Genomic DNA, 57397 nt, shown 5'->3' with positions numbered 1-57397 from the left:
CTACCTGATTAAAAATATAGAGCGCAGGATTTCCTGAATTTTCATTGCTGAATATGATCTCTGTTTCGGATGGTGCCATAAGAATAATTATAGGTTGTGAATACTTTAACCAGGGCAGAAGAGCATAACAAGAATCACAACATCCATCAGTGACAGATTTAATACCGTGATTTGCTTGCCTGCAAAGTTGCCTACAGCAATTACTTGTTGGCCGGGCTTTAAAGAATGCGTACCATTGAAGATTGCCGTGCTGTCCAGCTGGATAGCATCAGGGGCACCGGTCAAAACGGTCATAGCTATATTAGCCTGACTGGTATTGGTGATCGAACAGATACAATCGCTTCCGTTATTGGTCATTTTTTGTGCAAATTCAAAACGGGAAAGCGACACGGTATCAGCTTTAGACCTGATCACACCCTGACCCATTGCCAGGGTATGACCAAGAATAAATAATAAAAGGATCTGAAAGTGAAGTTTATAGCTGCACTTAGCTGGTTTGGCACTGAATAGTTGCCTCAGCATCATTTTGAGCATTAGTGATGTTGGTGATAGTGACTGTTGAGCCTCCAAAATCACCAAAAGCAGTAACTACAACGTTAGGAGAATTAGGTTTTAAAGAGTAAACTCCATCGAAAACTGATCTTGGCTGGCTGGGGTCGTCTACAATAATACCGCTTGCGGGTGCTCCTGAAATAGCGAATTTCAGTACGTTGCTTCTGCTGGAGTTAGCAATAGTAATAGTCGCGTTTGTGCCGTTTGCTGTGTTCCAGGTACAAAATTGACCTGATTTAATGCTGGCTGTTCCGTTTTGGTTGATTACCGGGTTTTGTGATGCCATAATTATTAGTTTTAAGGTTATAAAAATATTTTTGAAAAAATGTAATGTTACTACAGGATAAAGGACTTCATTTTTAAATTATAGTCATGATAGCTTTCCTTCATTTTTAACCTCAATTCTATCTTATCTGAAACCTATCTGGTCTTCTCTCTTTTCTATTCCGTTTTATAATCAGGCTTTTCAAATTCGCCTTTTATAGTGTGAGAAGCTTCATTAAAGAACAATTCAAAGTAAAGAAAATAAAATAATCCCCTGTTAAGTGAAAATACCTGAATTATGAATTACGTATTTATACGTAGGTGATTATCTGTTTAGAATCAAGACATTCTTTTTAGATAGGGTTTAGCAGGTATGGTTGTATGATCTCAAATTATTCAAAGTTCTCCTTATAAAAATTTGTAGATTGTAATGATGCAAGGTCTTCATTGGTGTAAACCTCACAGAATATTTTTGATAAAAATCGACAAACTCTCCTTCGCTGCTTATAAAATATCTGAGGATAAATATCAGAACTACTTGTTTTCAGGGTGTTTTTATATAGTTTAAAATATCAAAATAATGAATTAAATTATAATGTAAAATAACCCATTATGCTTACTGAATAAGCATTATATTAGCGTTTAAAATTACGCTGACCATTCAGCGTAATTGGTGAGCTAACTATAGGCAGAAGGAACCGGATTGCTCAACCGAAATAAACTAAAATTAACCCATGAAAATATTGTTGAATTTCATCATTCTATTTCTGGCATTTTTCTATTGTCCAGCCCAGCAAACAAAAAAAGCAAAAGCGGAAGATCTAAAAAGTATTTACAATATTCAGGATAGTGTTTCTGTAAAAACCAGAGATGGGGCCACTTTATCTTTAATCGTGGTCCGTAAAAAAGGAGATGAAAAACCTGCACCAGTCATACTTCAATCAACAATTTATGTTAGAGATAAAGGCCGCGATATGGTATCATTAAAACGATCTGTAGATAATGGTTATATAGGAGTTATTGCCTATGCAAGAGGAAAAAGATTCAGTCAGAACGAAATACTTCCCTATGAGAATGATGCAAATGATACGTATGATGTCATTGATTGGATCAGTAAACAGAAATGGTCTAATGGAAGTGTTGGGATGTATGGAGGAAGTTATAATGGATTTACACAGTGGGCAGCCTGCAAAACCCTGCATCCGGCTCTTAAAACAATTGTACCTTATGTAGCGGCCAGACCAGGACAGGGCTTACCTGTAGAAAATAATATTTTTGTTAACCCCAATTATGAATGGGCATTTTACGTTGGAAATAATAAATCTCTGGATACCATAGCCGGAAATGACAGACAGCGTTTTAGAAAAATGCAGAATACATGGTGGGAAACAGGAGTTGCGTATAAGAAATTAGATAGTATAGACGGTGTCCCAAACAAATGGTTTCAACGATGGATCAGCCATCCTTCTTTTGATCATTATTGGCAAAAAATGACACCCTATAAAAAAGATTTCGCCCAAATAAAAATACCCGTTTTGGCGTTTGATGGTTACTACAATGACGGGCAGAGTTCAGGTTTATATTATTTGAGAGAACTTCAAAAGTATAGCCCTGAAACACCTGCTTATTTAATTATAGGACCTTATGGGCATTTTGGAACCCAAAGTGGGGGAGAAGCCACTCTGTACGAGTATAAAGTAGATCCTGTTGCGTTGTTTGATATCAATAAAATTACGTATCAGTGGTTTGATTATATTTTAAAGAACGGAACTAAGCCAGACATTTTAAAAGATAAAATTAACTATCAGGTAATGGGTACCAATGAATGGCGAAGTGCTCCATCTCTTGATAAAATGAGTAATGGTTTTTTAACCCTGTACCTGACAGATAACCAATCAGGTAAATTCTATTCTCTAAATTCACAAAAGCCCATTAAAAGAAGCTATTTAACACAAGAGGTAGATTTTGCAAACAGAGAAATAACAAATAACGATTATTATCCGGAACCTATTATTCGCAAGGAAATTGATACATCTAACGGTTTTAATTTCATTAGTGAACCTTTAAAAGAACCCATGGTAATCAATGGATCTTTTTTAGGGGAAATCAAAGCCAGCATTAATAAAAAGGATATGGATATCGGCGTGACATTATATGAGTTAATGCCAAATGGAGAATATTTTCATCTGTCTTATTTTATTGGGCGCGCAAGTTACTCAACAGATATTACCAAAAGGAAATTGCTGAAACCTAATGAAATTGAAACGATTCCATTCTCCAATACCCATTTGGTAAGCAAACAATTAAGTAAAGGCAGCCGACTGGTGATTTACCTGAATGTCAATAAAAATCCGTTTTCTGAACTCAACTATGGAACAGGAAAAACAGTAAGCGAAGAAACCATCAAAGATGCCAAAGAACCATTAAAAGTGAAATGGTACAACGATAGCTTTGTTAAGATTCCCATCGTTAGAAACTGATTGATCTGGAAATATGAATAGGTTGATACGCGGATAATTTTCTTGCTTGTACTGACAATAATAATCAGGTAAATTGAATATAAAATGTTTTATTAGTAAAAAATTCACATTATGTGGGAAAATAGTTAAATTTGAATACTTTAAATCACGTATTGTAGATTTATTAAACTAATAACATTTAATTTTTATTTATGAATGCTTTAATTATCATCGATGTACAGTATGATTTTTTACCGGGAGGCGCTTTAGCCGTTAACCAGGGTAATGAAATTGTTCAAATTATTAACGAATTACAGTCAGAATATGATCTGGTAGTAGCCACACAAGATTGGCACCCTGCAGGCCATAAAAGTTTCTTTACTTCCCATCCGGGTAAAAAACCGTTTGAAGAAATATCATTAAATGGATTAGATCAGGTGCTATGGCCGGAGCATTGCTTACAAGGAACACAGGGAGCTGAATTGGTTCCGGAACTTTTAACGAACCATATTGAGGCTATTTTCAGAAAAGGAATGGATAAAGAAATTGATAGCTACAGTGGTTTCTTTGATAATGGCAGAAAAAAATCTACAGGCATGGCCGATTATCTTAAGGGAAGAGGGGTTACAGAAGTAGCCGTTTGCGGAGTGGCCGCTGATTATTGTGTCTATTATACAGCTAACGATGCATTAGACCTAGGTTTTAAATCAAGTATCATAGAGCGCGCTTCTAAACCCATAGATGCAGAAAGATATGAGCGTGTGACGGCAGACTTTAAGCTAAAAGGAGGGACTGTTATTTAGTATCTCTTCATAATAATCCATTCTGTATGAAAAAAGGACTGAATAATTTCAGTCCTTTTTTACTGATTTATTTTTTATCCATTTGAGAAGGATCTAGAGGAGCCGTTATTTTGGTGTACGCGCCTGCTATGCTTGCTCCATCTGAGCAGTAGAAATGGAGAGCATCCTTATCCTGAGGATTTTCAATATTGATTGCGATTGATGTTTCATTAAAAGTAAAGACCACATTTTTTCCTTCAAGCATAGCGTGATATACGCCATCTTTTACTTTGGTAACCTGCGCATCCAGAACATAACTGCCTGTCTGTAAGCAATAATTTTTCTTTAGCCAATACTTTAACGTAAGTTTAACTCTAATTACAATTTCTACTTTCACCGATATCATTAGTAATAGCGTATTTTTGCGGTCAATAAAATAATGGAATATGGGATTGTTCGATATGTTTACACAGGAAATAGCTATTGATTTAGGAACGGCCAATACCCTTATCATACATAATAATAAGATTGTCATCGATCAGCCCTCTATAGTGGCTATTGACCGAACTACGGGAAAACCTATTGCTGTAGGACTACAGGCAAAGCTTATGCAGGGAAAAACCCATGAAAATATTAGGACAATACGCCCTTTGAAAGATGGGGTCATCGCAGATTTTCATGCGTCCGAGCATATGATTAAGGAATTTATCAAACTGATTCCGGAGATCGGAGGGAAATTTATGCAACCTGCCCTTAGAATAGTAATATGCATTCCATCAGGAATTACTGAAGTTGAAAAAAGAGCTGTAAAAGATTCAGCACTGAAAGTAAATGCTAAGGAAGTGAAACTGATTTACGAGCCAATGGCAGCAGCTATTGGTGCCGGAATTGATGTTGAAAGTCCTGAAGGAAATATGATTGTTGATATAGGTGGTGGTACTACTGAAATAGCCGTAATTGCGCTGGGCGGTATTGTCTGCGACAAATCTCTTAAGATTGCAGGAGATGTCTTTACCAATGATATTGCCTATTTCATCAGATCTCAGTATAATTTAGATATTGGGGAGAGAACTGCTGAAAGAGTCAAAATTGAGATAGGCTCTGCACTGGAGGAGCTGGACTTTGTTCTGGAAGATATTCCGGTACAGGGGCGAGATTTGATTACAGGTAAGCCAAAAGAAATTATGGTGAGCTATAAAGAAGTTTTCAAAGCTCTTGATAAATCGATTATGAGAATTGAGGATGCTATTATGGAAACGCTTTCTATTACCCCGCCGGAACTGGCATCGGATATTTACAAAACAGGTATTTTTCTTGCCGGAGGAGGAGCGTTGCTGAACGGTTTGGCAGATAGAATCCATCTAAAAACAGGATTGCCGGTGTGTGTGGCAGAAGACCCTTTAAGAGCTGTTGTTCGTGGAACGGGCATTGCTCTTAAAAATATAAATAAGTTTAGATTTCTTATAAAATAGAATAGCCTGCATTTTATTGTAAGTTATAGCATCAGTAAGTAAATTTTACTAATACAATTCTGCGTATATAAAGGTTATCTGAATTAAAAAGATAGATATGCAAAGGATTTATAAAAATAATAAAGCCTGCAATGATGAAAATTGCGGGCTTTACTTATTGTATTTAAGATGTATTGATTCCAATTACCTAATTTTACTATTATGCTAAAAATGATCAGGTTGTTGATTTAATATTTTCTTGGTTAGTGATCAAAAAAACAGTGTACAAGCATAGATTTGCTGAGTGTAGGACTCATAGTAGGACCGTAATTTTTGTATCTGAGCGATGATAAATTGAGAAAAAAATAAATAAATTTGTAAAATAGTTTGTTTTTTAATAAATTATACATATATTTGTAAAATAATCGGGCTCCTGCCAACGCTTTTTCTGAAGCTTTTGAGTTTACTCTTTTCTATCAGTTTTCGCTTTTTCAGCCGCTAAGTTTTGTTATCAATATACGGGTGAAGTACCTTTTTTCCAACTTGAATATTTTCAGGTCTTTAAAAAATACCAACATCAATTTTTGCTCACAAACCGATTTATTATTGCTTTGATGGTTTCATCATTTCAGTAATGGCAATAGCCAAAAACAGTTTATCAATGAATACAATAATTTTATAATACAATACAATGCAACAAGGAACAGTAAAATTCTTTAATGATGCCAAAGGTTTTGGTTTTATTACACCATCAAACGGCGGTCAGGATATTTTCGTACACTCATCAGGTTTAAAGGATAATATCCGTGAAAACGACGCTGTAACATTCGATTTAGAAAACGGTAAAAAGGGCGTTAACGCAGTTAACGTGCGCGTAGCATAAATTAAGAGGAAAGGTTAAATCTTTCTCTGTACTAAAAGAATCCGGCTCAATATAAAATTGAGCCGGATTTTTAATTTTATAAAGATGTATTTCTAGTTACTTTTTGAGCGGGATATTGATAAAAGATACACAAGGTGTGCAAACATACTTCTTTTCACAGATTCTACTTTGATATCACCGGTCGCCTGGTTAATGGTGGTCACAATATCTGCGTTGCACTGTCCCGAAAAACTACCGGTTCCTAAATAGTTGGCTGAATTAGCAGTAGGATAGGAGATTCTGGGATAATCCGGAGCCACCTGTTCCGCAGCTGTTGCACCCCCTACATACCCTTTGTTATCGATAAATCGGGAAGCCCAGGTTCCTAAAAATTGTCCGTTACCTGTATTAATTGTTTGTCCAACTACAACCTGAGTGTCTACAGCACGGGTGAAACCTGCACAAGAACTGTAATGGTTGACCTTAACCGTACAGGAAGAAGCGTTATCTGTAGGTTGGAAACATTGTCCTTCATAAATAGTCAGCCTTTGTTCTGCTGCTGACGTAGAAGTATTCAATAATGCCTTGGGAGAGAAGATTTCTTCAGGGGAGATCAGGGTTAAAACTCCCTGTTGGTCTGCTGATACAATTTTTCTCTCAGCATTGGCTAAAGCTCTTACTCTAACCAATCCGTTAACATCTAAAGTATGGGATGGAGTATCGGTGTTAATCCCTACCTGGGATTTCAAGCTACTGAAAAAAGCGAAGGCAACAAAAAATATTATTCTTGTTTTCATGATATTAATTAGGGTTTTAGTGATTTTTATATTTTTCACTAAATTAAGAAATATTTATAACCTTGAAAATAAATTTCAATTAAATTATAAATTATAGAATGAAAATAATTTATATTGAAAAAATTCAATATAATAAACGTAATATTTTAACATAACCCCAATGTTGTTATTTGTGGAATTTTTTGATAAGTTACCATCTTATCGGTTGTTTCCATTTGGGAAATAATTGTATTTTAGCCAAAATACGCAACTAATTCATAAAAATATAAACAGCTGATTAAAATTCAGATAATCTGAATGAAAAAATTAGTAGATTTGCACGGAACAAGCCGTAAAAACAATAAACATTAATTCAGATTTCTATTTCCAGAGTAGAAAATGAATACATAACAATAAAATTTGATTAGGTTATAAAACTATTAGAAACTATGAAGAAACTTTTTTTACTTCTTTTAACAGCTTTTTTATTTATCGGATGTAGCTCTGATGATGACACTATTTATGATTATATAGGAACATGGTCAGGAAAGTATACAGGAAGCGATGACGGAACCTGGAACCTTGTGGTAGCCAGCGACGGAAAAGTAACCGGTACGATGCATTCTACAGTCAATGACGAAAATTATAACATTTCCGGAAACTTAACGGATACTGGTGATCTTACTGCTGTAATCGGGCTTCCTGACGACGGAGAATTCAAAGGAACCCTTTCAAGAGAGAAAAAAGGAAACGGAAACTGGTCAAACGCTGTTCCCACACCCGCAAGATACGGGACCTGGACAGGAGACAAAAAATAAACAGAAAGCCTGCAGATCAATCTGCAGGCTTTTTTTATCTAAATAAATCCCATATGGGTAATTTCTTCCTTACGCTTCAGTACTAAAAAGTAGAGTAGGAACATGTCCTCTGAAAAATGCTTTTTAAAATGGATGTTCGTTTTCTGCTCCACAGAAATTCTTTCTTCAAAATATTCCGCGGAGTATACTTCAAGATCAGGTTGTATTGTGATGATTACTATGTCATCCCCGGATAATAGCCCCCCTAAGTTGAGCGTCTTGTTATCATTTTCTTCCAGAACAGAAACTTCCGGATAGATATTTCCTTTTTTTCCAAACCTGAATTCTTTAAGTAACTTTAATCCTTCTAGGGTTATGAGACCATTTTGGACTGTTCTTTTTCCTCTTTCCGAAACAATATCAAGATCCTTTATAGCAGTCATCAGCTTTGCAAATTTCTGATAGAGCAAAGGATCGCCAGCTTCCTTAATATAGCCTTCAATACAGCTCCGTATTGTTTTTCCGGCTTTGGAACAGTGCCCGAATTCCGAACTGTTCTGCCTTACTTTCTCATAAGAAGGGCTTTTTTTGAACGCTGTTTTATTAAATCCGCTTTTTTTTCGCACCACATTTTTCCCGTTCAGGCTGTAAAAAACCAGATCGCCTACGCTTCCATTGATTTTTATTAAACTTTCATAGGTTGCCATATCGTAAAATTGAATTCAAATATACTAATAAATATAGGAAATCAATATTTTAACATATATTTATCATATAGTTGTAGTATACTTATAACATAATTTAAATATAAAATGTATATTTGTAAATAATTAGTTACTTCATTTAAAATCAGATGACTATGAGACCGGGATTATTTGAAAAAAACTTAAGAATAAAACAGTTTTCCATTCTGCTGATTGCTTCAGCTCTGGCAGTTTCCTGCGGATCATCTAAAAATGCATCCTCTAAAAAGAATACGGGAACGAAAACTGTCGTAAAAGCTGAAAACCTCAGAAAACTGGATTCTAAATTTGACGGGAAGATTTCCAGATCCGTCAGCGATATCCTGAAAGATGCTGAAAAATATATCGGAACACCATATAAATTCGGTGGAAATACCTCTTCAGGTTTTGACTGTTCCGGATTCACTGTAAAAGTTTTTGAAGAAAATGATTTTTCATTGCCCCGCAGATCTACAGATCAGGCTGATGCCGGTCAAAAGATTGATATCAAAGAAGTAAAGCCAGGTGATCTGCTGTTTTTTGCAACAGCTGGAGGAAGCAGAGTTTCTCATGTAGGGATCGTTCATGATATCGGAGCGGACGGCGAAGTGAAATTTATCCATGCATCTACTTCAAAAGGAGTAATGATCTCTTCATTAAACGAAAAATACTGGAATAAAGCTTATCTGCACGCTCAGAGAGTTTTATAAGGGCTTATTTAAACTGATCATTGAATGGAGAACCGAACCTTTGCTTTTATTAAAACAGATAAAAAACTGGTAAAATTGTTCTTTAAAGATATTACCATCATCAAAGCTTTGGGCAATTATGTGGAAATCCATACCACCTCCAATAAAAAATATATCTACTACAAAACCCTTAAAGACCTCATAGAAAGTCTTCCTGACGAATTCATGAGAGTTCATAATTCTTATATTGTCAATTTAACGAATATTGAATATTTCGAGGATAACCAGCTTGTGTGTCAGGACCATAAAATTGCCGTAGCCAAAAGCTATAAAGAATGCCTTATCACAGCACTCAATAAAATGATGCTCTGAAAAAATACGCCTCGGAAACTACTCTTAATAACCCTGTCAAGGTTTTAAACCTTGACAGGGTTCTGCATGCTCGAATAAATGATACCCTAACAAACATCAGAAAATCAACAATCTAAATAATATTTTCTTCAGGCTGAATAATAAATTAGCTAAATTGTTCTTTTCATTTTAGATTCGTAAAAAATTAACAATGAATAAAGACTTAGCATTAGATTACATCAACAGCCACAATATTATTGAAATAAAGGCAGGACAACAGAGAACCACCTTCCTGGAAATCTGGATGGTTACCGTTAATGACCGAATTTTTGCCAGATCATGGGGACTTGCAGAGCGAAGCTGGTACCATACTTTTTTAGACGAGTCTCAAGGGCAGATCAAATGTGGAGAGGAGATATTCAATATAAAAGCTCTCGTTCCTGATGATCTCAAAGAACTTACACCCGATATTAATACTGCTTATTTAACAAAATATAATACAGGTTCCAATCTTCATTATTCAAAAGGAATTATTCAGCAAAAACACGTTGAAAAAACAATGGAATTCATTATTTGTGAATAATATGTAAAAAGCGAACAGGGAATAATTCCCATTGAGAGCTCTCAAGAGAACTTGTATACTAAAACAATCTTTTGTACTTTTGACCTTCAAAACTGCGGGAAGCTGCAGGGATAATGTATACTAAAATCAAACAAGAAACATGTCGTTACAACAAACTATCGAAAACATTTGGGATAATAGAGATTTATTACAGAACGAAGACAGCAAGAAGACCATAAGAGAAGTTATTTCTTTATTGGATTCAGGAGAACTTCGTGTAGCTGAGCCTACAGAAAACGGATGGCAGGTGAATGAATGGGTGAAGAAAGCTGTAGTAATGTATTTCCCGATCCAGAAGATGGAAACTATTGAAGTAGGTCCGTTTGAATTTCATGACAAAATTCCTTTGAAGAAAAACTATGCTGAAAAAGGAGTAAGAGTTGTACCGCATGCCATTGCAAGAGAAGGATCTTTCGTAGCTTCAGGGGTTATCTTGATGCCTTCTTACGTCAATATCGGAGCTTATGTAGATTCCGGAACGATGGTGGATACTTGGGCTACCGTAGGAAGCTGTGCACAGATCGGTAAAAACGTTCACTTGAGTGGTGGTGTTGGTATCGGTGGGGTATTAGAGCCATTACAGGCAGCTCCGGTGATCATTGAGGACGATTGTTTCATCGGATCAAGATGTATCGTAGTAGAAGGTGTTCATGTAGAAAGAGAAGCTGTATTGGGTGCGAATGTAGTATTAACTGCTTCCACAAAAATTATTGATGTTACAGGTGACCAGCCTATTGAAATCAAAGGTAGAGTGCCTGCCCGTTCAGTAGTAATCCCGGGAAGCTATACCAAACAGTATCCGGCTGGAGAATATCAGGTTCCATGTGCATTAATTATCGGTCAGAGAAAAGAATCAACAGATAAAAAAACATCTCTTAATGATGCTTTAAGAGAGAATAATGTAGCTGTATAAGCTGTATATTCCTAAATTTTAAAGATTGATTTTTAAAATTTATACAATAAACCCTGAATAGTCATTTAGGGTTTATTTTATTTATACCTTTAAATCGTTAACAAAGCTTATTAAAAACATTCATATGAAGATTGCCTTCGACGCAAAACGTTTTTTTCATAATACGTCCGGATTGGGCAATTATTCAAGAGACCTGGTCAGGATCCTGTCTCAGTATTATCCTGAAAATGAATACCTGCTGCTGAACAAAAACAGTTCAGAAAGAGGGAAAGAAATTCTTGAAAGACCGGATGTCCGCTTTGTAGAAACCTCGAAAGGAAACCTTTCCCGACAGCTTAAAATGGGTAAAGACGCCCAAAAAGAAGACGCCGACATATTCCATGGACTCTCCGGCGAATTGCCCTTGAAATGGGACAAAGAACCCATCAAAAAAATAGTGACGATCCATGATCTGATCTTTATGAGATACCCGCAATACTATTCTTTTTTTGACCGGAAAATACACCTGTGGAAATTTAAAAAAGCCGCCGCTTCCGCAGATAAAATTATCGCTATTTCGGAACAAACCAAAAGAGATATTATCACCTATCTAAAAGTTCCTGAAACCAAAATTGAAGTCATTTATCAGGGCTGTCACAAAGCATTTAAAGAACAGCAATCTGAGGAGTTTATTCAGCTCACCAAAGATAAATTCAACCTTCCGGAACGATTTATTTTAAACGTAGGAACTATTGAAGACCGTAAAAATCTTTTAAGCATTGTCAAAGGAATCAGCGGAACCGAAATCCCGTTGGTTGTCGTTGGAAGAAAAACGAATTACTATAAAAAAATAGAAGCTTTCATCAGGAAAAACAAAATGGAAAAGCAGGTGATCTTCCTGGAAGGAGTTTCCATGGATGAGCTGGCAGTGATCTATAAACTGGCCGATATTTTTGTCTATCCCAGCTTTTTTGAAGGCTTTGGAATCCCTGTTATAGAAGCGCTTTTCTCAAAAACGGCAACCATTACCAGCAATACAAGCTGCCTGCCGGAAGCAGGAGGAGAAGACTCTGTTTACGTCGATCCCGGAAATGATCAGGACATCGGAGCCAAGATAAAATTTCTCTGGGAAAATGAATCCGAGAGAAAACGCCGTGCAGAAAAGAGTTTCAGGTTTGTTCAGAGATTTAATGATGAGCCTATAGCAGCTCAGTTGATGGATCTCTACAAAAAAAATCTGTAAAAAAACTTTGCAGTTTAAAAATAAATCCTACATTTGTACCACAGTTTAAAACAATGAAACCGAATTTTTTAACACTTCATCATTATTATCATCATCTCTGCTAAGACGGAATTGGTTGATATAAACATGTGTTAAAATCAAAATAATTAAAACCGTCTGAGTAAACAGACGGTTTTTTTGTTTTCCGAATTCTTCCCGGAAAATATCCAACAGATCAGTTTTTATTTACTCAGACCCCAAAAACAATACAATGAGTAAATTAAAAATTGCGATCCAGAAAAGCGGCAGGCTTTACGAAGAATCCCTACAGCTCCTCAAAGACTGTGGTATTTTCGTCAACAACGGAAAAGACCAGCTTAAAGTCTCCGTAGATAACTTTCCAATGGAGATCATGTATCTCAGAAATTCAGACATTCCCCAATACCTCGAAGATGGAGTGGTAGACGTCGCCATTGTTGGCGAAAATCTTTTAGCCGAAAAACAGAAAAACATCCAGATTGTTGAGAAACTGGGATTCTCAAAATGCAGGGTTTCCTTAGCCGTTCCCAAAGAAGTGGAGACTAATGATCTCTCCTACTTTCAGGGCAGAAAAATTGCAACTTCTTATCCCAATACCCTTAAAAATTTTCTCGAACAAAAAGGAATCAAGTCCGATATCCACATCATTTCCGGGTCAGTTGAAATAGCCCCGAATATCGGACTTGCAGATGGTATTTGTGATATCGTAAGCTCCGGAAGTACCTTATTTAAAAACGGATTGAGGGAGACGATCACCATTCTGAAATCAGAAGCGGTTCTGGCAAAAACGTCTGTACTTAATCCTGAGAAAGAGGCGATTCTCAATAAATTTCTGTTTCGCATTCAGTCTGTTTTAAGAGCAAAAAATACAAAGTATATCCTGATGAATGTTCCCAATGAAAAGATCAAAGCTATTGCTTCTGTCCTTCCTGTTTTGAAAAGTCCTACCGTAATTCCTTTGGCAGAAAAAGGCTGGAGCAGCATTCATTCAGTGATTGATGAAGAAAGATTTTGGGACGTCATTGATGAGCTGAAAGAAAACGGAGCACAGGACATTCTTATTATTCCAATCGATAAAATGGTCATTTAATTATGAAAATATACAGATATCCAGAAAGAGAAACTTGGCCAGATCTTGTAAAAAGACCGGTTTTTAAACGTGAAGAAATCTCCGGACTGATTGAGGAAATATTTGCAGCCGTAGAAAAAGACGGTGACAATGCATTGATTCAGTTTAATAAGAAATTTGACAAGGCAGTAACTCCAGAAATTGCGGTTTCAGAAGTTGAATGGCAAAATGTCGAAAATGAAATTCCTGAAGCGTTAAAGAAAGCCATCAGACAGGCAAAAGAGAATATTTCAAAATTTCACGCTGCCCAAATAACAGAGACTGAAAAAATTGAAACTACAAAAGGAGTAACCTGCTGGCGGGAAAGCAGAGCGGTAGAAAAAGTAGGAATCTATATTCCGGGGGGGACTGCTCCCTTGTTTTCAACAGTTCTCATGCTTGCTGTACCTGCAAATCTGGCAGGATGCAAGGAGATTATCCTTTGTACACCACCCGATAGCAATGGGAATATCAATCCTGCTATTCTGTTCACTGCCAAACTTTGTGGTATTACTAAAATATTCAAAACGGGTGGAGCACAGGCTATTGCAGCGATGACTTTAGGGACAGTAAGTATTCCGAAGGTTTATAAAATTTTCGGACCAGGAAACCAGTTTGTTGTTGCTGCTAAGGAATATGCGCAGCGTTATGGTGTAGCTATTGACATGCCAGCGGGACCAAGCGAAGTTCTTGTGATTGCAGACAGTCAGGCAGTTCCTGATTTTTGTGCCGCAGACCTTCTGTCACAGGCGGAACACGGAAGCGATAGCCAGGTGGTCTTTATCACTACAGATCTCAAAATTTTCACCGAAACCATTGAAGCTGTCGAAAAACAGGTGGCAAAGCTTCCAAGAAATGAGATGGCTCGTCAGGCTCTGGATCACAGTCTTTTTATTCTGATCAATTCTGTTGAGGAAGCTTTAGAATTCAGCAATCTGTATGCCCCGGAACACCTGATCCTGGCTTTGGAAGATTTTGAGAAGTCTATTCCGATGATTGAAAATGCAGGATCTGTCTTCCTGGGAAATTATTCCTGTGAAAGCGCAGGAGATTATGCAAGCGGAACCAATCATACCTTACCTACGAATGCTTATGCAAAGAACTACAGCGGGGTTTCTCTCGACAGTTTTGTCAAGAAAATTACATTCCAGCACCTTTCCAGGGAAGGTCTTAAAAACATAGGAAAAACAATAGAAATAATGGCCGAGGCCGAAGGTCTTATCGCCCACAAAAATGCAGTATCTATCAGATTAAAATAATACAATGAAAAAATTCAATATCAACAGTTTAGTAAGAAAGAATATAGTAAAGCTACAGCCTTATATCAGTTTCAGGGATCATAATGAGTTCAATGCTCCGGTATTGCTGGACGCTAATGAATGTCCGTTCGGGGAATTCAACAGGTATCCGGATTCGTCTCAGAAAAAGCTTAAAAATAAATTAGCAAGCCTTAAAAATCTTTCTCCGGCGCAGATCGCCATAGGAAATGGAAGTGATGAATTGATCGATTTAATCATTAAAATCTTCTGTGAGCCTAAAAAAGATGCCATTCTGATGATGAATCCTTCTTTTGCGATGTACGGTTTTTATGCCGCAGTCAATGAAAATGAAGTGGTAAAACTGGATCTGGATGAAAATTTTGAAATTGTAAAAGATGACTTTCTAAAGGTCACTCAGGAACGTCAGATTAAAATTTTCTTCCTGTGTTCTCCCAATAATCCAACCGGAAACAGTGTGAAGGATATCGAGTTTTTCATTCAGAATTTTGATGGTATTGTTGTCATCGATGAAGCTTACATAGAATTTTCAGAAAACAGATCGGGAATTGAGTTACTTGCCCAATATCCTAATGTAATTGTCCTTCAGACTTTTTCAAAAGCTTGGGGAACAGCGGGAGCAAGGGTAGGAACGGCCTATGCTTCTGAGGAAATCATCCGTTTTATCAATACCGTAAAAGCACCTTATAACGTCAACACTCTGAGCCAGGAGCTTATTCTAAACCTATTGGAGGATGAGAACAAACTCAAAGAAAACGTTGAAAATGTCTTAAAGGAAAGAGAATGGTTAAAAGAAGAGTTTAAAAAGATAGATTGTATTGAAAAGGTATTTCCGACAGACGCCAATTTCTTCCTGATTAAAATGCGGGACGGTAAAAAAGTATATGAGAAGATGCTTGAAGAAGAAGTTTTAACCAGTCAAAGAGCACCTGCAATTCCAAACTGCATCAGGATCAATGTAGGAACCCGTGAGGAAAATGAAAAATTAATCAATGTTTTAAAAGGAATAGCATCATGAAAAAAGTATTGTTCATAGACCGTGACGGAACACTTATCGTAGAACCGCCGGTAGATTTCCAGGTGGATTCGTTGGAAAAGCTTGAGTTTTATCCCGGAGTTTTCCAGAACCTTTCCAAAATCGTCAGAGAAATGGATTACGAACTGGTGATGGTGACTAATCAGGACGGTTTGGGAACTGAAAGTTTTCCCTTTGAAGATTTTATAAAACCTCAGGAAAAAATGTTGAAAACATTCGAAAATGAAGGCATTATTTTCAGCGATATTCTGATCGATAAAAGCTTCGAACATGAAAATCTCCCGACCAGAAAACCGGGAATCGGGATGCTTTCAAAATATATGTATGGAAGTTATGATCTTGAAAACTCCTATGTAATTGGTGATCGAAGTACAGATGTTCAACTAGCTAAAAACATGGGAACTCAATCTATTTTCCTCAATGAAAGCTTTAACGAGAATGCGACGCTCAGTACAGACAGCTGGAACGGTATTTATTCATTTTTAAAACAGGAATCCAGAAAGGCTAAAGTCTACAGAAAAACCAATGAAACCGAAATCGATATTGAAATAGACCTTAACGGAAACGGAACTTCTGAAATTTCGACGGGACTTCATTTTTTTGATCACATGTTGGAACAGATTTCAAAACATGGAAATTTGGATTTAAAAATAAAAGTCAATGGAGATCTTCAGGTCGATGAGCACCACACCATTGAAGATACGGGAATTGCTTTGGGAGAGGCCTTTTTAAAAGCATTGGGAAATAAAAAAGGAATTGAAAGATATGGTTTTCTGCTTCCTATGGATGATTGTCTGGCCCAGGCGGCGATTGATTTCGGAGGCAGACCCTGGTTGGTTTGGGATGTGGATTTCAAAAGAGAAAAAATAGGGGATGTTCCTACAGAAATGTTTATTCACTTTTTCAAGTCATTTACAGATTCTTCGAGATCCAATCTGAATATCAAAGCAGAAGGTAGCAATGAACACCACAAAATAGAAGCTGTTTTTAAAGCATTTGCGAAAGCTGTTAAAATAGCGGTAAATCAGTCAGATAGCAATTATAATTTACCATCAACCAAAGGAAGCTTATAAGATGATTGCATTAATAAAATATAACGGAGGAAATGTGAGTTCAGTTCAAAATGCACTGGCACGATTGAATATTGAATCCATAGTTACCGATGATCCCGAACTGATTCTGAAAGCTGATAAAGTTATTTTTCCGGGAGTAGGAGAAGCTTCATCAACAATGAAAGTATTGAAAGAAAAAGGCCTTGATCTGCTTATTCCTGACTTGAAACAACCTGTTCTGGGCATTTGTCTGGGCATGCAGCTGATGTGCGGTGATAATGAAGAAGGAAATGTAAGAGGAATGGGAATTTTTGATGTTGATGTTAAAAGATTTCCACCTGAAGACCTGGTTCCCCATATGGGTTGGAATACCATATCTAATCTTAAAAGTCCATTATTTTCAGGAATTGAGGAAAATAGCGATGTGTATTTTGTTCACAGTTATTATTGTGGTCTGGCAGATGCTACAGTGGCGGGATGTCGGTATATTTTGCCGTTTAGTGCTTCGCTACAGAGAGATAATTTTTTTGCCGTACAGTTTCACCCGGAAAAATCAGGGACGGTGGGCAGTAAGATATTAAACAACTTTATTAAATTATAAATGATGAAAATTATTCCAGCCATTGATATTATTGACGGAAAATGTGTGCGCCTTTCAAAAGGAGATTATACCACAAAAAAAATATACAGTGAAGATCCGGTAGAAATTGCTAAGGAATTTGAAAGTTACGGAATTCAGTTTCTTCACCTTGTAGACCTGGACGGAGCCAGATCTAAACATATTGTGAACCAGAAAGTACTGGAGAATATTTCTAGGGAAACATCACTTCATATCGATTTTGGAGGCGGGTTAAAAGCGGGAAACGATATAGAAACTGCTTTTAATTCTGGAGCAAAGCAGATCACGCTTGGGAGTATTGCTGTTCAGGATCCGGAATTCTGCCTGGAAATGATCAAAAAGTATGGGAGCGAAAAGATTATTCTTGGAGCTGATTGCGAAAACAGAAAAATAAAAACGTCAGGGTGGCAGGAAGAAAGTAGCTTGGATATTATTGATTTTCTTTTGAATTATCAGGAAAAAGGAATACTTCAGACCATATGCACTGATATTTCAAAGGACGGAATGCTGGAAGGCCCTTCAACAGATCTGTACAAAGAGATTCTGGATAAAACAACGGTAAAACTTACAGCCAGTGGCGGTATTTCATGTATGGAGGATGTTTATAGCATGAAGGAAATCGGATGTTCGGGAACCATTATAGGAAAGGCCATTTACGAGGGGAAAATACAATTACAACAACTTCAGGAATTTATTGAAAATGCTTAAAAAAAGAATTATTCCATGTCTGGATATTAAAGACGGAACGACGGTCAAAGGCGTCAATTTTGAAGGTTTACGCAATGCCGGAGACCCTATAGAACTTGCCGTGAAATATGAGCAGGAAGGTGCTGATGAACTGGTTTTTCTGGATATTACAGCTACATTGGAAGACCGAAAAACATTTGTTGGTTTGGTGAAAGATATTGCACGAAACCTGAGTATCCCTTTTACAGTTGGAGGAGGGATTTCCTCTGCAGAAGATGTCAGGAAACTTCTGGAAGCCGGAGCAGACAAGATCAGCATTAATTCTTCGGCTGTTAAAAATCCACAACTGATTCATGAACTTTCAAAAGAATTTGGAAGCCAGTGCATCGTTGTAGCCATAGACACGAGGTTGACCCATGGATCAGACCTTGTCTATGTAAGAGGAGGAAAAGTAGCCACCAACCTGAACACAATAGAGTGGGCGAAAGATGTGGTATCTTTAGGTGCAGGGGAGATTCTTTTGACCTCCATGGATGGTGACGGGACCAAAAATGGATTCGATATCCGTATCACGAAGCTGGTTTCTGAGGCCGTAAGCATTCCTGTAATTGCATCAGGAGGAGCGGGAAGAGCCAGTGACTTTGTTCAGGTATTTAATGAGACAAAAGCCACAGGTGCATTGGCAGCCAGTATTTTCCACTTTAATGAAGTGCCTGTTCAAGAATTAAAAAAACAATTAAGAACTCAAAAAATTTCCGTACGATGAAAATAGATTTTGAAAAAAGTAATGGCCTTGTTCCGGTAATTATTCAGGACAGCAGAACGCAACAGGTATTGATGCTTGGCTACATGAATGAAGAGGCTTTTGAAAAAACAGAAAAAGAAGGCGTTGTCACCTTTTTCAGCCGTTCCAAAAACCGTCTTTGGACCAAAGGAGAAGAATCAGGTAATTTTTTAACGGTAAAAAACATAAATATAGACTGTGACCAGGATACGATCTTAATCCAGGCAGTGCCTAAAAATACAGTCTGCCACACCGGAAGTTTCAGCTGTTTTGGTGAAAAAGATAACAAAGGCTTCCTGTATGAGTTGGAAGCGAAAATAGCCGATAGAATTGATCGCAAGACCGAAGGTTCTTACACTTATTCCCTTTATCAGAGAGGAATCAATAAAATGGCTCAGAAAGTAGGCGAGGAGGCCGTAGAATTGGTTATTGAAGCGAAAGACAGCAATGATGATCTGTTCAAAAATGAAGCCGCCGATTTACTGTATCACTTTTTGATTTTGCTCAAAGCGAAAGGATTTTCTATGGAGAATATAGAGGAAGTTCTTCGGAGTAGGGATCAATAAGCAGAAAGGATGATCACATACGGAAGTCATTCAATAAAAAAGCAGGAAGTCATTCTTCCTGCCATATAATTTAGATATAAATATTTAGATTATCTTTCAATCAGAATTTTTCGTACCGCCGTCTGCCCATCAGCTTTAATAACACCGATGTAGGCTCCTTCAGGCAGCCCTGAAACATTAATTTTTGTTTCATTGTCCTTTTTTAAAAGTACCTTTCCGGAAAGCTCTGTAATTTCAAAGCTGAACTCTTTGATATGCGTATCCGGAAGTTCGATATTAACGGTATCTTTCGACGGGTTAGGGTAGATAGATACAGCTTCAAGAGCATGAGAGGAAACAGTTTCTTTTGTGTTCATCACAAGTGAACTGACGGAAGTAGCAACGGCAAAATGTTGTAAAGCGCCTACGGTTGCTTTTCCTATTTTGAAAATATAAACAGGGTCTGTATTGGCAAAGGTATCATTGGAAGTGTGCGGATAGCTGCTTCTTATTTTTTCAAAAAAGCCCGTGATGATTTCACCTTTTCTTTCAAAAGGAATGTAATCTGTATCTTCTGCCGGATCTACAGCCGTCTGAAGTGGAGAGTACAGGGTTGTACAGTTTCTAAGCTGTTGGGTTACTGCTGCGGCTGCCGCATTATTACTTGTAGGTCCCGCCTGATCCTGGTCGCAGTAAACCGTATTATTGTTATTGCCCATAACGCCTCCTACCTGATCAAGATTAAATACCAACTTGATATCCAATACCCTTGTTCCATTCTGGTAGGCCACATTATTCACATAATGGGTGCTTCCTCTCAATCCCTGCTCCTCACCGGAGAAATGGATGAATTTAATTGAATACTCTGTAGGAACATTTCTTAAGATCCTTGCGGCCTCTAAGATGATAGAAGTTCCACTGCCGTTGTCATTCACTCCAGGACCGTTAATGCTGTCAAAATGTCCGCAGATGATTACGTATTTATTAGGATAAACCGTTCCTGTCTTGGTAATCACCAGATTTTTAGAACTTGTACTTCCAAAGGTGAAAGGATCCTCTACGATCTGGCTGGCAGAATATCCATAGGAAATGTATTTATTTTTTATCCATGTTAATGCACTGGCATTATTGGTAGAACCGGTTGTTTTGATTCCAAGATTAGAGAACTGCTGCAAGTTCGTGGTAATATTGGTCTGTGAAACCAGATTGGCCCTGTCCTGATAAGCCTGAATAAAACTCTGAGCTTTACTGCTGGATACTGCCAGAAGAACCGACAGAATGGTGATTGTTTTTTTCATGTTAATTATATTTATGATGAAGTGGTTGGTGATAAAACTGAATTGTAAAAAGTCCCAGTTTAAAAGCCAGGGCCTAATCATAATCATTTATTTCTCTATAATGATCTTTCTTGTAACGCTGGAACCTTCCGTCTTTACAGTACAGAGATAAACGCCATTTTCTAAACGTGAAATGTTAATCTGAGCCTTATTGTCTTCTTTCAACATAGAAAGTCCTGCCAAATCAGTGATTTCAACACTAAAGTTTTTTGTTCTTAAATCCGGCAGTTCAATATTTAAAACATCTTTTGCTGGATTTGGATATACTTTTACTGATTCCAATGTCTGTAGAGGCTTTTCCTTAGACGCAGAAATAGCAGAAACCGTTGAAGATGCCGTTGAAAAGTGCTGCATTGCTCCTACGGCAGCTTTGGCTACTTTAAATACATAGACAGGATCTACATTGGCAAATGTGTCATTAACCGTATGCTCATTATAACTTCTGGTATATTCATAAAAACCTGTGATCACATCTCCCTTTTTTTCAAAAGGCATATAATCAGATGAATAGGCATTAGAAATGCTGGTCTGAAGAGGAGAGTACAGCGTAGTACATGTTGCCAGCTGCTGTGTTATGGTATTGGAAGCTGCATTATTTCCTGACTGGCCAGCAGTATCTCTTTCGCAGATAATCTTATTGTTAACATTTCCGATCTTACCACCTACCTGGTCAAGATTAAATACCAATTTAATATCCAGCTTTCGTACGCCGCTTTGGAACTCAACGTTATTGGCATAATGAGAACTTCCATACAGCCCCTGTTCTTCTCCGGAGAAATGAATAAACTTGATAGAGTATTCTGTAGGAACATCCTTTAAAATTCTGGCCACTTCTAAAATAACAGAAGTCCCGCTACCGTTATCACTTGTGCCTGGACCAGTAACGGTATCATAATGTCCGCAGATGATTACATACTTATTAGGGTAAACGGTTCCTGTTTTGGTAATTACCAGATTCTTTGAACTGGTACTCCCAAAAGTGAAAGGATCTTCCACGACCTGACTGGCAGAATATCCAAAGGAAGTGTACTTGTTTTTGATCCAGGTCAGGGTATTGGCATTATTTACAGATCCGGTAGTTTTAATTCCTAAATTGGAAAATTGCTGCAGATTGTTGGTAATGTTGGTTTGAGTAACCTGGTCTGCCCTGTTCTTATAAGCTTGAATGAGGGTCTGGGCACTGACGTTTCCGACCGCTAACGCAGTGCATAAAAATGTGGTAAGTTTTTTCATATTAAATATTTTGGATGGGTGTGTGATTGCTTATGTTGATGGGTGATTATTTTTCTATAATGATTTTTCTGGTTATGGTATTTTTATCTGATTTTACGGTCACAATATACGCTCCATTAGTAAGCGACGAGGTATTCATTCTCTTTTCGTTTTCAGCATTCAGCAGCAATCTCCCATTCATATCACTGATCTCAACTTTAAAGTTTTTATCATCCTTTGGCAGCTCTATATTAATGAAATCATGCGCCGGATTAGGATAGATCCTGACTGTTTCCAATGAATTTTCAGCATGTACATCTTCCGTTGCTAAAGTAATGGTTGAAGCGCCTGCAAAGTGCTGTAAAGCACCTAAAGCCGCCTTTCCGGTATTAAAAACGTAGATAGGATCTACATTGGCAAAAGTATCATTGACGGTATGCTCATTATAACTTCTTGTTGTTTCGTAAAAACCTGTAATAATATCACCTTTGTTTTCAAATGGCATATAATCCGAATTAAATGCATTGGACATAGTCGTCTGAAGCGGAGAATATAATGTGGTACAGGTAGCTAACTGTTGCGTCATCGCCAATGAAGCTGCGTTATTTCCGGTTTGTCCGCTCTGATCGCTTTCACACTTGATATTATTGTTTAAATTTCCCAGTTGTCCTCCTACCTGATCGATATTGAATACAACTTTCAGATTGAGCTGACGCACATTATTCTGAAAAACAACATTATTTACATAATGTGTACTTCCCAAAAGATTCTGTTCCTCACCGGAAAAATGAATAAATTTCACAGAATATTCTGTAGGGACATCTTTTAAAATTCTGGCCGCTTCAAGCAGGATAGATGTTCCGCTGCCATTATCACTTACTCCCGGGCCGTTAACCGTATCATAATGCCCACAAATGATTACATAAGTGTTAGGGTAGACGGTTCCTGTTTTGGTGATAATTAAATTTTTTGAAGTATTGCCATTATACGTGAAACTATCTTCTGTGATCTGGCTTGCATCGTACCCGTAAGACTGATATTTTGCTTTAAGCCAATTCAGTGCATTGGTGTTTTCTGCAGAGCCGGTTGTTTTTATACCTAGGTTCCCAAAACCCTGAAGGTTGGCGGTAATATTGGCCTGAGATACTTTATTTACTCTGGTCTGGTAAGCCTGTATAAAATTCTGACCCTGAAGGCTATAAGCTGATAAAGAAAGGAGTAAAATAGTCGTTATTTTTTTCACTTTTAACTAAATTTTTATAGATTTAATAATTCAACAAATGTAGATAATAAAAATCAATTTTATTTTATGCAAAAAGGAAAAATTCTCTAATATATCCTTATTTTTTTTAATAAGTTTAAAAGGGCGAAATTTAATCTGCAGTACGTGATTTTTAATGAAAAAAAGTTACAAAATGGGAGGCACAAAAAAATCCCGAGCAAAGCCCGGGATTATATTGATAACAAAAAATTCTACATTATTTTACTTGATCTACAACTGCTTTGAAAGCTTCAGGGTGATTCATTGCTAAATCTGCTAAAACTTTTCTGTTAAGCTCAACGTTGTTCTTTTTAAGAGCTCCCATAAATTGAGAGTAAGACATTCCATGCTCTCTGGCACCCGCGTTGATACGAGTAATCCAAAGTGATCTGAAATTTCTCTTTTTCTCTTTTCTTCCACGGTAAGCATATTGCATTGCTTTTTCTACCGCGTTTTTAGCTACAGTCCAAACGTTCTTTCTTCTACCGAAAAAACCTTTAGCTTGCTTAATAATTTTCTTTCTGCGAGCTCTTGAAGCTACTGCATTTACTGATCTTGGCATAATTTAAATTGTTTTTTTGAAAAGGGCGGAATTTTTTAATTTAGAATTAAAAGTTAATAATGAAAAATCTTAATTATTATCTTTTCATTATTCATTCACTTAGTGGCACCGTTTCAGGGTTAAATTGTTGAATTTGTTTGAATTCTTATAAACCGAATATAGATTTATAAAAACTACTTAATTGCTAATTGACGTTTAACACTTTTCTCGTCCACTTTTGCAACATAAGAAGTTTGCGTAAGATTTCTCTTTTGCTTAGTTTCTTTCTTTGTCAAGATGTGGCTTTTGAAAGCATTTTTTCTTTTAATCTTACCAGTTCCGGTAAGTTTAAAACGCTTTTTAGCACCTGATTTCGTTTTTAATTTTGGCATTGTTCTGCTTTTTTATTGTTTTGTTATCAATATCTTGTTCTTGATTCCTCGTAATACTTAGGAATTACAGTTGGCAAAGATACAAAAAAAACATCAATCTTTTCCCCGTACCATGGATTTTATAATAATTTCTTTAGCCGTAGGAGCTTTGATATTTTCATTTGTCAGAATGGGGTAGAGGATTTTGCAAATCGAACTGCAGATATCTGTACCTGCAGTTCGATTGATATCATATTGAAAATTAAATTCTATGATTTGAAGAACTCCAACAGGTCTTTATTAATCGTTGCAGCTTCTGTAGTTGGCATCCCATGAGGAAATCCCGGGTATGTAATCAATTTCCCGTTTTTAACAAGTTGAGCCGCTACTACACCAGTAATTTCATAGGGAACAATCTGATCATCTTCGCCATGTAATACCAATACCGGCACCTCTACACTTTTAAGATCTTCTGTGAAATCGGTTTCAGAAAAAGCCTTGATACAATCGTAATGAGCCTTGATAGAACCCATCATTCCCTGTCTCCACCAGTTTCTGCGGATTCCTTCAGATTCTTTGGCTCCTTCTCTGTTATAACCGTAGAATGCCATTGAAAAATCTACAAAATACTGCGGTCTCTGAGTGGCTGTATTTTGACGGATTTCATCAAAAACAGACATTGGGATCCCGTTGGGATTGTTTTCAGTTTTAATCATAATAGGTGTTACTGCACTTATTAAAACAGCTTTTGAAGCTCTTCCCTTGCTATGTTGTGCTACATATCTGATTACTTCACCACCACCTGTAGAATGCCCTACATGAATGACATCTTTTAAATCCAGCGCTGTAACGATTTCTGCAACATCAGATGCATAAGTGTCCATATCATGTCCGTCAGCGGTTTGTGTAGATCTCCCATGACCTCTTCTGTCGTGTGCAATGACACGGTAACCCTGCTCTAAGAAGAATAACATCTGTGCATCCCAATCGTCACTGGATAATGGCCATCCATGGTGAAAGAATACCGGTTGTCCTTTTCCCCAGTCTTTATAATAAATCTCCGTTCCGTCTTGTAATGTAAGTGTACTCATTGTTTTTTTTTAAAAGTTATTAATAATATAACGAATAGTATTGTTTATTATTTACAATACAAAGGTATATCAATATCTTTCATGGGGTATTGATGTAGGATAATATTTAATAATAACTTAATAAAATTTCAAAACAAAAAAAACCTCAAAATACTTTGAGGTTTTATATGATAGGAAACAGACGCTGGGTCTGCTAAAACTATTTAGCTGGTTTTTTAGGACTCATCATCATAATCATTCTTTTTCCTTCAAGCTTTGGCAGCTGATCTACCTTTCCTACGTGCTCCAGTTCCTGGGCAAGTTTTAGAAGAAGGATCTCTCCCTGGTCTTTAAAGATAATTGAACGTCCCTTAAAAAAAACGTAGGTTTTCAATTTAGAACCTTCTTCAAGGAATTTTTCAGCATGTTTCTTCTTAAATTCATAATCATGGTCGTCAGTCTGAGGTCCGAAACGGATCTCTTTTACCACCACTTTTATTTGTTTGGCTTTAAGTTCTTTCTGCTTTTTCTTTTGCTCATATAAGAATTTTTTGTATTCTAATATTCTTGCAATAAACGGTTCTGCCTTATCGGAAATTACTACCAGATCCAATTCTTGTTCTGCAGCAAATTGTCTTGCTTTATCGATTGGATAAATTCCCGGCTCTACGTTATCGCCCACTAAACGAAGCTCTCTCACACGAATTTTATCGTTGATCAAGTGTAGGTCCTCCTGTACAGGACGTCTCTGTGGGCCCCTGTTGTTAAATCTTTGTGCTATTGTATTAAATTTTATTGGTTAACTTTCTATTTAGCAATATTATATTGCTGCTTCTTTCTTAAAATAATTGACGAAATCTTCCATATTCATCACTCCCAGATCTCCTTCTCCACGTCTTCTTACAGAAATCGTGCCGTCATTCTCTTCATTTTCACCTACAACAAGCATGAACGGGATCTTCTTCAATTCTGCATCACGGATTTTTTTACCCGTTTTCTCATTTCTGTCGTCAATCAGACCGCTAATATCGTGATTTTCTAAAAATTGTGAAACTTTTTTTGCATAATTTACGTATTTTTCACTGATCGGTAAAATAATAAACTGATCAGGGCTTAGCCATAATGGGAAATCTCCTGCCGTATTCTCTAATAAGATCGCGATAAAACGTTCCATAGAACCAAATGGAGCTCTGTGGATCATTACCGGTCTGTGTTTCTCATTATCGTTTCCAATATAGTGGAGATCAAATCTTTCCGGTAAGTTATAGTCAACCTGGATTGTTCCAAGCTGCCATTTTCTTCCCAATGCATCTTTCACCATGAAATCCAGTTTCGGACCGTAGAATGCAGCTTCGCCATATTCTACAATTGTTTTCAAACCTTTTTTCTCTGCCGCGTTGATGATCGCGTTTTCGGCTTTTTCCCAATTTTCATCAGAACCGATATATTTTTCTCTGTTATCAGGATCTCTTAACGAAACCTGAGTAACAAAATCTTCAAAACCTAATGATTTAAAAACATAAAGCGTTAAATCAATTACTTTTTCAAATTCCTCTGAAAGCTGATCCGGAGTACAGAAAAGGTGAGCATCATCCTGAGTAAATCCACGAACTCTTGTCAGCCCGTGAAGCTCTCCACTTTGCTCATATCTGTAAACAGTACCAAATTCTGCATATCTCTTTGGAAGATCCCTGTAGCTCCATTGTGAAGTTTTGTAGATTTCACAGTGGTGAGGGCAGTTCATTGGCTTCAGCATGAATTCTTCTCCTTCATTTGGAGTTTTGATAGGCTGGAAGCTGTCTGCTCCATATTTATCCCAGTGTCCTGAGGTTACATACAATTCTTTTGAACCGATATGCGGTGACATTACAAATTCGTAACCTCCTTTTTTCTGAGCATCAGAAAGGAAATTTTCTAATTTTCTTCTCAAAGCAGTACCTTTTGGCAACCATAACGGAAGACCTGCACCCACTTTTTCAGAGAAAGCGAAAATTCCTAATTCTTTACCTAGTTTTCTGTGATCTCTTCTTTTGGCTTCTTCCAGTCTTTCAAGATATTCAGTAAGCTCTTTCTGTTTAGGGAAAGAAATACCATAAACTCTTGTCAGCTGAGGATTTTTTTCATTACCTCTCCAGTATGCTCCGGCTGCATTTAAAATCTTAACAGCTTTTACAATATTGGTGTTTGGAATATGCCCCCCACGACATAAGTCTGTGAAATCATCATGCGTTACAAAAGTAATCTCGCCATCATTAAGATTCGTGATCAATTCAACTTTGTAAGGATTATCGGCGTATGTTTTTAATGCTTCTTCTTTAGAAACAGGGTATAATGAGAAGGTTGAACCTTTTTTAGCATTTTCCAATACTTTCTTTTCAATTTTCTCAAAATCTTTTTCAGATAAATTTTCGTCTCCGAAATCTACATCATAATAGAATCCGCTTTCTATGGCCGGACCGATGGTCAACTTAGCATTGGGATAAAATTCAAGGATCGCCTGCGCCAAAAGGTGAGCCGAAGAATGCCAAAAGGCTTTTTTTCCAAGATCATCATTCCAGGTTAACAATTGTATCGTTGAATCCGTGGTTATAGGTGTGGTGGTTTCTACTTGTTTGCCGTTTACAACTGCGGAGATGGTATTTCTAGCCAATCCCTCGCTTATAGATTTTGCCACATCTAAAGGAGTAACTTCTCCCTCAAATTCTTTGACACTATTGTCTGGAAGTGTAATTTTTATCATTGTTTACTAAGGAATTTTAAGATGCAAAAATACGCATTTTTTAGTTAATATGCTATATTTAAAGTATATTTGAAATAAGAATTACGGTTGAATCTTGAAAATTAGATTTGTGATTTTAAATGTATTCATTCTTACCCTAATTTTTTCACAGAGAAATAGCCTTATATTTAGTGTTTTCCAATAAAAAGGCTCTGAAATAGGGATGATCTGTCTATGTGAAATTCAATAGAGATTCGAAAAAAAGAAATGATAAGATGTACGATGATATGAAAAACTTTAATATTGACCTGCACTGTGATCTACTGTGCCATTTATTAAGCCCGGGCGCTACAATTGATGATAAAGAACTGGGCTGTTCGCTCCCTTATTTAAAAGAGGGAAATGTAAAACTCCAGGTAATGGCCATATACTCAGCGACTGGCGCCAACAGTACGGTGGATGCCGCCAAACAGAGTGATCTATTTTCAGAGATGCTGAAAAATGAAAACTTCTTCTTGTTTGAAGGAGAAAACTACAAAAATCAGGAAAATGAAAACAGGGTAGGCGTCATTGCTTCTATTGAAAATGCGTCTGGTTTTTGCGGAGAAGATGAGCCTTTAGAATCAGGATTTAAAAACCTGGAAGCCATCATTGAAAAGACACAGAAAATTCTTTATCTGGGAATTACCCACCATACAGAAAACCGTTTTGGAGGCGGGAATAATTCTGAAGCGGGATTGAAAGAAGATGGAAAAGTTCTGTTAGATTATATTTCAGACAGAAAAATTCCTATTGATCTCGCCCACACAAGCGATCAGCTGGCCTATGGTATTCTTAATTATATTGATCAGAAAAATTACACCATTCCTATTCTGGCAAGCCATTCCAACTACCGGACAGTTCATGACAAAAACAGGAATCTTCCGGATGAACTGGCCAAAGAAATTATTAAAAGAAAAGGTCTGATAGGCCTTAATTTTATCCGAAACTGTGTAGATGAAACCAATCCGGAAAAACTATACGAACATATTCAGTACGGACTGGATTTGGGAGGAGAAGATGCTATTGCCTACGGTGCCGATTTTTTCTATTGCAAAAACCACCCTGATAAATCACGTTATCCTTTTTTCTTTGAAGGATATGATGATGCAGCAGCACTGAATGCAATCAACAGCAGAATTGAAAAGAATTTTTCTCCTGAAATCATGGAAAAGATCAGTTATAAAAATGCTTTGAAATTTATAGAAAGTATTTGATAGGCACTGGTGGCTTGTGAACTTGCACGGCCACCAGTTTTTAGCTTTTCCTTTTATACCGTACTTTCTGTTTGATAATTTCAATCACATCCACATTTTTTACTTTAGATTGTACCCATCCATGGATGTCAATATAAAACAGTGATCTCCTATAATATTCGTTTTTAGAAAATCCTTCAAGGACTTCATCGAAAGCTTCAAATGATTTCTGTTGTTTATTTAAAACCAAGTTGTTGATGTTCTTAAAAAACTGAATGCTTTCAAAATGAAAGGCTTCGGGTTTTTTCATTTTTTTTGCAAATTTCAGCGTTGAGTTGATAAACTCATCATAATCTTCATCATTTCCGGATTCATATTTGGCCATTAAAATGAGCATTCTTGTATGGAAAAGAAGATCTTCCTGTACGTTTCCTTTGCATTCAACCACCTTCATCGAATATTCAATGGATTTTTCAAAGTTTTTACTTCCGAAAAACATCGCGGCCATTTTCAGGTAAAGGATCATAAAGTGGTGTTCATCAATTCTTTCCCGAAGCCTTTCCATTTTAAGTTCAATTTCAGGAATAAGCTTTGTGCCTGCAAAAAATTCACCTTTTATAAAATGAATATTCATTAAAGTATTGTAGTGGGTAAGGAAAATTAAAGCCTGAAGATTTTCATTCTGGGCAAAATTCTCAGCGTTGACGGTTGTATTGAAATTCTCGAAATGTTCTTCCAGAATATCAATATTTCCATATAGAAACAGGATTTTAAGCAGGTACGTATTCCCTTTGATATACCACACCGGATGGCTAAAGATCATCTCTGGTTTTTTATGGAAAAGGTCTACCCATTGGTAGGCGTATTTTAAGGTGTATTTGTAATCCTGAAGCAACTGATTTTTCCACACATGAGCTTTGAAATACCATAGTTTTTCCGTGAAATTCAGTTTTTCCAGTTTTATTTTTTTGATTTGATCATTAAAAAGTTCCAGTACTTTCTCACGGTCCGTATCATTTTTTACATAGCCATACGTCAGCATTTCACTGTACAATTTCAGGGAAAGATTGGAAAGTTCCGTTGCATAATGATTCTGTCGGCTAATCTCTGTAGATTGCTCAATAAGTTCATCAGCCCGCCCTTTTATACTTCGGGTAATGAACTGCGACTCAATTACTTTTTCAAGATCGATGATTTCGGAAGCAATACTTTTCTCATCCAGTTCCAGGGCAGACTGTTTGGTTTTGTCCAATATTTTTAAAGCCTGCTTGTAAAGACCTTTTTGGTACAGGATATTAGCAAAATCCAACTGTTCCCGAAGTTGTATCCTGTAATTCTGATGGCTTGGATTCATTCTGAGGCTCACCAGAATCTGCTTATACAGATGGGCCTTCAGGTTGGAAAGCTGCTGTTTGGTGGAAATTTTTTTCTCAATGATAATGTGCTCATCATATTCCTTCATCTTATCCAGTTCCGAGAAGAGGAGCAGAAATTTAGCATCAACATTAATTCCAAGACGATTCACGTACAGCTTGAACTGTCGTTTTTCAGAAGTGGCTAATGACTTAATCAGGACAAACAAAAAATCTTTCTGCAATTCTGCCATTGTAAATTTGTAAAATATAATTTATTGATTATTAAATGAATATGGTTATTTTGCCAGCCTTTGAATATTGTAATTTTCAGAACAAATGAAAACAAAAAAATATTGTAAGCAGTAGTTTTGATCAAAATTAAGTAAAAAACTTCATTATGAATTCCGAAAAAATCGAAATTTTTGATACTACGCTGAGGGATGGGGAACAGGTTCCTGGATGTAAACTGAATACGAAACAAAAACTAATGATAGCAGAAAGACTCGATAAGCTAGGGATTGATGTAATAGAAGCAGGTTTTCCAATTTCAAGCCCTGGAGATTTTGAATCCGTTTCAGAAATTTCAAAACTGGTAAAAAATGCCAAAGTTTGCGGACTGACGAGAGCCAATAAAAAAGATATAGATGTAGCCGCTGAAGCGCTAAGATTTGCAAAAAGGCCACGTATCCATACCGGAATCGGAACTTCAGATTCTCATATTAAATATAAATTCAATTCAACAAGGGAAGATATTCTTGAACGAGCTGTAGAAGCTGTAAAATATGCCAAAAGTTATGTGGAAGATGTAGAATTTTATGCAGAAGATGCGGGAAGAACAGATAATGCCTACCTGGCAAAGGTTTGTGAAGAAGTGATCAAAGCCGGAGCTACAGTCCTGAATATCCCAGATACTACCGGTTATTGCCTTCCTGAAGAATACGGCCAAAAAATAAAATACCTGAAGGAAAATGTAAGAGGCATTGAAAAAGCAGTTTTATCATGTCATTGTCACAATGATTTGGGATTGGCTACGGCCAATTCAATTGCCGGAGCTGTCAACGGGGCACGTCAGATCGAATGTACAATCAACGGGTTAGGAGAAAGAGCCGGAAATACTGCTCTGGAAGAAGTCGTCATGATTTTAAAGCAGCATAAAGACTTACATCTTTACACAGACATTGACTCAAGAATGCTTAATGAAATGAGTTTGATGGTTTCTGACCTGATGGGAATGCCGGTGCAGCCGAATAAAGCCATTGTCGGAGCTAATGCTTTTGCCCATAGCTCAGGAATTCATCAGGATGGTGTCATTAAAAACAGGGAAACGTATGAAATTATAGATCCTGCAGAAGTAGGGGTCAATGCTTCATCCATTATTCTTACAGCAAGAAGCGGGCGTTCTGCCTTGGCTTACCGGTTTAAACATATCGGTTATGATATCACCAAAGATGAGCTTGATTACCTGTATCAGGAGTTTTTAAAAATTGCTGATATGAAAAAAGAAGTGAAAAATGATGATTTGTATATGATGATTGAAACCAGCAGCCGAAAAATAGGATAGTAATTGATTTTAAAATCAAGGAAAATTGAATATGGACAAGAATAAAAAGACACTTTTTGACAAAGTCTGGGATGCTCACGTTGTAGAAACTATTCCCGACGGGCCTCAAATTATTTATATAGACAAACATCTGATTCATGAGGTAACCAGCCCTCAGGCTTTTGCAGAACTAGAAGCAAGAAATCTCGAAGTTTTCAGACCGAAACAGATTGTCGCTACGGCAGATCACAATGTTCCTACACTTAACCAGGAACAACCCATCAGGGATGAATTATCCAGAAACCAGGTGGAGCAGCTTACAGAGAACTGCAAAAAAAATAATATTGAATTATTTGGATTGGGGCATCAATATCAGGGGATTGTACATATCATTGCTCCTGAATTGGGGATTACCCAGCCGGGAATGAGTATTGTATGCGGAGATAGCCATACGTCCACGCACGGTGCTTTTGGAGCTATTGCTTTTGGTATTGGAACCAGTCAGGTTGCTCAGGTTTTTGCCAGTCAGTGTCTGTTGCTTAATAAACCTAAATCTATGAGGATTACCGTCAATGGAAAACTCAATGAGAATGTTCAGGCGAAAGATGTTATTCTTTATATTATTTCCAAAATCGGAACCGATGGCGGAACGGGTTATTTCTGTGAATATGCCGGAAATGTGTTTGAAGAAATGTCTATGGAGGGTAGAATGACCGTTTGTAATATGAGTATTGAAATGGGAGCCAGAGGTGGAATGATCGCACCAGATACAACGACTTTTGACTATGTAAAAGGAAAAATATTTGCTCCGAAAGGAGAGGAATGGACAGAGAAACTAGCCTACTGGGAAAACCTTAAGACGGATGAAGGAGCCATTTTTGATAAAGAATTGACCTTTGATGCATCAGAAATATTTCCAATGATCACGTACGGGACTAATCCTGGAATGGGAATTTCCGTTCATGAAGTGATTCCGGTTCCTCAGAATGAATCCGAAGAAAAAGCGCTTCAGTACATGGGACTGAAAGCCGGACAGGAAGTTTCAGGTATTAAAGTACATCATGTATTCATCGGAAGCTGTACGAATGCTAGAATAGAAGATTTCCGCTCAGCAGCCCAATATATTAAAGGAAAAAATAAGTCTGAAAGTGTAAACGCCCTGATCGTTCCGGGTTCGCAGCAGGTCGTAAAACAAATCTATGAAGAAGGTCTGGATAAGATCTTCAATGATGCAGGATTTCAGATCCGGCAGCCGGGATGTTCAGCCTGTCTTGCGATGAATGATGACAAGATCCCGGAAGGAGAGTATTGTGTTTCAACATCCAACAGGAATTTTGAAGGCAGGCAGGGGCAGGGCGCCAGAACTATTCTTGCGAGTCCGCTCACTGCTGCAAAAGCAGCTATAGAAGGAAGAATTTCGGCTTTTGAAAGCTTAAACTAAACAGATCAACAGACCAATGCAAAAATTAACATACATACAATCCCGCGCAGTACCGTTGCCGGCAGAAAACATAGATACAGACCAGATTATTCCCGCCAGATTTCTCAAAAGCATAGACAGAAAGGGTTTTGGAGAAAATCTGTTCAGAGACTGGAGATTTAATATCCATACAGGAGAACCTAATCCGGATTTTGTATTAAATAATACTAAATACAGTGGAGAGATTCTGGTTGCCGGAAATAATTTCGGTTGTGGAAGCAGCAGGGAACACGCCGCGTGGTCTTTGACGGATTATGGATTTAAAGTAATCATCTCGAGTTATTTTGCCGATATCTTTAAAGGAAATGCTTTAAACAACGGACTTCTTCCGGTAAAGGTTTCTGAAGAATTTTTAAAAGATATTTTAAAGACCGTTACTGAAAATCCTGAGTTAGAGATTACCGTGGATGTAGAACAGCAGACGATCAGTTTTAATTTTAAAACAGAAACTTTTGAACTCGATTCTTATAAAAAAATATGCCTTATTAACGGCTATGACGATATTGATTTTTTAATCAGCAAAAAACAGGCAATAAAACAGTTTGAACTAAAAACACAAAAGTATGAGCAACAGTTATTTTAAAATAGCAGTTCTTCCCGGAGACGGGATAGGTCCCGAAGTGGTCAGTGAAAGTATTAAAGTACTGGATGCTGTAGCGGAAGTATTTCAATGCCAATTTCAGTATTCCTATGGATTGATGGGGGCTGAAGCTATTTTTAAAACAGGTGATCCACTTCCAGACGAAACACTAAAAATCTGCAAAGATTCAGATGCTGTGCTGTTTGGAGCGATTGGGGACCCGGTTTTCGATAATAATCCCGAGGCAAAAGTAAGACCTGAGCAAGGTCTTTTGAAACTTCGCAAAGAATTGGGATTGTATGCCAATATCAGACCTTTGAAAACGTATCCTTCACTGATTGACAAAAGTCCCTTAAAAAGAGAGATTATTGAAGGAACGGATATTCTGATCTTCAGAGAGTTGGTAAGCGGGATTTATTTCGGTGAAAAATTTACAGATCCGGACGGTAAATATGCCTACGATGTCTGTAAATACAGCACTGAAGATATTATTCCTATCGCCCATATGGCATTTAAAGAAGCTGAAAAAAGGAAAAAGAAGCTTACATTGATTGATAAGGCTAATGTTCTGGATACTTCAAGACTTTGGAGAAAAACGTGTCAGAAAATTGCGCTACAATATCCTGATGTACAGCTGGAGTATATATTTGTAGATAATGCGGCGATGCAGCTGGTTCTTAATCCTAAGCAGTTTGATGTAATTTTGACCGAAAATATGTTCGGGGATATTATTTCCGATGAAGCAAGTGTTATCGGTGGTTCCATCGGACTTCTTCCTTCGGCATCGATAGGTGAGGAAAATGCACTTTTTGAACCTATCCACGGGTCTTATCCCCAGGCTAAAGGGAAAGGAATTGCCAATCCTGTGGCATCTATCTTAAGTACTGCTATGATGCTTGATTATCTTGAACTTCCGGAAGCTGCGGATAAACTAAGAAGGGCAGTGGAACATGCTATAGAGAACAGATGTGTGACGGTAGATCTTAATACGGAACAGCATTATACCACCAGTGAAGTGGGCAGTTTTATTGCGGATTACATCAAATATTCTGAGAAATCCTATTACAATTTCGAAAATATCAAGATCGGGAAATCCACAATCGTGTGATCATTTAAGTCCACATAATAATAGATTAGTAAGAAAGGTTCTGCTCATTCATTTGAGCGGAATCTTTCTGTTTTGACTGCTTACTATTTTACTTTTTTTAACCGCAAAAGTCACAAAAGTTTTGATTTTTTTAAATACTTTAGAGCCCTTTAGTTTCAAAAGTTTTAATCCCCTGAAATAATGAGCCGAAAATCAAAGGTTTTCAGAGAACTTAGTGTATTTAATGCGTAATGCATAAACGTTAAAAATAACTAAAGTGTTAAAAATAACTTTTATATTTTTATCTCTCACAGATTTCTCAAATGACACAGATTTTCATTTCGCGCTTTTTAAAACATTAAAATAAATGAAGAAGATAAGGAGTTAAGAAAAAATCAATGACTTTTTTAAGTTGTACGTCTCAAAAACGAAGCTAAAATTTTTGCCATCATCAACAAACTCTTTGATTTTTATAAAACTCAAGTGCTCTTCTCTGCAGCTTGAATTTAAACTTGAAATCAACTTAAGTGTTTAAAAAACTTTTGTGGCAAAAAATTTTCAATAAAAAAGATTCCACTCAAATGAGCAGAACCTTTCCATTTTATTTTTTCGTGTTATCCGTTTTTCCTGATTTATTTTTCGAAGATTTCTGAACATCTTCTTTGTCAATATCAGGAGGATTGCTTTTTTCTGATGAAGCAGGAATATTTTGAAAATCCTCGTTCTGCTTTTTCGTTTCTGCACTGTTTGCAGATTCTTTCTTTTTGTTATCTTCTGAATCCATAGCTTTACATTTTTAGAGTCCTAAAACACCGAGCTTGCCGGTTTCATCTTCTATAGTATAATTCAAAGCTTTTGCCAAAACGAAAATATTATTAAGATTTTCCATTAATTGTTTGCGGCCTTCCGTTCTCAACTGGTTCTGATCGATAGACTGAACTGCTGTTTCTTTGGCTTTCTGGCTCACATTTTTAATGTCCTTTTCAGAGATTCTGTTAAAGAAAGAATCATCCAGCGACTGAATTTCAACGCTTGGGGTAATTCTTATGTCTGCATCAGGAAGCTCAGTGATAACCAGTTTCTTATTAATGGAATCTACTTCTATCTTCATTTTGTTAAGATCATAAGACACCTGTGCATTGGTTTTGGTGTAGGTAATAATACTGTTGTTTGAAACTTCTTTTCCAAACATTTCGTAGCCCATTTTGGTTTTCTGCATGCTGGAAATATTCTGCTCCATAACCACCATTTTATTCATTCGGGATATCTGGTTGGTCAGAATATAATAATCTGATTTTTCCGTCTTTCCACCGAGGTTTAAACATGATTTAAGTCCGAAGAACAGGATCAGCATAACGAGAATTCCCGCTGCAAATGATAGGATTACTTTATAATTTCTCAACACTATTTGTTAAAAATTTCTTTGATTACAGAACTGTCATCTTTTTTCAGAATGTTTACCAGATCTCTCTCTATATATCCGCTGGTAGGCATTTCTATGATTCTTCCGATCTCTTTACCATATTTTTCCACAATAATAGTAGGAACTTTCTGGATGTTATAGCGCACCTCGTCTCCGGTAGGAGATTCCTTTTTACGGTTAACAGCAATAATAGTAAGCTTGTTGTCCGGATATTTTAATTCCTCCAAAATCTTCATCAGCCTCGGGAAATCTCTATGGCTGTCCTCACACCAGGTTCCCATAAAAACAACAAGAGAATAAGAAGTAAGTTTGGCTTTTCTAAGTTCACCAATTGCTTTCTGGTCAATAGCATATTCATCATGCTCTTTCACATACCAGTCTGCATAGGGCGCTTTTAAGAACTGCTCTTTAAATTGGTTTCCTAAAAGCATCTTGCCGTCATTCTTGCTTTCCACTTCACGGTTCATCACCACTTTTTGGGCGCTGAACTGCTGAGATGCCAGAACAAGGGTTGAAACGGCAACAATATTGGTAATAAATTTTTTCATATTATTTTTCGATAATTGTTTTTAAATCGGCAGGAGAGTAGTACTTGTTTTTAAGGACTTTATGGTCTGCTTTTCTGTATACATTAAATTTCTCTCCGGATTTTTCATAAAAAGATTCTACTTCTTTTTCTTTATAAAATGCAACAGTTTCCTCCGCCTGTTCTTCATTGTCGCAGGCTTTAGACATATTGGAACGCTGTACTTCGTTGAATAGCTCTACAAATTTACTACCAAGTCCGAACTCCAGAACGGCTCCACTTAAAACATATTGTAAATCACACAATGCATCAGCGATTTCTACAATGTCATTATCAGCAATAGCCTGCTTTAATTCATTCAATTCTTCCTGTAAAAGTTCAACTCTAAGGTTACATCTTTCCTGAGAAGGGATCTGGGGAGTATCTAAAATAGGGGCTTTAAAAGTAGTGTGGAATTCTGCAACTTGGTTCAGACTGTCAATTTTATCCATGAATTTTATTATTTACAGCAAAGATAGAAAACGATTTTGGAAAATTTGTAATGTACATGGCATATTATACCACATAAGATGATGAAAAAATTCAATGATGTTAGTGGGTTTAATTTTTCATAGCATCGTAATTTTTCTACTTATAGATCCATAAAAAAACCACAGTTTTTAAGCTGCGGTTTTTATTAAGTTCAAAATAAATCGTTCTCGTCACTCATATTTCCAGATACCTGATATTTGTAAGACTGTTAATCCGGGTTGTTTTTCGCCGTAACTGAATACGCAGAAATATTTTGAATGGCAGGATTGACAATCGGTTCCAAAATATAAAGTGGGTAAATTATTGACCGTTAATGCTCCAAAATGTAACATGCTGTTTGACGTTTCGGTAACTACTTTGTTTTGCAGTAATTCACTTTTGGATACTATTTTATCTTCATTATACAATTGGAAGATAGGGAATCCTGATTTATAGGGTATTATTTCAATGCTATTTTCATGGCCACAATCACAGCAGGTGAATGGTGTTACAGCTGAAGGTATAATTTCCTCATTGCTGAAAAAATTCTTTGCAACCTGTGCCTGTTTGAGGATGTTTATTTTTTTTGATATTGAATACATGGGAATTTATTTATTGCTGAATAACCGTACCTGCTAAGTTATTGTATTTTCCACTAGGGCTTCTTTTGATTGTGATTCTTACATATCCTTCCTGTGCCAGCTTATTCCATGTTTTCTGATACCCTGTGGTTACATCAATCGGAATTTTCCACATGGTCTGCTTACCTCCGCCCACTTGATTAAACCATGGGATGACATCGCCTACTTGAGATTTGAAAGGTAGTAAATTATTCAGAACATCTATTTCATAATAAAAATCATACTTATTTTCAGCCTGATTTAAGGCTCTTTGAGAAAAAGTGTAAACATATCCGTTGATGATCGGACTTGTAAAACTTCCTCCTAAAGTAGGGATTCCTGTGCCATCATAGCTACCTACAGCACCACTGTATCTGTCAAATCTTTGTCCGGCCTGAAAAGAGACATCGTCATAGATGTTGTATCCGCCGTTTGCAGGTGGCCAGCCTCCATTCAGATTGTTAACATTAAACAGAGCTTCCAGTTCAGTCCATTTTCCCAGCTTGTATAAATCAAATGCCTGATTTCTGATTGTTGGGCTTACAGTTCCTGTTGTATCATAGGTTAAAGCAAATTCCTCCGCATTTTTATAGAATACATGGGTCACGGCTCCCGTTGTAATGTCAATCTCATCTTCTCTGTCTGAGCTACATGCAATGGAAAAAGAAGCCATTGTGAAAAATAGGAAGTACTTAAATAAATGTTTCATAATAAAAGTTTTAATGGTTATTTAATTTTTTTTTGAGGCAATATGCTATTAATCCCTTCCTGAAAAACAATTTTGTCTTTATGATACTATGACAACCAGAAATCACTTTAGTAATTTACTTTTTGTAATCATAGAGCACCCATTTTAAAGCAAAATAAATTCTGATCGAGAATAGGAGGAAAAGCAACGGTAGGGTTGCCAACTTAGGAATTCAATGCAGAACTTCCCTTTAATAAAAGCTGGTTTAACGGTACAATGAAAGAATAGTTTCGAGTGATAAATTTAAATTAAAAAATCATATAATAGTGAATTTTTTCAAAATAAAACATTATTAGTATTGGAGGTTTGTTAATTGAGATGTTTTTAACAACAAATTTTCATGTTTTACAGTTTATTTTATTTGAAGAGCAATAGTCTTATAGTATCATTTATAATCTATCAATGATCATACATCAAAAAAAGACCGCTCATTGCTGAACGGCCTTTTTAAAGTGTTTACTTTAATGATTATTAGTTTTTGATGAATCTCTTGGCAGCTTCTCCAACCTGGATCATATAAGCACCTTTGATAAGTCCGCTTACATTGACACTGCCCCTTTCTAGTTTTCCTGAATTAATTAGTTTTCCACCCATATCGAAGATTTTATAATCTTCAGATGTCGTATTTGAAATATGTAATATATCTCTTACAGGATTTGGATACAGTCTGATATCAGTGTTAGCGATTAGATCTCTGGTACCAGATAATTCTCCTTTTCCTGAAGAAACGATATTCAGCGTATAGTCTTCCACCTGTCCGTAAGTATAAGCTTCACATGAAGAAGTAGGTACAGAACTGTACTTCATCATCACTCTCATTCTTGTGGATCCGATTGTAGCGGTTGCAGGGATCGTGATGCTTCCCGTTACAGGAGTTGTTGTAGAGCCTGCTTTAGACCATGCCAGTTCTCCGCTGTCTGTAAAGTCGCCGTCACCGTTATAATCGATATAGACTGCGTAGGCTTCACTGTAAACAGTTGACGTCCATGTTGGAGTTACCGAGATCGTATAGGCGCTTCCTCTCGTTACATTGGTAGAAACGGAAGTGAAGTTTTCATAACCTGCTGTTCCTGTTGACGTATTATTGATTGTTCCGAATTTTACGTTCCCGATTCTTTCATCAGCAGTATTGCTGGCAGAAGATGAGCAATAAGTCACTGTACCTCCGGTAAGCGTTGTAACGCTCACGGTGTTGCTTGAAGGAGAAGCATTTCCAGCTGCATCTTTAGATTTAACCGTGAAACTGTAAGTTGTTGCTGGTGTTAAGCTGGTTACAGTATAAGTGGTAGATGCTGTATTACCGATCAAAGATCCGTTCATGTAAACATCGTATCCTGTAACACCTACATTGTCGGTTGCTCCGCTCCAGGACAGATTGGTAGTCGTAGCTGTAGTTCCGGAAGCCGCAAGGGTAGGCGCTGTAGGAGCTACAGTATCTGTTCCTGATCCAGCATTGACCGTAATATTGGCGTTATTAACATCAAAGAAAATGTGGTTGGAGCCTTTTACCATAATTCTTCCTGTTGTAGTGGATGAATTAGGAATGGTCACAGCCTGCGTTCCATCGTTTGGTGTTCCGGCAAGAAGGGTAGTCCAGGTATTTCCGCTGTCTGTTGACCAAAGAATGTCTACATTGGCAGCATTGACACCGTTAGCAGTAGTTCCTGCTACATTCCAGGTAACCGTTTGTGAGCTTCCTCCTGCATATGATATTGCTGAGTTTTGTGAAGAAACACTGAATGGTCCTGCTGTTCCGTTTACCGTGATCAGGGCGTCATCAGAATTATTTCCTGAACCTCCGGCTCTGTTGTCACGAACTGTAAATCTGAAATTTAATGATCTTGCAACATTGGACAAAGCTTCCACTGTGATTTCTGAACCGGCAGTGGTAGTGGCTCCTGTTAATATCGATGCCATTCTAGGGAAATACCTTGTTGGAGACGTTACAGGGGTCCATGATCTGAATGTTGGGCCTGTCGCTTTTGTGGCACTCGCTGCAGAGCTTGCTCCTGTTTGAGAAGAAGAAGCATTATCCATCTGTTCCCAGATATAAGTTAATGAGTCTCCGTTGGCATCGGTTCCCGTTCCTGTTAACATGAATGGGGTGCCTTTTGGAATAGTATAATCAAGACCGGCACTGGCGGTAGGAATGGCATTTCCTGTAGAAGTACTTACCGGGCATGTTTTAGCTTTAATATTATTGGTGATCTGTTGGATGCTCACCGCATGGAAGAATGCATCAGAATGCGGCTGGATATCCTGGGCTGTAATTCCTGCATATCCCATAATGGTAGATCCGGAGCCAGGTTCCATATTAACACCTGTGCCTTCATTTCCATGAGAGAAAGTATGGTTTCCTCCAAACTGATGACCAAGTTCGTGAGCTACGTAATCAATATCGAAGTTATCTCCTGAAGGAATAGCGTCTGCCGGAGAAGTATATCCACTGCCTTTTGAACCGTTGGTACAGATACAGCCAATACATCCTGCATTTCCGCCACCTCCAGAGGCTCCGAATAAGTGTCCGACGTCATAATTCGCTTCCCCGATCACTGAAGTCAGGGTGCTTTGAAGCTGGGAATTCCAGCTGCTCATTCCTGAAGCCGCAGAATAGGGGTCTGTAGAAGCATTGGTATAAATCACAGCATCATTATTGGCGATCAGAACCATTCTTGCTGCAAAATCTTTTTCAAAAACACCGTTGACACGGGTCATGGTATTGTTGATTGCAGCCAGTGCATTTGCTTTAGTTCCTCCAAAATATACAGTGTATTCTCCTGTAGTTGAAAGTGCCAGCCTGAATGTTCTCAGTTTGGCATCATCTGCATTCGGTCTTGCAGCTATATTGGAGTTCGATACGCCTTTCTGAGCTACATCAATAACAGTACATTCAAATTTGTTGAGATTATCTTTTTTATCAGATTTTTTGTATACCACATAAGACGACAGATCTTTGGCATATGGCTCAATGAAGACTGCAGATTTATCACCATAAATTTCCATAGAGGATAGCCCAAGTGAGGAAATACTGAAATAAACTGTTGAATTGGGATCGTTAAGGCCTTCGCCTACATAAGATTTGATATCCGGATATTTCGCAGCAAGCTGAGGGTCAAAGTTGGAATTTTCTCTTACTTTAAAGTTTTCCATCTTTCCTTCAGAATTAGGAAAAGAGATGATGGTTTCTGATTTCTCTCCTGGAGCGAGTCTTTTGGGAGCTTTTGCAAGAGCGTTCTTTAATCCTGCAAAATCCAGGCTGTAGATTTTCGGATTATTGATTTGGGTTTTGTTTTCAAAAATGTCTGAAGGTGCTTTTTTTGAACCTTCACTCCAGAGACGGTCAGTCTGCGCGAAAGAAATGCCCGTAATAAGAAGCATTCCGATCATGGATAATTGTTTTTTCATATCAAGTAATTATTTTGATTGTGGAATATCAAAGCTAATAAAAATTATGTTACGAAAAACAAAATTATTTAAGAAAATTTCTGAGTATGCATTTAAAGTATTATGCAATACATTAAGTATAGTTGAAAACACATTATCTCAAAAAAAGAAAATAGCACACGTAAAATACGTATGCTATTCATTTATTGATAGAATAATTCTCTATTACATTTTATCGTCAGCAGTAGGTCCGTAAAGTCCCGGAACCTTATTTCCTGTTGATCTTAAATAAACCACAAGCTCACCTCTGTGATGATACAGGTGATTGTATAAAAATCCTCTGATTACCTGTATTCTTTGAGTAAGAGGGAAAATAGCGTTTCCGTTCATTTCCATTTTCCATTCATTGAAATAAGTGGTTTCATCTGAATTTTCTAAAACTTTTTGAGCTTTGGCTACATTTTCTTCAAATTTTGCCACAATGTTCTCCGCTTTAGAAATATCACCTTTATCATACTGGTAAGTTCCCATATCAAAAACATTAAGATTGAAGGTAGACTCATACCAGTTATAAACTTCTGCAATGTGGGAAGCCAGTTGGGCTGTCGTCCAGTTTTTCTCCGACGGTTTCCAGTCTAAGGCACTGTCCGGAATTGCTTTTAAAATTTTTCTGGTATTTTCCGCTTCATGCAGAAACTCACCTAAAAGAGCTTGTTTAATCATTTGTGTTGTTTTTATTATTTTGTAATATCTCTTCCGATCACCATTCTCTGGATCTCTGAAGTTCCTTCACCGATTGTACATAATTTAGAATCTCTGTAGAATTTCTCAGCAGGGAAGTCCTTGGTGTAACCGTAACCTCCAAAGATCTGAACAGCATTGTTAGAAATCCTCACACATGCTTCAGAAGCATACAGTTTGGCCATTGCTCCTTCTTTAGTCATTTTTTGCTTGGCATTTTTCAAGGTTGAAGCTCTTTGGATTAAAAGTTCAGCAGCGTCAATTTCAGTTGCCATATCAGCAAGCATAAAGTTGATGGCCTGGAATTCAGCGATTGCTTTTCCAAACTGATGTCTTTCCTTAGCATATTTTAAAGCAGCTTTATAAGCTCCTCTTGCTGTTCCCAAACTTAAAGCAGCGATAGAAATTCTTCCACCGTCCAAAATTTTCATGGCCTGCTTAAATCCTTCTCCTACTTCTCCCAAACGGTGTGAATCCGGTACACGAACACTGTCAAAGATAAGTTCAGCGGTTTCAGAAGCACGCATTCCTAATTTATTTTCCTTCTTTCCTGAAGTAAAACCAGGCATTCCTTTTTCCAGAACAAAAGCAGTAGAGTTGTTTTTAGCACCTATTTCACCTGTTCTCGTCATTACTACAGCGATATCTCCTGAGATGGCATGAGTGATGAAGTTTTTAGCTCCGTTGATGATCCATTCATCACCATCTTTTATAGCAGTAGTAGACATACCTCCTGAATCAGAGCCTGTATTGTGTTCTGTAAGTCCCCAGGCACCGATTACTTTTCCTGAAGCCAATTGCGGAAGCCATTTGTTTCTCTGTTCTTCATTTCCAAACTCATAAATATGATTGGTACAAAGTGAATTGTGTGCTGCCACAGAAAGACCAATAGACGGGTCTACCTGAGAGATTTCATCCAGAATAGTAACATATTCATGATAGCCTAAACCGGAACCTCCGTACTGTTCAGGAACTACAATCCCCATAAATCCCATTTCTCCTAACTGGTGAAATAAGTCTTTTGGAAACGTTTGGCTCTCGTCCCACTCCATAATATTAGGTCTGATATTTTTCTCAGCAAATTCTCTTGCTGTTTCCGCTATCATTTTAATGTTGTCAATAGTCTCTGTGTTCATATAGATAAAATAGTTAGTTCCCAAAGATAATTAAATTGACGGAAAGCCAAAAATAATTATTAAGGTCGTAGTATCTTATACGCAATATTTTAGTAATCAATTTTTTATATTTTCAGAATTAATGATTTTTTAATAAATTATTCAGAACTTTAAGTGTTTTAATTTACTATTTTAGCCTCCCAATTTTTAAGGTATGAAAAAAATTCTACTTCCTATTATTCTAATTTCTTCATTTGTTTCTGCCCAGGTTCCGGCGGGATATTATGACGGAACAGCCGGACTTACAGGCTATACGCTGAAGTCTAAATTGCATGATATTATTTCTGAAAAGAATGTGAACTGGCATTATGGTGATTTGCAAAATATTTATAATCAGACAGATTTAGATAAATATTATGATCATGGTCCGACTAATACTACCATTCTATTGGATATTTATTCAGAGATCCCTTCTGGCCCTGATTCTTATGAATATACTTCAGCCAACCTGATCAGTACTTCAGGAGCTGAAGGATTAGGGTACAACAGGGAGCATGTGGTCCCACAAAGTACTTTTGACAGTAATTATCCCATGTATTCAGATTTACATTTTGTTATCCCTACAGATGCAAGAATCAATCAGCTTAGAAATAATTATCCTTATGGTGTTGGGAATTCCACGGTTCATTATACATTTACAAACTCATCCAAAATTGCCAATAGTGCTATTCCCGGTTATGTTTATACGAACAGGGTTTATGAGCCTGTGGATGAATTCAAAGGAGATATTGCGAGGATGCTGCTTTATTTTACTGTAAGATATGAAAATAAGCTGCCTTCATTTAATTACTCAACCAATATTAACCCTGTGATAGACCGATCTCCTTTGGATGGAACCGCAGAACGGGCTTTTGATCCTGCTTATATTTCGATGCTTCTTCAATGGCACCTTCAGGATCCTGTATCTCAAAGGGAAACAGACCGGAATAATGCCATCTATACTATTCAGAAAAACAGAAACCCTTTTATTGATAACCCTCAATGGGTAAATTCTATTTGGGTGCAGACCCCTGACGCTGTTACGCCTCAGACCCCTTTAAGTTTAAACTCCATTCAATCCGGGGCTTACTACGCTCATTTAGTATGGTCGCCAAGTACGAGTTCAGATGTTATCGGATATAATATTTATCAGAATGGTGTTCTCGTAGCCAGTACAAAATCTACATCTATAGTTATTGATCATCTGACGCCTTCCACTTCTTATTCATTTACCGTAAAAGCATATGACCAGGGTTATTTACAATCTCCTGACAGCAATTCAATTACGGTATCCACATCAGCTGCAGACACAAATTCGAAAGATCTCTTTATCGTTAAATATATTGAAGGAACAGGGAATAACAAAGCTTTGGAAATTGTAAACAAGACCGGTCATGAAGTAGATTTAAACAATTACAGCATAAGAATACAATATTACAATAGTTTATATGATTCTTATTATTATGGTAACAGTTTTGAACTTGAAGGAAAAATACCTAATAATCAAAATTTCGTTATTCTGAACCCTAAATCTGGATTATCATGTTACACTAATAATGATGCACATTTTCTTACAGCAGGTGATGCTTTAACTTTTGCAGGAGCCCAATATGTAGAGTTGGCCTATAAGTCAGCAACAGTTGATGCTATAGGAAGCAAGTTTGTAAGTAATTCATACGGAGATGTTTCTCTTTACAGAAAAGCTACGGTAAGCCAGCCAACAACGACTTTCACTGTGGGTGAGTGGGATTCTTATCCTGTTAATTACTGCCAGGACCCTGGTGTATTATCTACAACCGATCTGATCGCTTCCAACAAAGAGTTTAAAATATATCCGAATCCTGTTGATGATAATCTTTTCGTAAGTGGAGAGACTCAAGATGTAAAAACAGCTCAGATATTAGATACGTCAGGAAAAGTAATCTATACTGAGAAAGATCCGTTCAGAAACAATAAAAATATTTCTGTGCAGAATATTTCTACTGGTTTCTATTTCTTAAAACTCGATGAGAAAGTCTATCAGTTTATTAAAAAATAACTGAGTTAGAATATCATGTTTTTTGGCCGTTTTATGCTTTTAACTTTTTGCATAATTCGCTAAAAAGCTTGTGAACAATACATAATTGATATAAGCAGATTCACTAATAATCAATATCTATAAGTGTTTCTGCTTATATTTTTTATTTATAAGTAATTATGCTTATATTTGCACAATGATAGCGGTCATAACCGGTGATATTATAAATTCACAGCATGCAGACACAGAAGTTTGGATCACCAGACTCAAGAATCTCCTGGAAAACTGGGGAAGTTCACCGCTCGCATGGGAAATCTACAGGGGAGACGAGTTTCAGTTCAAATGTAGCATTGATGAAGTATTTTGGCGTTTTCTAGCCATTAAGTCCCTTATAAGAAGTCAGGAAAATTTAGATGTAAGAATTGCCATAGGTATTGGTGAAGAGAATTTTTCCTCCGAAAAGATCACGGAGTCCAACGGAACGGCCTATGTGAATTCCGGACGATTACTGAATGATCTTAAAAGCGACGGTCATACCGTTTCCATAAAAACATCAAGCGAATCCGTAGACAGGGATTTAAATATACTCCTGAAATGGTCTTCAAAAGATTTTGACAGTTGGACGGTAGCGACGGCAGAAATCATTCACGAAATGATCATGAACCAAGATCTCACCCAGGAAGACCTCGCCAGGAAATTTGCGATCTCACAGTCCTCGGTAAGTCAGAGACTGAAACGCGCGAACTACGAGCTTATCGTAGAAACTAATCAATATTTTAGAAAGAAAATCTCAGAACTGTAAGCATGATCTTTACTAAACTCATATTGGCACATCTACTCGGAGATTTTGTTCTTCAGCCAAACTCTTGGGTTGCAGATAAAGAACGCCGTAAGCTGAAAAGCCCGTATTTGTATGTTCATGTTCTGATTCATACTGTTTTAAGTTTTATTTTTCTTTGGAACACAGAGTTGTGGTGGGTTTCACTGCTTGTCGGAATCACACATCTTATCATTGATGCTTCAAAACTGGTCTTCCAAAACGTAAAAAATAAAAAAGCCTGGTTTTTTATTGACCAGTTGCTGCATATTCTTGTCATCTTGGGAATCTCATTCTATTTTAAGGAATTCAATTTCGATTTTTTAAGCAATAATGAGTTCTTAAAGATATTGATGGCAGTATTGTTCCTGACCACACCGGCTTCGATTTTCATAAAAATACTATTGTCTTCGTGGACTCCGGTTCCGGAAACACAAAGCAGCTTACAGACCGAATCTCTATCGAGTGCAGGAAAATATATCGGGATCTTGGAGCGTCTCTTGGTATTTACCTTTATTATGGTGAATCACTGGGAGGGCGTAGGTTTTATGGTGGCTGCCAAATCGGTCTTCAGGTTCAGCGATCTGGCACAGGCTAAGCAGAGAAAACTCACGGAATATGTGCTGATTGGTACTTTGCTGAGTTTCGGATTGGCTGTTTTAACAGGAATTTTAATTAAGTAATATAAAATAAATCTAACTAATAAGAATTTAGAAATGGAAAAGAAAGAAATGTTGTACGAAGGTAAAGCAAAACAGGTATTTGCTACCGATAATCCTAACGAAGTAGTGGTACGTTTTAAAGACGATGCTACAGCATTTAATGCTCAAAAGAAAGGACAGGTTGATCTGAAAGGCGAAATGAACAACGCGATCACCACTTTGATTTTTGAATATTTAAATGAAAAAGGGGTTAAAACTCATTTCATTAAACAACTAAACGAAAGAGAGCAGCTGGTAAAAAAAGTATCAATCATTCCATTGGAAATGGTAGTAAGAAACTACTCTGCAGGAAGTATGGCTCAAAGACTGGGTGTGGAAGAAGGAATTAAATCTCCGGTGACCATCTTCGATATCTGCTACAAAAAAGACGAATTGGGAGATCCGCTTATCAACGATCACCACGCCGTTTTCTTAGGAGCAGCAACCTATGAGGAGCTTGCAGAAATGTATAAACTTACTGAAGGTATCAACGAAATTCTAATTGATCTTTTTGACAAAATGAATATCATCCTGGTTGATTTCAAAATTGAATTAGGAAAAACAGCAGACGGGGAGATCATCCTTGCCGATGAAATTTCTCCTGATACATGCAGACTTTGGGATAAAGATACGATGAAGAAACTGGATAAAGACAGATTCAGAAGAGATCTTGGAGAAGTTACTGAAGCTTACGTTGAAATCTACAACAGATTGAAAAATTTACTGGGTAAGTAAATTTGAGAAGTTAGAAGTTAGATATTAGAAATTAGTATGAAATCGCACCGGATAGAAGATTTAAAGGTTTGGAAAAAATCGATGGCTTTGGTAAAAGAAGTTTATTTGGTTTCTGCCGAACTACCAAATGAGGAAAAATTTGGTTTATTATCTCAAATAAGAAGATGTGCAGTTTCAATACCGTCTAATATTGCTGAAGGAGCGGGAAGAAATAATAAAAACGAGTTCTATCAATTTCTTGGAATTGCATTTGGTTCTACTTATGAGCTACAAACCCAGTTACAGTTATTAATAGATCTTAATTTTATTTTTGAAGTTAAAATAGTACCTTTAAAAGAACTTTTAGCTGAAATTCAGAAAATGATATACTCATTAAAAGAAAGTTTAAAATTATAATTGAAGTTAACTTAGACTAGATTCTAACATCTAATATCTAACTTCTAATTTAGAAAAAATAGAAATGAAAAGTTTAGACATTCATAAAAGTGAATATTTAAAACAATTTGAAACTCAAACCTACGGAAGAAATCTCTTCAGAACGCAGGAAGAAGAAAGACTGGATGCTCCGAATGAGGAGTGCGGTATCTTCGGAATGTATTCAGATAATGATCTTGATACGTTTTCACTTTCGCAGTTCGGGCTTTTTGCATTACAGCACAGAGGCCAGGAAGCTTGCGGTATTTCTGTTCTTAAAGACGGAAAAATTACCAATATGAAAGATGAAGGTTTGGTTTTGGATGTTTATAAAGAGATCCAGGATCCTGAAGCTTTTATGGGAAATTCTGCGATCGGGCACACCCGTTACACGACTGCAGGAGACAAAAAGAAATATAACTTTCAGCCGTTCTTCGCCAAAAACGAATACGACCAGATTATACTTTCTATAGCGCATAACGGTAATCTGACCAATGCAAGAGAATTAAAAAATGAGTTGGAAGCTGAAGGCGTAGTTTTCAGAGCCACTTCCGATTCTGAGGTTATCTTAAGATTAATCCAGAAAAATCTTGATCTAGGCTTACGTGGTGCTATCAAAGCAACCATGGAAAAAATAGAAGGTGCATATTCGGTCGTAGGAATGACGAGAAATAAATTCTTTGCATTCAGAGATTTCAACGGAATTCGCCCTTTAGTTTTAGGTGCTGTTGACGAAAAAACATATGTTGTTGCTTCAGAATCTGTTGCTTTAGATGCGGTTGGAGCGCAATATGTCCGTGATATTTTACCGGGTGAAATCATTTATACAAATGAAAACGAACCGGGTAAGCTTAATTCTTACATGGTGAATGAAGCGAGAGGCAAGCAAAGGATCTGTTCTTTTGAATACATCTATTTCGCAAGACCTGACTCTACCTTAGAAAATATCAATGTATACGAGATCAGAGAAAAATCAGGTGAAAAGATTTGGGAACAGGCACCTGTAGATGCCGATATTGTCATTGGAGTTCCAGATTCAGGAGTTCCGGCTGCAATAGGGTTCTCAAAAGCTTCCGGCATCCCATTCCGTCCTGTTCTGATCAAAAACAGATACATCGGAAGAAGTTTCATTGTTCCTACACAGGAAATGAGAGAAAGGGTAGTTAACCTTAAGCTAAACCCGATTATTTCTGAGATCAAGGATAAAAGAGTAGTGATCATCGATGATTCTATCGTAAGAGGAACTACTTCCAAGAGATTGGTGAAGATATTGAAAGACGCAGGAGTAAAAGAGATTCACTTCAGAAGTGTTTCTCCGCCTATTATTGCACCATGTTACTTAGGAATCGATACGCCTTCAAAAGACGATTTGATTTCAGCGAATATGACTACTGAAGAACTTAGAGATTATCTGGGTGTAGACTCTTTGGAGTTCTTAAGCACAGAAAACCTGAAAGAAATTTTAGGGTCTTCCAATCACTGTTTCGGATGTTTTACAGAAGAATATCCCGTAGGAAAAGGAGAGGAGGTAGAATTATTCAATTAATATTCTACGATTTAAAATAAAAAAGAAGCCAGGCATTACGTCTGGCTCTTTTTGTTTTTATAAATGTATCAAAAGCTTAATGTTCATTTATTATATGGTATAAGTGCAAATTCTAAATTTGTTCCTTTAAAATTTAACGATATGAAAAACGTATTTTTAACGGTCGCTTTTCTGGTATTGGCACAATGGTATTTCTGTCAGTCTTTCGATAATCAGGCGCATCGCGGAGGAAAATCCCTATATCCCGAAAATACAATTCCGGCCATGAAGAATGCCCTGAAAATGAACGTTACGACACTAGAAATGGATCTTGCTGTCACAAAGGACAAAAAAGTAATCCTTTCCCATGATGCCTTCCTTTCCCCTGAGTTAATAACAAAGCAGGATGGAACCTATATTCCGAAAGACTCCGGGTTTTACTATAAAATTTATGATATGCCCTATGCAAAGATCCAGACATTTGATGTAGGCTTAAAGAAACTTGATCGCTATCCCGACCAAAAGAAGATGAAGGTTCAAAAACCGCTCTTCGCAGACGTAATAGCTGCATGTGAAGCTTACTCCCGTGAACTGAAAAGACCTTTGCCTTTTTATAATATAGAAACCAAAACACGTCCTTTTTCTGACCATATATTTCATCCGGAACCTAAGGAATTCGTAGATCTAATGATGAAAATCATTATTAAAAAAGGTATTCAGGACCGGGTAATCATTCAGTCGTTTGATCCCAGAACCCTGGAAATCATCCATAAAGAATATCCTAAGATCATGACTGCTCTTCTGGTAGAAAAAGTAGATGATAAAAAGATAGCACAGCAGCAGGCTCATTTCGAAAACATACCAGCCGAAAAATTCAGGCAGTATCCGAATCATTTGAATGGGGTAGCCGGAGATATGAAATTTCTAAGTTTTATCCCTACTATTTACAGCCCTGATCATACACTTGTTACTTCAACACTTGTACAGGAATGCCATGCATTAGGTATGAAAGTCATCCCATGGACTGTCAATACAAAAGAAAGATTAAAAGAACTAAAAGACATGGGAATAGACGGAGTAATCAGCGATGATCCGCGAATATTTAAATAACTTCTTATGTCTTTGTTGAATATAATTAGACATGAAATCTTTTATAGCAGTGTCAGTCAACATAAAGCTTTCTGACTCCTCAAACCCGTAAGTCTTGTGTCTGAAATCTGACGTCTAAAAATCTTTTTCAAAACGAAAGGCCGGACTTAAAAATTTTAAGTCCGGCCTTTACTATAGGTTAAATAATTGATTGTCTTCTATTAGAATTTGTAATTCAAGCCTAATTGAAACGCTCTGTGGTTCAACGGTTCAGTACCTTCAGGCTTTTGGTTTCTCATATCCGTAAGACTGTTGATGTATCTTGCATTGATTCCTAAGTTTTGAGTAATATCATACCCAAGACCTAAACCAAGACCCAAGTTGAACTTGTTAACGTTGTCTTTATTGATATCCTCAGAGTTGGATACCGACTGAGTGGTTGTAATACCTCCTGTCGTTGTAGAAATTGTGCTGTCTCCGGAGTTTTTACCGTTGATGTAGTAACTGAACTCAGGACCTGCTTCTACATAGAATCTTTCAGTAGGTCTCATTTGTATCATTAAAGGAACTGAAATATAGTTCATGGTAGTCTTGTATTCGCTTTTCGTTTTAACGTTGGTAGCACCCGTTGTTACATCTGTAGATGAGATCACGCTTCTTGCCCCTAACTGGTTATATAAAACCTCCGGTTGTAAGCTGAATTTCTGAGAAAGTGGAATATTAACTAAAACCCCAGCATGGAATCCGATTTTCTGGTTGTCAAGGCTTAATTTCTGCTCACTGAAGTAAGACGAGTTTACCCCTCCTTTAATACCAAATCTGATAGGTTGTTTTTCTTTTTTGATTGGATCCGTGTTTACTGTTTTTGTTTCTTGAGCAAATGTCATCATGCTAGCAGTAACTGCCAATCCTAGAAATAACTTCTTCATAATTTTATTTTTTTTTAATTTTACTATTGTACTTCTTATCCGATTTATCAATCAGACTTGAATTATTTTGCAAAATGCTTGCCAAACTCAAAAAAGTCTTATTTAAAGGGCTTTGGCGGAGGTTTTTGATGTTGTGTTTTTTATACTTTTAAAGTTTTTTTAAGAAAAATTATGTTATGGAAATTCGTTTTTTGAAGATGATTTTAAGTGAAATTGATTTTATGTTGATGATTTAACATAGTGTTAAAATTGAAGAAACAAAATAATAACTATTGAAATTATAGAACCTTTTTAAACCTTCAACCATTTTCAGACGTACCAAAAAAGCAGTTCCGGGAACTTTATTTTGTGTTTAGCTAAAAGAAAAATGCCGGATCCTAAGAATCCGGCACTGATTTGAAAATAATATATCTCTATTTGAATTTATAGGCTAAACCTATTTGAAGTGCATTATTTCTAACGGCATCTCCGGTGTTGAGCTTGTAGACATCTGTAATTCCTGCTGTAAATCTTGCTGTTACGGCAAGATTTTGAGTAAAGTAATAACCAGCTCCCAGTCCTATTCCAAAATTGAATTTATTGAACATATACATGGCAATTTTACCGGAATAACTTTGCGTACTGCTGGTTCCATCCAGATTACTGGTTTGGGTCAACTCATTTTTAGATCTTCCTCCCAGCAGAAATCCAAATTCCGGGCCTGCCTCCACATATAGATCAGGTATTATATTATACTGAAACATCAATGGGATTGATAGGTAGCTTAACGACAAGGTTTCCTTACCATTCATTCTGGCAGAAGGAATATCAAAGAATATAGTGCTCTCTATTTTTGATCCCAGCCCGTTATACATTATTTCCGGCTGAATACTGAACTTATCAGAAACCGGAATATTGGCGAAAACTCCTGCATTAAAACCAATTTTTGCCTTTCGCTCATAATTGAAATAGGCATCTTCATTTCCATCGGTAAGAGAAGAAATATTCATTCCTCCTTTTACACCAAATGTAATGGGAGATGTAGATTTTTGTTCTGTTTTTTCCTGTGCATTAACCACAAAGCTTCCCGCGAATGCTATGCCTAAAATTAGTTTTTTCATGATTTTTAAAGTTTAATAGTATTTCCCACCGTGCAGCAAGACTACCACCAAAGGAAGGGAATTGATAAAAGTGATTTCCTTTGAAAAGGTCAGGTTTAAATAAATAAACCTGACCTTTTTTTATTTCTATCAAAAAGCTGAATTCAATAAAATAATCCGGCTTTCTGTTGAATATAAAATTGATTATTTAAATTTGTAAGCTACACCCACCTGGAAAGCATTATTTCTAATGGTATCAGCACTGTTATACTTATAAATATCTGTAATACCTGCTGTAAACCTAGCTGTTACTCCAAAATTCTGAGTAAAGTAATATCCAGCTCCGATACCGATTCCGAAATTGAATCTCTTGTGTAGATCTTTAACAATTTTATTCGAGAAACTTGTCGTTTGCGTCGTAGTAGTATTTCCGGAAGTTAGAGTTGTGGTAATATCTCCTTTATCCTTTCCTCCTAAAAGAAATCCGAACTCAGGTCCTGCTTCTACATAAAGTTGAGGAAGGATATTATACTGTACCATTACAGGAACAGTAAGATAGTTCAGTGTTTTTTTGTAATCAACTTCTCTTCTGTATTTATCAGAATTAACGTAATATTGTTCTCTTTCTTCAGTTTTTGAACCCAATTGGTTAAAAAGAAGTTCCGGCTGAATGCTGAATTTCTCTGCCACCGGAATATTTACAAATACTCCAGCATTGAAACCTGGCTTCAGTTTCTGATCGTTATCATACTGATCAACTTTGCTAAGAGTAGAAGCGTTGAATCCTGCTTTAACCCCGAAAGTAATAGGTGATGTAGATTTAGTTTTTTCTTGTGCATTCACCAAAAGGCTTCCTGCAAATGCTAATCCTAAAATTAGTTTTTTCATGATTTTTAAGTTTAATAGTACTTCCCACCGTGCAGCAAAATTCCCGCCAAAGGGAGTAAACTGACAAAAGTCATGTTTTAAGGCGAAAAGGTCAGGTTTAAACGAATAAACCTGACCTTTTCTATTGAATCAATTTGTATATGAAGAAACTTGTAGCTGCTAACATTGATAATAAAATCAAGTTTTTCAGCTGATCTTATATACGCAAACTCCTTGCCAAAAATGCTGAATTAACAATTAGATAACAAAAAAACCGGATTAAATAAATAATCCGGTTTTCTATTGAATATAAAATTTGTTATCTGAATGTTGAAGCTTATTATTTGAATTTATAAGCTAATCCTACCTGGAATGTGTTGTTTCTTACAGCATCACCAGAATTATCTTTGAAAATATCAGTTACTCCAGCTACATATCTAGCTGTAATACCTAAGTTAGGAGTAAAGTAATACCCTGCACCAAGACCTACACCAAAGTTGAATGTTTGTAATTGATCTTTGAAATTATCAGAAGTAGTAGAGTTTCCGTTACTTTCGTTTTTGAATTTGTTTTTAGCACTTACTAAAAATCCGAATTCTGGTCCAGCTTCCACATAAAGGTTAGGAATCAAATTGTACTGGAACATTACCGGTACTGCGATATAATCTAGTTTAGTAGATGCAGAAAAGTTAGTGTTACCTACTTTATATTCTGACTTTTCACCATACTGAGAGTATAAAACCTCCGGCTGAACGCTGAATGATTCTGCAATTGGAATGTTAGCAAATACACCTGCGTTGAAACCGATTTTAGATTTTTGATCATCTAAACCTTCATCTTTAGAAAGAGAAGATACGTTCATCCCACCTTTTACACCAAATGTTACCGGGTTAGAAGAAGACGTTGGAGTCTGTTGTGCGAATGCCAGTGAACTTGCAGTTACTGCTAATCCTAAAATTAACTTTTTCATAACTTTAATTTTTTAATATTTACTATTTCTAATTTTAAATTTTACTACCGTCAAACCTTACTACTGAGTTTGACGCAGAGTATCTTTCAAATTGCTTGCCAAAAATGAATAACATGATAAAAGTCAGTAGTGAAATTATTGAAAATAGAAGTGATTTTTATTTCAACAATATGATTGTCAATATTTTATAAATTAAAATAAACGTTTGTTTAGAAATAATATAAATTAAACCCTTTCCAAAAGCAACTTGAATTATATGAGAATGACGTGGAAATAACCTTAAATCATCATACTTTTCATTATAATATATTATAAATAGACTTAAAATAGATATAGTTTGGTTGTTGTGGAGGAGCCTGCTTATTTTTACAACAAAAACGATTAATACTTACAAAGGAAAAGAGCAGATAAGAATTGACTATAATAGATGTCCCGGAACAAATTGACCATATATCAACTTATTCCGGGACAAACTGTATCGTTACTATTTCTAATTTAAGTTATAAATCATTGAGTTTTCTGTAGAACTCCAAAGATTTCAGGATGTTTTCCTGACTGCACTGGTGATCATACGTACATGAACCTATCCCTGAAAGCAGAGAGAAATTGATTTTACTATCCGTATTCTTTTTATCATTAAGTAGAAGAGCTGTAATACTTTCGTCTGTAAAGTCACTTATATCAAGGTAAGGATAGTATCTCTGAAGGTTTTCAATAATAGATGTTGCGTTCTGTTCACTGATAAGGTCTTCAAGATAAGCCAGATGAGCTTCGCAAATCATTCCCATGGCTACGGCTTCACCGTGAAGGATAGGATTTCCCTGACTTAGACAAAGACTTTCTACAGAATGCCCGATTGTATGCCCAAAGTTCAACGTTTTTCTGATATTTCTTTCATGAAAATCTTTCTCCACCACATCCTGCTTGATATCCATAGAAGTCTGGATATGGGGAACTATTGTTTCTACCTCCAGTTTATGAATCTGAATAAGGCTTTCCCAATGTGCCTTGTCAGCGATAAGGCCATGTTTCAGCATTTCTGCAAAACCACTGCGCAATTCTTTAAACGGAAGCGTTTCTAAAAATTTAGGGTAAATAAAGATCTGCTCCGGGAAGGCAAAAGTTCCCACCATATTTTTATAGTTCATTAAATCGATTCCGGTTTTCCCGCCAATAGAGGCGTCACACATCGATAAAAGGGTAGTAGGGATATTGATGAACGAAATTCCTCTCTTATAAGTAGATGAAATAAAACCACCCATATCTGTAATCACACCGCCTCCTAGATTGATGACAAGTGCCTTTCTGTCGGCCTGCATCTCTGTCAGGATCTCCCAAAGCTGGTTGGCCGTCTGGATATTTTTCATTTCTTCACCAGCTTCGATCTCTAAAATTTCAAAGCCTAAGTCTGTTTCCATGTTACCTAAAAGAACCGGAAGACAATATTCATGGGTATTTTCATCAACTAAAATAAAGATCTTACTGAAAGATTTTTCATGCAGGAAGGTGTTTAATTGAGAAAAATCATCGTTTAATATTGTTATCATTATCGGGGGTTTCTTTAAAATTAAAATAAAACTATTGTGCAAAGTTATGATTCTTAATTTCTAACTCGTAACTAAATTACTATCTTTGCAAAAATTTTTAGAATGAGCAGAGATAATAATAATTCAGAAAGACCAAAAAGACCAAGAATTTCAACAAGAAAAAATTCTGATGATTCTCGCGCTTCTAGATCTGGAAATTCTTCAGGATCAAAACCTTTTAAGAAA

60 protein-coding genes (2 of these 60 cut by a window edge) are annotated in these 57397 nt (G+C 36.8%); 31 read left to right on the top strand and 29 right to left on the bottom strand.

The genetic code is table 11. From position 1 onward, the window contains the following. The 3 genes in view from HHL23_RS02655 to HHL23_RS02645 are tightly spaced (at most 26 nt apart) and all read right to left on the bottom strand, a layout consistent with a single transcriptional unit that may run on beyond the window. Positions 1-79 carry the 5' end (the start) of a hypothetical protein gene (locus tag HHL23_RS02655; RefSeq protein WP_169233267.1) on the bottom strand. Its footprint begins 3575 nt before the window's first position, so the window shows 79 of its 3654 coding nt (coding positions 1-79); it begins with the start codon at positions 77-79; its stop codon lies beyond the left edge, outside the window. Positions 80-105: 26 nt separating this feature from the next. Then, on the bottom strand, positions 106-522 hold the full coding sequence (locus HHL23_RS02650) for a hypothetical protein (RefSeq protein WP_169233266.1): 417 nt from the start codon (positions 520-522) through the stop codon (positions 106-108). Continuing rightward, positions 488-838, bottom strand: coding sequence for a hypothetical protein (locus HHL23_RS02645; RefSeq protein ID WP_169233265.1), 351 nt, complete (start codon positions 836-838; stop codon positions 488-490). Before HHL23_RS02645 ends, HHL23_RS02650 begins: the two co-directional genes overlap by 35 nt. Before the next feature lie 712 nt (positions 839-1550). Between HHL23_RS02645 and HHL23_RS02640 the strand changes: the two genes are divergently transcribed. Both HHL23_RS02640 and pncA read left to right on the top strand, forming a co-directional pair. Further along, on the top strand, positions 1551-3296 hold the full coding sequence (locus HHL23_RS02640; protein WP_169233264.1) for a CocE/NonD family hydrolase: 1746 nt from the start codon (positions 1551-1553) through the stop codon (positions 3294-3296). A 191-nt stretch (positions 3297-3487) separates the two neighbouring features. After that, the gene (gene pncA, locus HHL23_RS02635; RefSeq protein ID WP_169233263.1) at positions 3488-4078 is read left to right on the top strand and encodes a bifunctional nicotinamidase/pyrazinamidase; all 591 of its coding nucleotides are present in this window, start codon (positions 3488-3490) and stop codon (positions 4076-4078) included. Positions 4079-4145: 67 nt separating this feature from the next. Here pncA and HHL23_RS02630 read toward each other — a convergent pair whose 3' ends face one another. Then, entirely contained in the window at positions 4146-4463 is a 318-nt protein-coding gene (locus HHL23_RS02630) for a hypothetical protein (protein WP_169233262.1), read from the bottom strand. Between the two features lie 40 nt (positions 4464-4503). Between HHL23_RS02630 and HHL23_RS02625 the strand changes: the two genes are divergently transcribed. Both HHL23_RS02625 and HHL23_RS02620 read left to right on the top strand, forming a co-directional pair. Further along, entirely contained in the window at positions 4504-5529 is a 1026-nt protein-coding gene (locus HHL23_RS02625) for a rod shape-determining protein (protein WP_169233261.1), read from the top strand. 670 nt (positions 5530-6199) lie between these two features. Further along, the gene (locus tag HHL23_RS02620; protein ID WP_169233260.1) at positions 6200-6391 is read left to right on the top strand and encodes a cold-shock protein; all 192 of its coding nucleotides are present in this window, start codon (positions 6200-6202) and stop codon (positions 6389-6391) included. A gap of 92 nt (positions 6392-6483) precedes the next feature. Here the strand turns inward: HHL23_RS02620 and HHL23_RS02615 are convergent, their stop codons facing one another. Further along, positions 6484-7167: a hypothetical protein gene (locus HHL23_RS02615; RefSeq protein WP_169233259.1), complete on the bottom strand. Its 684-nt coding sequence runs from the start codon at positions 7165-7167 to the stop codon at positions 6484-6486. A gap of 428 nt (positions 7168-7595) precedes the next feature. On the opposite strand from HHL23_RS02615, the gene HHL23_RS02610 reads away from it, so the two are divergent. Next, on the top strand, positions 7596-7964 hold the full coding sequence (locus HHL23_RS02610) for a hypothetical protein (protein ID WP_169233258.1): 369 nt from the start codon (positions 7596-7598) through the stop codon (positions 7962-7964). 38 nt (positions 7965-8002) lie between these two features. Here the strand turns inward: HHL23_RS02610 and HHL23_RS02605 are convergent, their stop codons facing one another. Continuing rightward, the gene (locus HHL23_RS02605) at positions 8003-8650 is read right to left on the bottom strand and encodes a hypothetical protein (protein ID WP_169233257.1); all 648 of its coding nucleotides are present in this window, start codon (positions 8648-8650) and stop codon (positions 8003-8005) included. A 152-nt stretch (positions 8651-8802) separates the two neighbouring features. Between HHL23_RS02605 and HHL23_RS02600 the strand changes: the two genes are divergently transcribed. The 13 genes from HHL23_RS02600 to hisIE all read left to right on the top strand — a co-directional run bounded on the left by HHL23_RS02600 (position 8803) and on the right by hisIE (position 19609). Further along, positions 8803-9375, top strand: a complete 573-nt coding sequence (locus HHL23_RS02600) for a C40 family peptidase (RefSeq protein WP_185194849.1) — start codon at positions 8803-8805, stop codon at positions 9373-9375. Positions 9376-9399: 24 nt separating this feature from the next. Then, on the top strand, positions 9400-9726 hold the full coding sequence (locus tag HHL23_RS02595; RefSeq protein ID WP_169233256.1) for a LytR/AlgR family response regulator transcription factor: 327 nt from the start codon (positions 9400-9402) through the stop codon (positions 9724-9726). A 190-nt stretch (positions 9727-9916) separates the two neighbouring features. Then, positions 9917-10288, top strand: coding sequence for a DUF2255 family protein (locus HHL23_RS02590; protein WP_169233255.1), 372 nt, complete (start codon positions 9917-9919; stop codon positions 10286-10288). Between the two features lie 139 nt (positions 10289-10427). Then, on the top strand, positions 10428-11240 hold the full coding sequence (locus tag HHL23_RS02585) for a 2,3,4,5-tetrahydropyridine-2,6-dicarboxylate N-succinyltransferase (RefSeq protein ID WP_169233254.1): 813 nt from the start codon (positions 10428-10430) through the stop codon (positions 11238-11240). Between the two features lie 124 nt (positions 11241-11364). Further along, positions 11365-12462 (top strand): glycosyltransferase family 4 protein, encoded by a 1098-nt coding sequence (locus HHL23_RS02580; protein ID WP_169233253.1) that lies wholly within the window; start codon positions 11365-11367, stop codon positions 12460-12462. 250 nt (positions 12463-12712) lie between these two features. Further along, positions 12713-13570, top strand: a complete 858-nt coding sequence (gene hisG, locus HHL23_RS02575) for an ATP phosphoribosyltransferase (protein WP_169233252.1) — start codon at positions 12713-12715, stop codon at positions 13568-13570. A 2-nt stretch (positions 13571-13572) separates the two neighbouring features. Then, positions 13573-14847, top strand: coding sequence for a histidinol dehydrogenase (hisD, locus tag HHL23_RS02570; protein WP_169233251.1), 1275 nt, complete (start codon positions 13573-13575; stop codon positions 14845-14847). A gap of 4 nt (positions 14848-14851) precedes the next feature. Further along, positions 14852-15883 carry a histidinol-phosphate transaminase gene (hisC, locus tag HHL23_RS02565; RefSeq protein WP_169233250.1) on the top strand — a complete coding sequence of 344 codons (1032 nt, stop codon included), beginning with the start codon at positions 14852-14854 and terminating at the stop codon, positions 15881-15883. Continuing rightward, positions 15880-16974 carry a bifunctional histidinol-phosphatase/imidazoleglycerol-phosphate dehydratase HisB gene (gene hisB, locus HHL23_RS02560; RefSeq protein ID WP_169233249.1) on the top strand — a complete coding sequence of 365 codons (1095 nt, stop codon included), beginning with the start codon at positions 15880-15882 and terminating at the stop codon, positions 16972-16974. Before hisC ends, hisB begins: the two co-directional genes overlap by 4 nt. Position 16975: 1 nt before the next feature. Continuing rightward, on the top strand, positions 16976-17554 hold the full coding sequence (gene hisH / locus HHL23_RS02555) for an imidazole glycerol phosphate synthase subunit HisH (RefSeq protein ID WP_169233248.1): 579 nt from the start codon (positions 16976-16978) through the stop codon (positions 17552-17554). 3 nt (positions 17555-17557) lie between these two features. Continuing rightward, entirely contained in the window at positions 17558-18280 is a 723-nt protein-coding gene (gene hisA, locus HHL23_RS02550) for a 1-(5-phosphoribosyl)-5-[(5-phosphoribosylamino)methylideneamino]imidazole-4-carboxamide isomerase (RefSeq protein ID WP_169233247.1), read from the top strand. Then, on the top strand, positions 18273-19025 hold the full coding sequence (gene hisF, locus HHL23_RS02545) for an imidazole glycerol phosphate synthase subunit HisF (protein WP_169233246.1): 753 nt from the start codon (positions 18273-18275) through the stop codon (positions 19023-19025). Before hisA ends, hisF begins: the two co-directional genes overlap by 8 nt. After that, positions 19022-19609, top strand: coding sequence for a bifunctional phosphoribosyl-AMP cyclohydrolase/phosphoribosyl-ATP diphosphatase HisIE (gene hisIE / locus HHL23_RS02540; protein ID WP_169233245.1), 588 nt, complete (start codon positions 19022-19024; stop codon positions 19607-19609). Before hisF ends, hisIE begins: the two co-directional genes overlap by 4 nt. 89 nt (positions 19610-19698) lie before the next feature. On the opposite strand, the gene HHL23_RS02535 is transcribed toward hisIE, so the two are convergent. The 8 genes from HHL23_RS02535 to thrS form a co-directional block, all read right to left on the bottom strand. Then, entirely contained in the window at positions 19699-20886 is a 1188-nt protein-coding gene (locus HHL23_RS02535) for a M28 family peptidase (RefSeq protein WP_169233244.1), read from the bottom strand. Between the two features lie 87 nt (positions 20887-20973). Next, positions 20974-22158: a M28 family peptidase gene (locus tag HHL23_RS02530; protein ID WP_169233243.1), complete on the bottom strand. Its 1185-nt coding sequence runs from the start codon at positions 22156-22158 to the stop codon at positions 20974-20976. 46 nt (positions 22159-22204) lie between these two features. Continuing rightward, positions 22205-23380: a M28 family peptidase gene (locus HHL23_RS02525; RefSeq protein ID WP_169233242.1), complete on the bottom strand. Its 1176-nt coding sequence runs from the start codon at positions 23378-23380 to the stop codon at positions 22205-22207. 235 nt (positions 23381-23615) lie between these two features. After that, positions 23616-23960: a 50S ribosomal protein L20 gene (gene rplT / locus HHL23_RS02520; protein WP_034705993.1), complete on the bottom strand. Its 345-nt coding sequence runs from the start codon at positions 23958-23960 to the stop codon at positions 23616-23618. Between the two features lie 173 nt (positions 23961-24133). After that, complete coding sequence (gene rpmI, locus HHL23_RS02515) at positions 24134-24331, bottom strand: 50S ribosomal protein L35 (RefSeq protein WP_034711140.1); 198 nt, start codon at positions 24329-24331, stop codon at positions 24134-24136. Positions 24332-24579: 248 nt separating this feature from the next. Next, positions 24580-25401 (bottom strand): alpha/beta fold hydrolase, encoded by an 822-nt coding sequence (locus tag HHL23_RS02510; protein WP_169233241.1) that lies wholly within the window; start codon positions 25399-25401, stop codon positions 24580-24582. A 199-nt stretch (positions 25402-25600) separates the two neighbouring features. After that, positions 25601-26101 (bottom strand): translation initiation factor IF-3, encoded by a 501-nt coding sequence (gene infC, locus HHL23_RS02505; RefSeq protein ID WP_185194848.1) that lies wholly within the window; start codon positions 26099-26101, stop codon positions 25601-25603. 99 nt (positions 26102-26200) lie between these two features. Then, entirely contained in the window at positions 26201-28120 is a 1920-nt protein-coding gene (gene thrS / locus HHL23_RS02500; RefSeq protein WP_169233240.1) for a threonine--tRNA ligase, read from the bottom strand. Between the two features lie 266 nt (positions 28121-28386). On the opposite strand from thrS, the gene HHL23_RS02495 reads away from it, so the two are divergent. Beyond that, positions 28387-29355 carry a dipeptidase gene (locus HHL23_RS02495; protein ID WP_169233239.1) on the top strand — a complete coding sequence of 323 codons (969 nt, stop codon included), beginning with the start codon at positions 28387-28389 and terminating at the stop codon, positions 29353-29355. Positions 29356-29395: 40 nt separating this feature from the next. On the opposite strand, the gene HHL23_RS02490 is transcribed toward HHL23_RS02495, so the two are convergent. Continuing rightward, on the bottom strand, positions 29396-30940 hold the full coding sequence (locus HHL23_RS02490; protein WP_169233238.1) for a hypothetical protein: 1545 nt from the start codon (positions 30938-30940) through the stop codon (positions 29396-29398). Between the two features lie 146 nt (positions 30941-31086). Here HHL23_RS02490 and HHL23_RS02485 point away from each other — a divergent pair, with 146 nt between their 5' ends. From HHL23_RS02485 to leuB, 4 genes are read left to right on the top strand one after another with little or no spacing between them, the layout of a single operon-like run. Then, positions 31087-32250 carry a 2-isopropylmalate synthase gene (locus HHL23_RS02485; RefSeq protein ID WP_169233237.1) on the top strand — a complete coding sequence of 388 codons (1164 nt, stop codon included), beginning with the start codon at positions 31087-31089 and terminating at the stop codon, positions 32248-32250. 31 nt (positions 32251-32281) lie between these two features. Further along, positions 32282-33670 (top strand): 3-isopropylmalate dehydratase large subunit, encoded by a 1389-nt coding sequence (gene leuC / locus HHL23_RS02480; protein WP_169233236.1) that lies wholly within the window; start codon positions 32282-32284, stop codon positions 33668-33670. 16 nt (positions 33671-33686) lie between these two features. Continuing rightward, positions 33687-34292, top strand: coding sequence for a 3-isopropylmalate dehydratase small subunit (leuD, locus tag HHL23_RS02475; RefSeq protein ID WP_169233235.1), 606 nt, complete (start codon positions 33687-33689; stop codon positions 34290-34292). After that, entirely contained in the window at positions 34273-35397 is a 1125-nt protein-coding gene (gene leuB, locus HHL23_RS02470; protein WP_169233234.1) for a 3-isopropylmalate dehydrogenase, read from the top strand. Before leuD ends, leuB begins: the two co-directional genes overlap by 20 nt. 580 nt (positions 35398-35977) lie before the next feature. Here leuB and HHL23_RS02465 read toward each other — a convergent pair. From HHL23_RS02465 to HHL23_RS02425, 9 genes are all read right to left on the bottom strand, one after another. Next, positions 35978-36160, bottom strand: coding sequence for a hypothetical protein (locus HHL23_RS02465; protein ID WP_169233233.1), 183 nt, complete (start codon positions 36158-36160; stop codon positions 35978-35980). A gap of 12 nt (positions 36161-36172) precedes the next feature. Next, complete coding sequence (locus tag HHL23_RS02460; RefSeq protein ID WP_169233232.1) at positions 36173-36778, bottom strand: DUF4230 domain-containing protein; 606 nt, start codon at positions 36776-36778, stop codon at positions 36173-36175. Positions 36779-36780: 2 nt separating this feature from the next. Continuing rightward, positions 36781-37347, bottom strand: a complete 567-nt coding sequence (locus tag HHL23_RS02455; RefSeq protein WP_169233231.1) for a TlpA family protein disulfide reductase — start codon at positions 37345-37347, stop codon at positions 36781-36783. Position 37348: 1 nt separating this feature from the next. Further along, positions 37349-37816 carry a pyrophosphohydrolase domain-containing protein gene (locus tag HHL23_RS02450; RefSeq protein ID WP_034744534.1) on the bottom strand — a complete coding sequence of 156 codons (468 nt, stop codon included), beginning with the start codon at positions 37814-37816 and terminating at the stop codon, positions 37349-37351. A 210-nt stretch (positions 37817-38026) separates the two neighbouring features. Beyond that, a complete protein-coding gene (locus HHL23_RS02445; protein ID WP_169233230.1) occupies positions 38027-38437 on the bottom strand; it encodes a hypothetical protein in 411 nt (136 codons plus the stop codon). 10 nt (positions 38438-38447) lie between these two features. Further along, complete coding sequence (locus tag HHL23_RS02440; protein WP_169233229.1) at positions 38448-39164, bottom strand: glycohydrolase toxin TNT-related protein; 717 nt, start codon at positions 39162-39164, stop codon at positions 38448-38450. Positions 39165-39674: 510 nt separating this feature from the next. Then, entirely contained in the window at positions 39675-42608 is a 2934-nt protein-coding gene (locus HHL23_RS02435) for a reprolysin-like metallopeptidase (RefSeq protein ID WP_169233228.1), read from the bottom strand. A 204-nt stretch (positions 42609-42812) separates the two neighbouring features. Then, positions 42813-43310 carry a DinB family protein gene (locus tag HHL23_RS02430; protein ID WP_169233227.1) on the bottom strand — a complete coding sequence of 166 codons (498 nt, stop codon included), beginning with the start codon at positions 43308-43310 and terminating at the stop codon, positions 42813-42815. Positions 43311-43324: 14 nt separating this feature from the next. Next, positions 43325-44464 carry an acyl-CoA dehydrogenase family protein gene (locus HHL23_RS02425; RefSeq protein WP_169233226.1) on the bottom strand — a complete coding sequence of 380 codons (1140 nt, stop codon included), beginning with the start codon at positions 44462-44464 and terminating at the stop codon, positions 43325-43327. Between the two features lie 193 nt (positions 44465-44657). Here HHL23_RS02425 and HHL23_RS02420 point away from each other — a divergent pair, with 193 nt between their 5' ends. The 7 genes from HHL23_RS02420 to HHL23_RS02390 all read left to right on the top strand — a co-directional run bounded on the left by HHL23_RS02420 (position 44658) and on the right by HHL23_RS02390 (position 51801). Continuing rightward, positions 44658-46520 (top strand): endonuclease, encoded by a 1863-nt coding sequence (locus tag HHL23_RS02420; RefSeq protein ID WP_169233225.1) that lies wholly within the window; start codon positions 44658-44660, stop codon positions 46518-46520. A gap of 175 nt (positions 46521-46695) precedes the next feature. Next, positions 46696-47301: a SatD family protein gene (locus HHL23_RS02415; RefSeq protein WP_169233224.1), complete on the top strand. Its 606-nt coding sequence runs from the start codon at positions 46696-46698 to the stop codon at positions 47299-47301. Positions 47302-47303: 2 nt separating this feature from the next. After that, a complete protein-coding gene (locus HHL23_RS02410; RefSeq protein ID WP_169233223.1) occupies positions 47304-47999 on the top strand; it encodes a DUF3307 domain-containing protein in 696 nt (231 codons plus the stop codon). A gap of 33 nt (positions 48000-48032) precedes the next feature. Continuing rightward, the gene (gene purC / locus HHL23_RS02405; protein WP_169233222.1) at positions 48033-48752 is read left to right on the top strand and encodes a phosphoribosylaminoimidazolesuccinocarboxamide synthase; all 720 of its coding nucleotides are present in this window, start codon (positions 48033-48035) and stop codon (positions 48750-48752) included. Between the two features lie 36 nt (positions 48753-48788). After that, on the top strand, positions 48789-49148 hold the full coding sequence (locus HHL23_RS02400; protein ID WP_169233221.1) for a four helix bundle protein: 360 nt from the start codon (positions 48789-48791) through the stop codon (positions 49146-49148). Between the two features lie 64 nt (positions 49149-49212). After that, positions 49213-50712, top strand: a complete 1500-nt coding sequence (gene purF / locus HHL23_RS02395; RefSeq protein ID WP_169233220.1) for an amidophosphoribosyltransferase — start codon at positions 49213-49215, stop codon at positions 50710-50712. Positions 50713-50853: 141 nt separating this feature from the next. Then, entirely contained in the window at positions 50854-51801 is a 948-nt protein-coding gene (locus HHL23_RS02390; RefSeq protein ID WP_169233219.1) for a glycerophosphodiester phosphodiesterase family protein, read from the top strand. A 200-nt stretch (positions 51802-52001) separates the two neighbouring features. Here HHL23_RS02390 and HHL23_RS02385 read toward each other — a convergent pair whose 3' ends face one another. The 5 genes from HHL23_RS02385 to aroB all read right to left on the bottom strand — a co-directional run bounded on the left by HHL23_RS02385 (position 52002) and on the right by aroB (position 57172). Beyond that, entirely contained in the window at positions 52002-52709 is a 708-nt protein-coding gene (locus HHL23_RS02385; protein WP_169233218.1) for a porin family protein, read from the bottom strand. 413 nt (positions 52710-53122) lie between these two features. After that, the gene (locus tag HHL23_RS02380) at positions 53123-53809 is read right to left on the bottom strand and encodes a porin family protein (RefSeq protein ID WP_169233217.1); all 687 of its coding nucleotides are present in this window, start codon (positions 53807-53809) and stop codon (positions 53123-53125) included. Positions 53810-53992: 183 nt separating this feature from the next. Continuing rightward, the gene (locus tag HHL23_RS02375; protein ID WP_169233216.1) at positions 53993-54676 is read right to left on the bottom strand and encodes a porin family protein; all 684 of its coding nucleotides are present in this window, start codon (positions 54674-54676) and stop codon (positions 53993-53995) included. 319 nt (positions 54677-54995) lie between these two features. Then, on the bottom strand, positions 54996-55625 hold the full coding sequence (locus HHL23_RS02370; protein WP_169233215.1) for a porin family protein: 630 nt from the start codon (positions 55623-55625) through the stop codon (positions 54996-54998). Positions 55626-56125: 500 nt separating this feature from the next. Further along, positions 56126-57172 carry a 3-dehydroquinate synthase gene (gene aroB / locus HHL23_RS02365; protein WP_169233214.1) on the bottom strand — a complete coding sequence of 349 codons (1047 nt, stop codon included), beginning with the start codon at positions 57170-57172 and terminating at the stop codon, positions 56126-56128. Between the two features lie 102 nt (positions 57173-57274). On the opposite strand from aroB, the gene HHL23_RS02360 reads away from it, so the two are divergent. Then, positions 57275-57397, top strand: the 5' end (the start) of a protein-coding gene (locus tag HHL23_RS02360; RefSeq protein WP_228464577.1) for a pseudouridine synthase. The gene runs 1062 nt beyond the window's last position; 123 of the gene's 1185 nt are visible here — the first part of the coding sequence; the start codon lies at positions 57275-57277; its stop codon lies off the right edge, out of view.

Origin of the sequence: Chryseobacterium antibioticum, from assembly GCF_012927325.1 — a bacterium.
Classification (GTDB): domain Bacteria; phylum Bacteroidota; class Bacteroidia; order Flavobacteriales; family Weeksellaceae; genus Chryseobacterium; species Chryseobacterium antibioticum.
This window is presented reverse-complemented; position numbering and strand designations above follow the sequence as displayed.

Bases quoted from the DNA above. Each gene is read 5' to 3' on its own strand.
- leuC (WP_169233236.1), top strand. From the start codon at position 32,282: ATGGACAAGAATAAAAAGACACTTTTTGACAAAGTCTGGGATGCTCAC.
- hisD (WP_169233251.1), top strand. From the start codon at position 13,573: ATGAAAATATACAGATATCCAGAAAGAGAAACTTGGCCAGATCTTGTA.
- hisF (WP_169233246.1), top strand. From the start codon at position 18,273: ATGCTTAAAAAAAGAATTATTCCATGTCTGGATATTAAAGACGGAACG.
- HHL23_RS02530 (WP_169233243.1), bottom strand. From the start codon at position 22,158: ATGAAAAAACTTACCACATTTTTATGCACTGCGTTAGCGGTCGGAAAC.
- HHL23_RS02610 (WP_169233258.1), top strand. From the start codon at position 7,596: ATGAAGAAACTTTTTTTACTTCTTTTAACAGCTTTTTTATTTATCGGA.
- HHL23_RS02605 (WP_169233257.1), bottom strand. From the start codon at position 8,650: ATGGCAACCTATGAAAGTTTAATAAAAATCAATGGAAGCGTAGGCGAT.
- HHL23_RS02385 (WP_169233218.1), bottom strand. From the start codon at position 52,709: ATGAAGAAGTTATTTCTAGGATTGGCAGTTACTGCTAGCATGATGACA.
- HHL23_RS02490 (WP_169233238.1), bottom strand. From the start codon at position 30,940: ATGGCAGAATTGCAGAAAGATTTTTTGTTTGTCCTGATTAAGTCATTA.
- hisC (WP_169233250.1), top strand. From the start codon at position 14,852: ATGAAAAAATTCAATATCAACAGTTTAGTAAGAAAGAATATAGTAAAG.
- HHL23_RS02370 (WP_169233215.1), bottom strand. From the start codon at position 55,625: ATGAAAAAGTTAATTTTAGGATTAGCAGTAACTGCAAGTTCACTGGCA.
- HHL23_RS02615 (WP_169233259.1), bottom strand. From the start codon at position 7,167: ATGAAAACAAGAATAATATTTTTTGTTGCCTTCGCTTTTTTCAGTAGC.
- HHL23_RS02410 (WP_169233223.1), top strand. From the start codon at position 47,304: ATGATCTTTACTAAACTCATATTGGCACATCTACTCGGAGATTTTGTT.
- HHL23_RS02440 (WP_169233229.1), bottom strand. From the start codon at position 39,164: ATGAAACATTTATTTAAGTACTTCCTATTTTTCACAATGGCTTCTTTT.
- purF (WP_169233220.1), top strand. From the start codon at position 49,213: ATGAAAAGTTTAGACATTCATAAAAGTGAATATTTAAAACAATTTGAA.
- HHL23_RS02435 (WP_169233228.1), bottom strand. From the start codon at position 42,608: ATGAAAAAACAATTATCCATGATCGGAATGCTTCTTATTACGGGCATT.
- rpmI (WP_034711140.1), bottom strand. From the start codon at position 24,331: ATGCCAAAATTAAAAACGAAATCAGGTGCTAAAAAGCGTTTTAAACTT.
- HHL23_RS02580 (WP_169233253.1), top strand. From the start codon at position 11,365: ATGAAGATTGCCTTCGACGCAAAACGTTTTTTTCATAATACGTCCGGA.
- rplT (WP_034705993.1), bottom strand. From the start codon at position 23,960: ATGCCAAGATCAGTAAATGCAGTAGCTTCAAGAGCTCGCAGAAAGAAA.
- HHL23_RS02590 (WP_169233255.1), top strand. From the start codon at position 9,917: ATGAATAAAGACTTAGCATTAGATTACATCAACAGCCACAATATTATT.
- hisB (WP_169233249.1), top strand. From the start codon at position 15,880: ATGAAAAAAGTATTGTTCATAGACCGTGACGGAACACTTATCGTAGAA.
- HHL23_RS02485 (WP_169233237.1), top strand. From the start codon at position 31,087: ATGAATTCCGAAAAAATCGAAATTTTTGATACTACGCTGAGGGATGGG.
- HHL23_RS02510 (WP_169233241.1), bottom strand. From the start codon at position 25,401: ATGAGTACACTTACATTACAAGACGGAACGGAGATTTATTATAAAGAC.
- HHL23_RS02425 (WP_169233226.1), bottom strand. From the start codon at position 44,464: ATGAACACAGAGACTATTGACAACATTAAAATGATAGCGGAAACAGCA.
- HHL23_RS02415 (WP_169233224.1), top strand. From the start codon at position 46,696: ATGATAGCGGTCATAACCGGTGATATTATAAATTCACAGCATGCAGAC.
- HHL23_RS02625 (WP_169233261.1), top strand. From the start codon at position 4,504: ATGGGATTGTTCGATATGTTTACACAGGAAATAGCTATTGATTTAGGA.
- HHL23_RS02650 (WP_169233266.1), bottom strand. From the start codon at position 522: ATGCTGAGGCAACTATTCAGTGCCAAACCAGCTAAGTGCAGCTATAAA.
- thrS (WP_169233240.1), bottom strand. From the start codon at position 28,120: ATGATAAAAATTACACTTCCAGACAATAGTGTCAAAGAATTTGAGGGA.
- HHL23_RS02455 (WP_169233231.1), bottom strand. From the start codon at position 37,347: ATGAAAAAATTTATTACCAATATTGTTGCCGTTTCAACCCTTGTTCTG.
- hisG (WP_169233252.1), top strand. From the start codon at position 12,713: ATGAGTAAATTAAAAATTGCGATCCAGAAAAGCGGCAGGCTTTACGAA.
- HHL23_RS02645 (WP_169233265.1), bottom strand. From the start codon at position 838: ATGGCATCACAAAACCCGGTAATCAACCAAAACGGAACAGCCAGCATT.
- HHL23_RS02390 (WP_169233219.1), top strand. From the start codon at position 50,854: ATGAAAAACGTATTTTTAACGGTCGCTTTTCTGGTATTGGCACAATGG.
- HHL23_RS02400 (WP_169233221.1), top strand. From the start codon at position 48,789: ATGAAATCGCACCGGATAGAAGATTTAAAGGTTTGGAAAAAATCGATG.
- HHL23_RS02630 (WP_169233262.1), bottom strand. From the start codon at position 4,463: ATGATATCGGTGAAAGTAGAAATTGTAATTAGAGTTAAACTTACGTTA.
- leuB (WP_169233234.1), top strand. From the start codon at position 34,273: ATGAGCAACAGTTATTTTAAAATAGCAGTTCTTCCCGGAGACGGGATA.
- HHL23_RS02595 (WP_169233256.1), top strand. From the start codon at position 9,400: ATGGAGAACCGAACCTTTGCTTTTATTAAAACAGATAAAAAACTGGTA.
- HHL23_RS02585 (WP_169233254.1), top strand. From the start codon at position 10,428: ATGTCGTTACAACAAACTATCGAAAACATTTGGGATAATAGAGATTTA.
- HHL23_RS02495 (WP_169233239.1), top strand. From the start codon at position 28,387: ATGAAAAACTTTAATATTGACCTGCACTGTGATCTACTGTGCCATTTA.
- HHL23_RS02620 (WP_169233260.1), top strand. From the start codon at position 6,200: ATGCAACAAGGAACAGTAAAATTCTTTAATGATGCCAAAGGTTTTGGT.
- HHL23_RS02535 (WP_169233244.1), bottom strand. From the start codon at position 20,886: ATGAAAAAAACAATCACCATTCTGTCGGTTCTTCTGGCAGTATCCAGC.
- hisIE (WP_169233245.1), top strand. From the start codon at position 19,022: ATGAAAATAGATTTTGAAAAAAGTAATGGCCTTGTTCCGGTAATTATT.
- HHL23_RS02380 (WP_169233217.1), bottom strand. From the start codon at position 53,809: ATGAAAAAACTAATTTTAGGCATAGCATTCGCGGGAAGCTTTGTGGTT.
- HHL23_RS02450 (WP_034744534.1), bottom strand. From the start codon at position 37,816: ATGGATAAAATTGACAGTCTGAACCAAGTTGCAGAATTCCACACTACT.
- HHL23_RS02600 (WP_185194849.1), top strand. From the start codon at position 8,803: ATGAGACCGGGATTATTTGAAAAAAACTTAAGAATAAAACAGTTTTCC.
- HHL23_RS02420 (WP_169233225.1), top strand. From the start codon at position 44,658: ATGAAAAAAATTCTACTTCCTATTATTCTAATTTCTTCATTTGTTTCT.
- leuD (WP_169233235.1), top strand. From the start codon at position 33,687: ATGCAAAAATTAACATACATACAATCCCGCGCAGTACCGTTGCCGGCA.
- hisH (WP_169233248.1), top strand. From the start codon at position 16,976: ATGATTGCATTAATAAAATATAACGGAGGAAATGTGAGTTCAGTTCAA.
- pncA (WP_169233263.1), top strand. From the start codon at position 3,488: ATGAATGCTTTAATTATCATCGATGTACAGTATGATTTTTTACCGGGA.
- HHL23_RS02465 (WP_169233233.1), bottom strand. From the start codon at position 36,160: ATGGATTCAGAAGATAACAAAAAGAAAGAATCTGCAAACAGTGCAGAA.
- HHL23_RS02430 (WP_169233227.1), bottom strand. From the start codon at position 43,310: ATGATTAAACAAGCTCTTTTAGGTGAGTTTCTGCATGAAGCGGAAAAT.
- HHL23_RS02445 (WP_169233230.1), bottom strand. From the start codon at position 38,437: ATGTATTCAATATCAAAAAAAATAAACATCCTCAAACAGGCACAGGTT.
- HHL23_RS02375 (WP_169233216.1), bottom strand. From the start codon at position 54,676: ATGAAAAAACTAATTTTAGGATTAGCATTTGCAGGAAGCCTTTTGGTG.
- purC (WP_169233222.1), top strand. From the start codon at position 48,033: ATGGAAAAGAAAGAAATGTTGTACGAAGGTAAAGCAAAACAGGTATTT.
- hisA (WP_169233247.1), top strand. From the start codon at position 17,558: ATGAAAATTATTCCAGCCATTGATATTATTGACGGAAAATGTGTGCGC.
- aroB (WP_169233214.1), bottom strand. From the start codon at position 57,172: ATGATAACAATATTAAACGATGATTTTTCTCAATTAAACACCTTCCTG.
- HHL23_RS02640 (WP_169233264.1), top strand. From the start codon at position 1,551: ATGAAAATATTGTTGAATTTCATCATTCTATTTCTGGCATTTTTCTAT.